The organism is Bowmanella yangjiangensis (assembly GCF_018531185.1).
In the GTDB taxonomy this organism is placed as follows: domain Bacteria; phylum Pseudomonadota; class Gammaproteobacteria; order Enterobacterales; family Alteromonadaceae; genus Bowmanella; species Bowmanella yangjiangensis.
Genome location: NZ_JAHDJU010000001.1, coordinates 1,207,371 through 1,265,041, shown reverse-complemented (window position 1 = coordinate 1,265,041; position 57,671 = coordinate 1,207,371). Strand labels below are relative to the sequence as shown.

General features: G+C 49.2%; 51 protein-coding genes (2 of these 51 cut by a window edge). 30 read left to right on the top strand and 21 right to left on the bottom strand.

Going from position 1 to position 57,671, the window contains the following annotated elements; all coding sequences use genetic code 11:
• Both KJY73_RS05670 and KJY73_RS05665 read left to right on the top strand, forming a co-directional pair.
• Positions 1 to 3,364 carry the 3' portion of an EAL domain-containing protein gene (locus KJY73_RS05670; protein ID WP_232848400.1) on the top strand. Its footprint begins 1,133 nt before the window's first position, so 3,364 of the gene's 4,497 nt are visible here — the last part of the coding sequence; its start codon lies beyond the left edge, outside the window; its stop codon occupies positions 3,362 to 3,364.
• A 355-nt stretch (positions 3,365 to 3,719) separates the two neighbouring features.
• Positions 3,720 to 3,869 carry a hypothetical protein gene (locus KJY73_RS05665; RefSeq protein WP_206592841.1) on the top strand — a complete coding sequence of 50 codons (150 nt, stop codon included), beginning with the start codon at positions 3,720 to 3,722 and terminating at the stop codon, positions 3,867 to 3,869.
• A gap of 149 nt (positions 3,870 to 4,018) precedes the next feature.
• On the opposite strand, the gene KJY73_RS05660 is transcribed toward KJY73_RS05665, so the two are convergent.
• The 6 genes from KJY73_RS05660 to KJY73_RS05635 form a co-directional block, all read right to left on the bottom strand.
• Positions 4,019 to 4,216 (bottom strand): hypothetical protein, encoded by a 198-nt coding sequence (locus tag KJY73_RS05660; RefSeq protein WP_206592840.1) that lies wholly within the window; start codon positions 4,214 to 4,216, stop codon positions 4,019 to 4,021.
• 153 nt (positions 4,217 to 4,369) lie between these two features.
• The gene (locus KJY73_RS05655) at positions 4,370 to 7,237 is read right to left on the bottom strand and encodes a TonB-dependent receptor domain-containing protein (protein ID WP_214341167.1); all 2,868 of its coding nucleotides are present in this window, start codon (positions 7,235 to 7,237) and stop codon (positions 4,370 to 4,372) included.
• A 382-nt stretch (positions 7,238 to 7,619) separates the two neighbouring features.
• Positions 7,620 to 9,743 carry a fatty acid oxidation complex subunit alpha FadJ gene (fadJ, locus tag KJY73_RS05650; RefSeq protein ID WP_214341164.1) on the bottom strand — a complete coding sequence of 708 codons (2,124 nt, stop codon included), beginning with the start codon at positions 9,741 to 9,743 and terminating at the stop codon, positions 7,620 to 7,622.
• A gap of 10 nt (positions 9,744 to 9,753) precedes the next feature.
• Positions 9,754 to 11,079 (bottom strand): acetyl-CoA C-acyltransferase FadI, encoded by a 1,326-nt coding sequence (fadI, locus tag KJY73_RS05645; RefSeq protein ID WP_214341161.1) that lies wholly within the window; start codon positions 11,077 to 11,079, stop codon positions 9,754 to 9,756.
• A gap of 121 nt (positions 11,080 to 11,200) precedes the next feature.
• Positions 11,201 to 12,811, bottom strand: coding sequence for a GMC family oxidoreductase (locus KJY73_RS05640; protein ID WP_214341158.1), 1,611 nt, complete (start codon positions 12,809 to 12,811; stop codon positions 11,201 to 11,203).
• A 181-nt stretch (positions 12,812 to 12,992) separates the two neighbouring features.
• Complete coding sequence (locus tag KJY73_RS05635; protein WP_214341155.1) at positions 12,993 to 14,537, bottom strand: hydroxymethylglutaryl-CoA reductase; 1,545 nt, start codon at positions 14,535 to 14,537, stop codon at positions 12,993 to 12,995.
• A gap of 195 nt (positions 14,538 to 14,732) precedes the next feature.
• Between KJY73_RS05635 and KJY73_RS05630 the strand changes: the two genes are divergently transcribed.
• A complete protein-coding gene (locus KJY73_RS05630; RefSeq protein ID WP_206592834.1) occupies positions 14,733 to 15,419 on the top strand; it encodes a hypothetical protein in 687 nt (228 codons plus the stop codon).
• Here the strand turns inward: KJY73_RS05630 and KJY73_RS05625 are convergent.
• From KJY73_RS05625 to KJY73_RS05610, 4 genes are all read right to left on the bottom strand, one after another.
• The gene (locus KJY73_RS05625) at positions 15,410 to 15,721 is read right to left on the bottom strand and encodes a DUF4156 domain-containing protein (RefSeq protein ID WP_206592833.1); all 312 of its coding nucleotides are present in this window, start codon (positions 15,719 to 15,721) and stop codon (positions 15,410 to 15,412) included. The two genes, KJY73_RS05630 and KJY73_RS05625, sit on opposite strands and share 10 nt — an antisense overlap.
• Positions 15,722 to 15,728: 7 nt before the next feature.
• On the bottom strand, positions 15,729 to 17,201 hold the full coding sequence (locus KJY73_RS05620) for a wax ester/triacylglycerol synthase domain-containing protein (RefSeq protein WP_214341152.1): 1,473 nt from the start codon (positions 17,199 to 17,201) through the stop codon (positions 15,729 to 15,731).
• A 32-nt stretch (positions 17,202 to 17,233) separates the two neighbouring features.
• Positions 17,234 to 17,848, bottom strand: a complete 615-nt coding sequence (locus KJY73_RS05615) for a TetR/AcrR family transcriptional regulator (protein ID WP_214341137.1) — start codon at positions 17,846 to 17,848, stop codon at positions 17,234 to 17,236.
• Positions 17,849 to 17,953: 105 nt separating this feature from the next.
• Entirely contained in the window at positions 17,954 to 18,820 is an 867-nt protein-coding gene (locus KJY73_RS05610; RefSeq protein WP_214341134.1) for a TraB/GumN family protein, read from the bottom strand.
• Positions 18,821 to 19,000: 180 nt separating this feature from the next.
• Between KJY73_RS05610 and KJY73_RS05605 the strand changes: the two genes are divergently transcribed.
• A complete protein-coding gene (locus KJY73_RS05605) occupies positions 19,001 to 19,702 on the top strand; it encodes a hypothetical protein (protein ID WP_214341131.1) in 702 nt (233 codons plus the stop codon).
• Positions 19,703 to 19,704: 2 nt separating this feature from the next.
• On the opposite strand, the gene KJY73_RS05600 is transcribed toward KJY73_RS05605, so the two are convergent.
• Positions 19,705 to 20,913 carry a DUF445 domain-containing protein gene (locus KJY73_RS05600; protein ID WP_214341129.1) on the bottom strand — a complete coding sequence of 403 codons (1,209 nt, stop codon included), beginning with the start codon at positions 20,911 to 20,913 and terminating at the stop codon, positions 19,705 to 19,707.
• Between the two features lie 587 nt (positions 20,914 to 21,500).
• On the opposite strand from KJY73_RS05600, the gene KJY73_RS05595 reads away from it, so the two are divergent.
• The 11 genes from KJY73_RS05595 (at position 21,501) to KJY73_RS05545 (ending at position 31,790) form a co-directional block, all read left to right on the top strand.
• Positions 21,501 to 23,885 carry a TonB-dependent receptor gene (locus KJY73_RS05595; protein WP_214341115.1) on the top strand — a complete coding sequence of 795 codons (2,385 nt, stop codon included), beginning with the start codon at positions 21,501 to 21,503 and terminating at the stop codon, positions 23,883 to 23,885.
• A 13-nt stretch (positions 23,886 to 23,898) separates the two neighbouring features.
• Positions 23,899 to 24,603 (top strand): response regulator transcription factor, encoded by a 705-nt coding sequence (locus KJY73_RS05590; protein WP_214341112.1) that lies wholly within the window; start codon positions 23,899 to 23,901, stop codon positions 24,601 to 24,603.
• A 1-nt stretch (position 24,604) separates the two neighbouring features.
• Complete coding sequence (locus KJY73_RS05585; RefSeq protein ID WP_214341110.1) at positions 24,605 to 25,834, top strand: sensor histidine kinase; 1,230 nt, start codon at positions 24,605 to 24,607, stop codon at positions 25,832 to 25,834.
• Positions 25,835 to 26,109: 275 nt separating this feature from the next.
• Positions 26,110 to 27,003, top strand: coding sequence for a hypothetical protein (locus KJY73_RS05580; RefSeq protein WP_332874162.1), 894 nt, complete (start codon positions 26,110 to 26,112; stop codon positions 27,001 to 27,003).
• A 289-nt stretch (positions 27,004 to 27,292) separates the two neighbouring features.
• Positions 27,293 to 28,159: a hypothetical protein gene (locus KJY73_RS05575; protein WP_214341106.1), complete on the top strand. Its 867-nt coding sequence runs from the start codon at positions 27,293 to 27,295 to the stop codon at positions 28,157 to 28,159.
• Positions 28,160 to 28,287: 128 nt separating this feature from the next.
• The gene (locus tag KJY73_RS05570) at positions 28,288 to 28,896 is read left to right on the top strand and encodes a hypothetical protein (RefSeq protein ID WP_214341103.1); all 609 of its coding nucleotides are present in this window, start codon (positions 28,288 to 28,290) and stop codon (positions 28,894 to 28,896) included.
• 4 nt (positions 28,897 to 28,900) lie between these two features.
• Complete coding sequence (locus tag KJY73_RS21730) at positions 28,901 to 29,665, top strand: hypothetical protein (RefSeq protein ID WP_232848398.1); 765 nt, start codon at positions 28,901 to 28,903, stop codon at positions 29,663 to 29,665.
• 100 nt (positions 29,666 to 29,765) lie between these two features.
• Entirely contained in the window at positions 29,766 to 30,179 is a 414-nt protein-coding gene (locus KJY73_RS05560; protein WP_214341100.1) for an LIC_13387 family protein, read from the top strand.
• A gap of 108 nt (positions 30,180 to 30,287) precedes the next feature.
• Positions 30,288 to 30,677: a ribonuclease E inhibitor RraB gene (locus tag KJY73_RS05555; RefSeq protein ID WP_214341097.1), complete on the top strand. Its 390-nt coding sequence runs from the start codon at positions 30,288 to 30,290 to the stop codon at positions 30,675 to 30,677.
• 96 nt (positions 30,678 to 30,773) lie between these two features.
• Positions 30,774 to 31,232: a GNAT family N-acetyltransferase gene (locus tag KJY73_RS05550; protein ID WP_214341094.1), complete on the top strand. Its 459-nt coding sequence runs from the start codon at positions 30,774 to 30,776 to the stop codon at positions 31,230 to 31,232.
• A gap of 81 nt (positions 31,233 to 31,313) precedes the next feature.
• Positions 31,314 to 31,790: a hypothetical protein gene (locus KJY73_RS05545; RefSeq protein WP_214341093.1), complete on the top strand. Its 477-nt coding sequence runs from the start codon at positions 31,314 to 31,316 to the stop codon at positions 31,788 to 31,790.
• A 156-nt stretch (positions 31,791 to 31,946) separates the two neighbouring features.
• On the opposite strand, the gene KJY73_RS05540 is transcribed toward KJY73_RS05545, so the two are convergent.
• Complete coding sequence (locus KJY73_RS05540; protein ID WP_214341091.1) at positions 31,947 to 33,329, bottom strand: tetratricopeptide repeat protein; 1,383 nt, start codon at positions 33,327 to 33,329, stop codon at positions 31,947 to 31,949.
• Positions 33,330 to 33,594: 265 nt separating this feature from the next.
• Entirely contained in the window at positions 33,595 to 33,858 is a 264-nt protein-coding gene (locus KJY73_RS05535; protein WP_214341090.1) for a hypothetical protein, read from the bottom strand.
• A 151-nt stretch (positions 33,859 to 34,009) separates the two neighbouring features.
• Between KJY73_RS05535 and KJY73_RS05530 the strand changes: the two genes are divergently transcribed.
• From KJY73_RS05530 to KJY73_RS05520, 3 genes are all read left to right on the top strand, one after another.
• A complete protein-coding gene (locus KJY73_RS05530; protein ID WP_214341088.1) occupies positions 34,010 to 34,780 on the top strand; it encodes a hypothetical protein in 771 nt (256 codons plus the stop codon).
• A 221-nt stretch (positions 34,781 to 35,001) separates the two neighbouring features.
• Positions 35,002 to 35,517, top strand: a complete 516-nt coding sequence (locus KJY73_RS05525) for a hypothetical protein (RefSeq protein ID WP_214341086.1) — start codon at positions 35,002 to 35,004, stop codon at positions 35,515 to 35,517.
• Positions 35,518 to 35,798: 281 nt separating this feature from the next.
• Positions 35,799 to 37,538 (top strand): COG3904 family protein, encoded by a 1,740-nt coding sequence (locus KJY73_RS05520; protein WP_214341085.1) that lies wholly within the window; start codon positions 35,799 to 35,801, stop codon positions 37,536 to 37,538.
• Positions 37,539 to 37,577: 39 nt separating this feature from the next.
• Here the strand turns inward: KJY73_RS05520 and KJY73_RS05515 are convergent, their stop codons facing one another.
• The gene (locus tag KJY73_RS05515) at positions 37,578 to 38,375 is read right to left on the bottom strand and encodes a hypothetical protein (protein ID WP_214341082.1); all 798 of its coding nucleotides are present in this window, start codon (positions 38,373 to 38,375) and stop codon (positions 37,578 to 37,580) included.
• Positions 38,372 to 40,105, bottom strand: coding sequence for a hypothetical protein (locus KJY73_RS05510; RefSeq protein ID WP_214341079.1), 1,734 nt, complete (start codon positions 40,103 to 40,105; stop codon positions 38,372 to 38,374). Before KJY73_RS05510 ends, KJY73_RS05515 begins: the two co-directional genes overlap by 4 nt.
• 236 nt (positions 40,106 to 40,341) lie before the next feature.
• On the opposite strand from KJY73_RS05510, the gene KJY73_RS05505 reads away from it, so the two are divergent.
• The gene (locus KJY73_RS05505; RefSeq protein WP_214341076.1) at positions 40,342 to 41,829 is read left to right on the top strand and encodes a DUF3336 domain-containing protein; all 1,488 of its coding nucleotides are present in this window, start codon (positions 40,342 to 40,344) and stop codon (positions 41,827 to 41,829) included.
• A 50-nt stretch (positions 41,830 to 41,879) separates the two neighbouring features.
• Here KJY73_RS05505 and KJY73_RS05500 read toward each other — a convergent pair whose 3' ends face one another.
• The 4 genes from KJY73_RS05500 to KJY73_RS05485 form a co-directional block, all read right to left on the bottom strand.
• Entirely contained in the window at positions 41,880 to 42,167 is a 288-nt protein-coding gene (locus KJY73_RS05500) for a type II toxin-antitoxin system RelE/ParE family toxin (RefSeq protein ID WP_214341074.1), read from the bottom strand.
• Positions 42,164 to 42,445, bottom strand: coding sequence for a type II toxin-antitoxin system Phd/YefM family antitoxin (locus tag KJY73_RS05495; RefSeq protein WP_214341071.1), 282 nt, complete (start codon positions 42,443 to 42,445; stop codon positions 42,164 to 42,166). Before KJY73_RS05495 ends, KJY73_RS05500 begins: the two co-directional genes overlap by 4 nt.
• A gap of 703 nt (positions 42,446 to 43,148) precedes the next feature.
• Positions 43,149 to 43,622 (bottom strand): hypothetical protein, encoded by a 474-nt coding sequence (locus KJY73_RS05490; RefSeq protein ID WP_214341068.1) that lies wholly within the window; start codon positions 43,620 to 43,622, stop codon positions 43,149 to 43,151.
• A 74-nt stretch (positions 43,623 to 43,696) separates the two neighbouring features.
• Positions 43,697 to 44,155 carry a hypothetical protein gene (locus KJY73_RS05485; protein WP_214341065.1) on the bottom strand — a complete coding sequence of 153 codons (459 nt, stop codon included), beginning with the start codon at positions 44,153 to 44,155 and terminating at the stop codon, positions 43,697 to 43,699.
• Positions 44,156 to 44,438: 283 nt separating this feature from the next.
• Between KJY73_RS05485 and KJY73_RS05480 the strand changes: the two genes are divergently transcribed.
• Complete coding sequence (locus tag KJY73_RS05480; protein ID WP_214341063.1) at positions 44,439 to 45,692, top strand: RNA polymerase sigma factor; 1,254 nt, start codon at positions 44,439 to 44,441, stop codon at positions 45,690 to 45,692.
• A gap of 216 nt (positions 45,693 to 45,908) precedes the next feature.
• Positions 45,909 to 46,262 carry a YciI family protein gene (locus tag KJY73_RS05475; protein ID WP_206592814.1) on the top strand — a complete coding sequence of 118 codons (354 nt, stop codon included), beginning with the start codon at positions 45,909 to 45,911 and terminating at the stop codon, positions 46,260 to 46,262.
• A gap of 58 nt (positions 46,263 to 46,320) precedes the next feature.
• On the opposite strand, the gene KJY73_RS05470 is transcribed toward KJY73_RS05475, so the two are convergent.
• Both KJY73_RS05470 and KJY73_RS05465 read right to left on the bottom strand, forming a co-directional pair.
• Positions 46,321 to 46,923: a hypothetical protein gene (locus tag KJY73_RS05470; protein ID WP_214341060.1), complete on the bottom strand. Its 603-nt coding sequence runs from the start codon at positions 46,921 to 46,923 to the stop codon at positions 46,321 to 46,323.
• 136 nt (positions 46,924 to 47,059) lie between these two features.
• Positions 47,060 to 47,425, bottom strand: a complete 366-nt coding sequence (locus KJY73_RS05465) for a phasin family protein (protein WP_188698038.1) — start codon at positions 47,423 to 47,425, stop codon at positions 47,060 to 47,062.
• 436 nt (positions 47,426 to 47,861) lie between these two features.
• Between KJY73_RS05465 and KJY73_RS05460 the strand changes: the two genes are divergently transcribed.
• From KJY73_RS05460 to KJY73_RS05420, 9 genes are all read left to right on the top strand, one after another.
• On the top strand, positions 47,862 to 48,818 hold the full coding sequence (locus KJY73_RS05460) for an AAA family ATPase (RefSeq protein ID WP_214341057.1): 957 nt from the start codon (positions 47,862 to 47,864) through the stop codon (positions 48,816 to 48,818).
• Between the two features lie 20 nt (positions 48,819 to 48,838).
• On the top strand, positions 48,839 to 49,792 hold the full coding sequence (locus KJY73_RS05455; protein WP_229702276.1) for a DUF58 domain-containing protein: 954 nt from the start codon (positions 48,839 to 48,841) through the stop codon (positions 49,790 to 49,792).
• Positions 49,789 to 50,289 (top strand): DUF4381 domain-containing protein, encoded by a 501-nt coding sequence (locus KJY73_RS05450; RefSeq protein ID WP_214341055.1) that lies wholly within the window; start codon positions 49,789 to 49,791, stop codon positions 50,287 to 50,289. Before KJY73_RS05455 ends, KJY73_RS05450 begins: the two co-directional genes overlap by 4 nt.
• Positions 50,282 to 51,283: a vWA domain-containing protein gene (locus KJY73_RS05445; protein ID WP_214341052.1), complete on the top strand. Its 1,002-nt coding sequence runs from the start codon at positions 50,282 to 50,284 to the stop codon at positions 51,281 to 51,283. Before KJY73_RS05450 ends, KJY73_RS05445 begins: the two co-directional genes overlap by 8 nt.
• Entirely contained in the window at positions 51,280 to 53,088 is a 1,809-nt protein-coding gene (locus KJY73_RS05440; protein ID WP_214341050.1) for a vWA domain-containing protein, read from the top strand. Before KJY73_RS05445 ends, KJY73_RS05440 begins: the two co-directional genes overlap by 4 nt.
• Positions 53,088 to 54,803 (top strand): BatD family protein, encoded by a 1,716-nt coding sequence (locus KJY73_RS05435; protein WP_214341047.1) that lies wholly within the window; start codon positions 53,088 to 53,090, stop codon positions 54,801 to 54,803. The genes KJY73_RS05440 and KJY73_RS05435 overlap by 1 nt, the downstream gene beginning before the upstream one ends.
• A 31-nt stretch (positions 54,804 to 54,834) precedes the next feature.
• A complete protein-coding gene (locus KJY73_RS05430) occupies positions 54,835 to 56,676 on the top strand; it encodes a DUF885 domain-containing protein (protein WP_214341044.1) in 1,842 nt (613 codons plus the stop codon).
• A gap of 90 nt (positions 56,677 to 56,766) precedes the next feature.
• Positions 56,767 to 57,324 carry a sigma-70 family RNA polymerase sigma factor gene (locus tag KJY73_RS05425; protein WP_214341029.1) on the top strand — a complete coding sequence of 186 codons (558 nt, stop codon included), beginning with the start codon at positions 56,767 to 56,769 and terminating at the stop codon, positions 57,322 to 57,324.
• On the top strand, positions 57,317 to 57,671 hold the 5' portion of the coding sequence (locus KJY73_RS05420) for a DUF3379 domain-containing protein (protein WP_214341026.1). Its footprint extends 347 nt past the window's final position; the window shows 355 of its 702 coding nt (coding positions 1-355); the start codon lies at positions 57,317 to 57,319; the stop codon falls past the right edge of the window. The genes KJY73_RS05425 and KJY73_RS05420 overlap by 8 nt, the downstream gene beginning before the upstream one ends.

Here is a 57,671-nt window from a genome sequence, read left to right as displayed (position 1 = left end):
AATCTGGATAGCAACACAATCCGGCGGCTTGAACCTGTTTGAACCAACCAATGCCGGCTTCAAACATTACCTGACCGACTTCCCCCACTCCATCTGGGATTTGGCCGTTGATAAGCAAGACAGACTATGGCTGGCGACCATTGACGGTATATTTGTTTTCAAACTGGACGGAGCAGGCAAGCTCAATCAGGTCAAGCATCTACTGCCGGGGCAACTGGTAGACAGTGTACAGCTATCAGGAGGCCGCGCCTGGATTTGGACAACCGGCGTACTGTCGAGCATCGACGTCAATGACTTCAGCTTCGAGCAAATTCCGGTACCCAATAAGCAAGGCCAACTGATTAAGCCCAGCATGGTGGACAGTAAGAACAATGTGTGGCTGGCCAGTAATGACGGTATTAGCCTGTACAACCTTGATTCTGGCCAGTTTAATCATCTGTTATTTGCCTTTAACGGCAACACCTCGCCGCTTGGCGATACCAATGCAATTGTTGAGGGACCTGAGCATATTTGGGTATCCAGCTTCAAAAGTGGCCTGTTCAAACTCAATAAACAGAGTTATCAGATTGAGCACCATTACACCCAGGAGAACGGCTTATCTGACAATGGCATTCTGACCATGCTGTTGGACGAAAATGCCGTATGGATAGCGACGGCCGCCGGTATTGATCAAATTGACCGTCAAACTGGCAAGCTGGTACGACACATTCCAAAGGATTTATTGGAATTTAATGAACTGAACGAGTCAGCCGGACTGGTCACCACGCAACATCACATCTTGTTTGGCGGCACCAAGGGTTTTCATATCTTTAACCCCCAGCGCCTCAACGATAAAGTTAATCGCACCATACGCGCCCCGAGTATCACCAAGCTCAGTATATTCAACCAGGAAGTTCGGGTCGGTGACATTGACAGTCCGTTACTGCAACCTGTTTACCAGCTCCCTGCTATTGAGCTGGAAAATAAGGCATCGCCCTTTTCCCTCACCTTTGCATTATTGAATCCGGTTAACCCCAAGTCAGTCAGCTACCGCTATCAAATGCAAGGATTGTCAGACCAGTGGCTGGAAGCGAACCACAATATTCGTCAGGCAACCTTCACCAATTTGGGCTTTGGTAGCTACACCTTCAGAGTGCAGGCACGTGAGCTAGATGGCCCCTGGTCCCCTGCTGCCGAACTGGCAATACGGGTTAAAGCCCCTGCCTGGTTACACCAATCTGCGTTGATAGCCTATGGCATTGTTGCCTTTTTATTGCTCAGCTACTGGTTCCGCCAATACAAGCTGCGCCGCGTTACACAACGTCGCGTCAGTGATAGTGAAGAGCGTCTTAAACTGACGCTTTGGAGCAGTGGTGATGAATTGTGGGACTGGGATATCCAACGTAATGAAGTGCATAGAGCTAACATTTGGGGAGTACTGGACTTCCCACAGGATAACCACCGGGTAATGACTCAGTTGGAGTCCAACATTCACCCTTCTGATTTAGAACGCGTACGTGACAGCCTGAGCCAGCATTTGCAAGGAAAGTCTGAATATTACGAAACCACATACAGGGTTAAAGACTTTAAAGGCGACTGGCAATGGGTATTGGACCGGGGCAAAGTTGTGGCCTGGGATTCCAGCCAGAATCCTTTGCGGATGACAGGTACACTGAAAAACATCAGCCACCTCAAGCAGGCGGAAGAGCAATTACGTTTGTTCAAACGTTCAATTGAAACCATTTCCGACGGCGTATTTATCACAGACACCAGCTTCAGAATCATCTCGGTTAACCATGCATACTGCACCCACACCGGTGAGACCCGCGAACAAGCATTGGCCAGTTACTTGTCATTCCATCAATATCCACCGGCATTTACCGAAGAAGTGCGCAAAACACTGCGGCACAAAGGTAACTGGAGTGGAGAAATTGAATCACTCAGACAAAATGGCGAGCGTTACGAAGTAGATCTGAATATTGATGCTATCCACAGCGATGATAACAGTATCAGTCACTATGTAGGGGTATTCTCAGACATTACCTCGCGCAAGCGCACTGAGAAAGAACTGCTGCAATTGGCTAACTCAGATACGCTGACAGGGTTACCCAACCGTTCATTCTTCCAGGCCAGCCATCAAAACCTGGTGCGCAAAGGCGCTCACCATGCCCTGCTATGCATGGACATGGATAACTTTAAGAAAATTAACGATTCCATGGGCCACCAGACAGGTGATTTGCTGATCAAGCAGATCGCGGCGCGTTTGCAAAAAATCGCCGGAACCAACGCCACCTGCTACCGTCTCGGCGGTGATGAATTCAGTGTATTGGTCGAGAACAGTACCGATATTCACCGTATTACCCATCTGGCCCAGCGTATCCTGGATGAAATGGCGCGCCCCTTTATCATCAATCGCCAGGAATTTGTGCTCGGCGGCAGTCTGGGCATCGCCTTCTACCCTGAAGATGGTGTCAGTCCACAGGAGCTGCTTAAAAATGCTGATACGGCCATGTACTTTGCCAAGAATGCCGGTGGCAACAAGTATCAGTTCTTTAGTGGTGAGATGAACCAGAATGCGGTTCGTCAGTTGCAGATTGAAAACCTTATCCGCCACGGTATCAAAGAGGATTTATTCAGCGTTTATTACCAACCTAAAGTGGATATCGCTTCAGGTCAGCTGGTCAGTATGGAAGCCCTGGTGCGCTTTGAACATCCGGAAAAAGGCATAGTCAGCCCCGATCAGTTTATTCCCCTGGCAGAAGAGACAGGCCAGATTATTGAGATTGGCGACATTGTTTTGCGCAAGGCCTGTGAAGATACACAGCGCTGGGTAAAACAAGGCTTGTTCAGCGGACGGGTGGCGATCAACATTTCTGCCCGCCAGTTTGAGCTGCCTGATCTGGATCAGCGTATCGAACAAGTATTGCGTCAAACCGGACTGTCGCCACTGCATCTGGAATGCGAAATTACCGAAGGCACCCTAATGCAAAGGCCGGAGCAGTCACTGGAGTTGATGCAACGTCTGCGTGAAATGGGCATCCACCTGGCACTGGACGACTTTGGTACGGGATATTCGTCACTGGCTTACCTGAAACGCTTCCCGCTGAACACGCTGAAGATCGACAAGGCTTTTATTGATGATATTGCCACCAGCGCGGTAGACCGCCATATGACCAGCGCCATCATCACCATCGCCCACAATTTAGGCCTCAAAGTGGTCGCAGAAGGCGTGGAAGAAGAGCAGCAATTAAGTATTCTGCGCCGCTATGAATGTGAAATGCTGCAAGGTTACTTGTACAGCAAACCACTGAGCAGTGAGCGCTTTACCAAGCTGCTGCAAGAAAATCGTCGCCTGACCAAGCTAATCAAGCAAAATAATTTCTGATCATGGCGTGAGCTTCCTAAGCACAGCGCCACTCCCCTCTCCATCTACAATCTCCATATACCTAACCTCAACAGGACGGCATACCAGTCCATAAAAGCGGCAATAAAACGCCGTACTGTGCCGCTAGATTGCCCCGTAGTAGATATTCTTAAATCAGTCAAATAGTTGGCGCAGCTTGCTGTGCAGCGGGTTTTCACTTCCGAACAAATTTTTGACACCATCTAAAACGCACCAAAAAACACATAAATGTTCTTATATATCAATATCTTGCAAAGTTGGCACAGGAATAGCTAAGTAATCTGTGAGCAGTCAACAGACTGTGACAAAAAAGACTAAACCTTTAGGAGAGAACGACATGTTGAAAGCTTATGCAATTGCCATCGCACTGACTACCGCTACTCCTGTTGCTGACAAGGCTGCAGACGGCGCTAAAGCTCCTGTTAAAAGCAAAGCAGAAACCACGCAAACTCTGCAAGCTTGGAAGCCTCGTTCAGTACGTATCTAAGCATAAGGTGTTGTTCAACAGTCTACCGGCTGTAGGATGACGTAGCCGAAAGCAGTCATATCGGCGTACCTGGTATAAAAAAGAGAGCAATGCTCTCTTTTTGTTTTCAGTGTCCAGGATATGTTGGCCTAACTATTCAGGCTTTGTGGTTAGGCTCTCAGATAAACCGAGCCAAATCCTCGTACCTTACGCAGTGCCATTTGTTTTCTCACGCTAAACAGCGGGAACACTAAAGGCCCAAACAGTAAACCGGCCAGTCCCCAGTGTTTTGCGCACAATCCCGTTCTGAATGCTTCAACGTAATAAAATACCGCACTGATAACAGAGACTAAGATTGCCAACAACATAACAACTCCAGGGCAAGGGAAGGATAAATTGTGCGCGCATTATACATATTGGTGATAAAAACAACAGTTTTTATTCGTTAAAATTATGTTAACGGATTTTTGACGCCTATAAAAAAGCCGGCAATCAAGCCGGCTTTTTCGCTAAGGTTCTTATCAGAACTTATAAGACGCGGTGGTATAGAACAGACGACCAATGTTGTTATAAAGGCCGGTTGTTTCAGTAGTACCCCGTGTAAAGGTAGGAAGGTCACGATCAAACAGATTGTCGATGCCCACAGCTACCTTGATACCATTGTCGAACTGGTAAGCAGCCTGAGCATTACTCAGGAAGTAACTGCCGTATCCCATGTTGTCACTTGGATCAGGGTTGATAGCCAGATCCTGCTCGCTATACAGCGCCACAGCATCAACATACAAGGTGCGCCAGCTGGCTGTCCACTCACCGTGGCTATACTTCAGGCTGAAGTTAGCCTGCCACTGAGCATCACCAGCGGTACCGGCTTCTTCTTCGTACTCACCAGGTTGGTCCTGGAATGAGTAAGTGCGACGAGACTCCAGATAAGTACCCACCAACTTGGAGCTCATGCGTCCGCCAGCCAAATCAAAGTCGTAACCAACTTCAAAGTCAACGCCTTTGGCTGTCTGTGCTGCTACGTTTTGAGAGATTGTAGTGATCAGCTTCAACTGTTTAGTCACAGCATCACGTTCAACCAGACTGCAGAATTGCATATTCAGACCACTGGCTGAATCCACACATTTGTTCAGGATGTCCTGAGCTGCAACACTATCAATGGCATCGTCGATATCGATTGACCAATAGTCCATGGTCAGGCTCAGGCCTTCAACGAACTCAGGCTGATAAACCAGACCTACAGTGTAGCTCTGTGACTCTTCGGCCTTCAGATTTGGGTTACCGCCATTCAGTCCTTCTACGCTGGCACCTGGATCATTCAGTACGAAGTCCTCAGCAATACCCAGTGCCTTACAGTTTTCAACACGTGCAGCAGACTGTTTGTTGTCCAGCGCACATGGATCCTTAATGCTTCTGAAGAAGGTTTGGTTTTGTGGACCATACAGCTCACCAATATTTGGTGCACGCAGTGCTTCAGAGTAAGTAGCACGCATTCTCAGCTCAGAATTGATTGTCCAATCCAAGCCTGCTTTCCAGCTGGTTGCAGAGCCAATGGTGCTGTAGTCTGCATAACGTACTGCGGCATCAAACAACAGCTCGTCAACAAAAGGCAGATCCGTCAGCAGCGGCGCTGAAATCTCAGCGAATACTTCCTTCACGTTAAAGTCGCCTTTCTCATACTGGAAGGCGTTAAAGAAGGTAGCACCAGTAGATGCAAAGGCATCAGGTACAGACTCACTTTCTTCTTTGCGGTATTCAACACCCGCCGAGAAACCAACAAAGCCAGCTGGCAACTCGAACAGCGCGCTGTTATTTACGCTGGCGTTAAATACGGTCTGGCGAATAGTGCTGTGGCTGTATGACGTGGTATTGATCCAGTCACGGCTCTCTTCACTGATACTGTTTTCACCGAACAGATTAACCGGCACGCAGCCTGCAGCGCGAGCGGCTTCATCACGGCAAACGATATCGCCATTAGCCAGGCGAATAGCGTCAGTGGCTTTGGCGAAGTTATCACGCACCAGGTTATTGCGGTTCCACTGCTTCAGACGAGTTTCACCAAACAAAGCGTATGTTTCATAACCCCAGTCACTGCCGAATACACCTTCTGCACCCAGCACAAAACGTTTGGTGATACGGGTATTGTCTTCAACACGACGGCCAGCATCTTCCAGGAAACGGTTTAATTCCAGGGTATCCAGATCGTTGGCGTCCATCAGTGCGCCGAGACTTTCGTGGATATAGGCATTGTCGCGCTTAATCATGACCGGTGCATTGGTTCCGTCATAGAATGCCGGCTGACCAATGGCCTGACCACGAGTACGCACGTACTTACCTTCGGCGAACAGATTCAACGCTTCAGACACTTCAAAGCTGCCTTTGGTGTTCAGGTTTAAGCGGTCAAAAGTCGGTTGCAGTTCCACATAGTTAGTCAGATTCAGGAACTCACAATCTGTACACTTATAACCTGATGTATCAGGGTTGCTGACATCTTGCGGGCGCACTGACCCATCAGGATCAAACGCATACCACGTACCGTTTACATAGGTATTACCGCCAGGCAGATTGTCTAACCAACCGGTGTTATAACGAATAACGTTATCGGCAATGCCATCATGGATAAACACACCATTCTCATCACGATAATCTTTACTGTCAGGGTTACGCACTGACATGTAAGGCGTACGAGTCTGGTCGCGATCGTTGGCATTCATGCCATCCTGACTGGCGTACTCGGCAGCAAAAGCCACGTTACCACGACCATCGGCGAAGTCCTGGCCAAAAGACAGAGAGATCTTGTCATTTTTGTAAGGGCCTTCTTCTGCCAAACCTTTAGTGGCAGAGAAATCAACGCCGGTAATGTTCTTCTTCAGACGGAAGTTAACTACCCCAGTTACCGCGTCTGCACCGTATACCGCAGAAGCGCCACCGGTGATGATCTCTACCGAGTCCAACCACGCAGTTGGAATGGTATTGGTATCAACCGCCGAGCTTCCTGCACTACTGGCAACGTGACGACGACCGTCAACCAATACCAGAGTGCGCGCAGTTCCCATACCACGCAGGTCTAAGATGCTCAGGCCAGCGGTACCGATAGAACGGCCGGAGTTAGCCAAAGAGAAAGTTGCAGCAAGTGAAGGTAGCTCGTTTAGTACTTCACCAATATTCATGGCACCGGTTTCTACCAGTTCCTGGCCTGAAATTACGGTGACCGGAGAGGGCGCAATCGCACCTTCACGTAAAATCCTTGAGCCTGTTACCTGAATTTTTTCTACGGTAACCGCTGGTTCATTTATATCCTGGGCGAAACTTTGCGCCGAAAATCCAAATACGGCTGTTGTAGCTAATGCATAACGCACAGCACGGGAGATTTTAGAATTTGAATGCATTTAAATTGTTTCCCACTTTACCACTTGGGGTGAATATATTTTCACTACAATTGCAGTTTTATGTAGTCTGTCGTGCCCCTTTTGGGGGGCGCGGATAATACGCAGGGCGGGTCAATAAGGTCAACCTATGCACAGACAGATCGCTCAAAGATTAGACCGACGAATACAATTAAATACAAACTGAGAAATTGATTTAACAGGCGCTTAACTATCTATCAAAATAATTAACCAGGGACACAAAAAAACAACCGAGGGAATAAGAAGGGAAAATAGGTTAATTATTCAATATTTCAGAATAATTACAGATTTTAAAAAATCACATAATTAAATATAGAAAATAAATAATTGTATAAAAAAAGCCCGCTAAAAGCGGGCTTTTTTATTAAGCATAAAAGCTTCTATCTTGCTCCACCATTTCTTTTAATAACGGAGCGGGGCTAAATTTATCCCCATACAATCCCTGATAATGTTCAAGACGTGCCACCACGTGATTAATCCCAAGACTATCCATATAACGGAAGGGGCCGCCCAGGAATGGCGGGAAACCGATACCAAAAATGGCACCTATATCACCGTCTCTGGGGCTGCGGATCACGTTCTCAGCCAAACACATGGCCGCTTCATTAAGCATCAGCAGTACGCAACGCTCTGAAATCTGGTCATGGCTGAACTTTTGTGACGGGCTGATGCCGAGCAAGCTATAGACACTCTCATCCACCTCTTTACCCGGCTTCTTGCCACTGTATTTATACAGACCACGCTTGTTCTTTTTACCCTTGCGATCGTCGGCCAGCAGCTTATCAAACGCCTCGGGAGCACGGAAGCGCTCACCCAGCTCCTGAACCAGAATAGGCGATATCTTAGCACCGATATCGATACCCACTTCATCTAATAACTTCATCGGCCCAACAGGGAAACCAAAGTTTAGTAGCGCCTGATCGATTTGTTCAATGGGTTCACCGGCCAGTAACACGCATGCCGCTTCATTCATATAAGGTGCAAGAATACGGTTCACGTAGAAACCAGCACCATCTTTGACCACTATCGGGGTTTTCCCCTGCTTACGAGCAAAGTCTACCGTAGTGGAAATCGTTGCATCCGAGGTACCAGCGTGAGGTATTACTTCGGCCAGCGGCATCTTATCCACAGGAGAAAAATAATGCAGACCTATCACCTGCTCTGGCCTTGCTGCCTTGGCGGCAATCTGTCCAATAGGAATAGATGAGGTATTGGTGGCGAAAATCGTCTGTGCACCGGCATTGGTTTCAATATCAGCTACCATCTGCTGCTTTAAGGATAAATCCTCAAATACCGCCTCAACCACGATATCCGCGTCGCCAAAGCCAGAGTAATCCGTGGTGCCGGTCAACAGCGCCAGTTGCTTTTGCATCTCAGATTTACGCATAAAGCGACGCTTAACCTTTTTGATCATCAGGTCATAGCTGTACTTCATGGCATTGGCAATGCCTTCACTGCGGATGTCTTTGATCCGCACAGGCAGCCCGGCTTTACTTGAAGTAACGTAGGCAATACCACCGCCCATCAGGCCACCGCCCAGAACGGCAGTTTTCTTAACCTTGGCTGGCGGAACCCCTTCCACACCGGTTTCTTTTTTCATCTCGGTGGTGGCAAAGAAGATATTACGCAACTGCTTAGACTCAGGGGTCATCACCAAATCGCCAAAATGGCGGGCTTCCAAATCATAGCCTCGGCTACCACTGACACCAGCTTCGATACAGTCGATAATCCGCTCTGGCGCCGGGTAGTTGCCACGGGTCTTGCTGCGGGTTTGTTTACGAGCCTGATTAAACAGGAAGTTGCGCCCAAAGGGTGTACGCTCAAGTGCCTGGCCAACCAGATTCAGCTTAGGCGGCTGACGCTTCGGTTTGGCTTTTTTAGCAAACTGAATAGCCACGTCCAGCAAAATAGACAAGGGCACCGCATCATCAACCAGACCGTCCTTCTTCGCTTGCTTGGCACGCAGTTGCTTGCCGGTCAGCATCATGGTCATGGCCTTTTGAATACCCACCAGCTTAGGCAAACGCTGCGTTCCGCCACTTCCCGGCAGCAAGCCGAGCTGGACTTCCGGCAGGCCCATAACAGTTTTGTCGTCCAGACTACAAATACGATAATGGCAGCATAGTGCCAGTTCCAGACCGCCTCCTAAGGCCGGGCCGTGAATCGCCGCGACCACAGGAATCTTCATGTTTTCGATGCGCGCAAACATCTGCTGTCCAGATTTGGACAAGGCTACCGCATCTTCGGCACTCTGGCAGGCCGCCAGCATACTGATATCAGCACCGGCGACAAAGGAGCTGGCTTTACCGCTGGCCAGCACCAGACCTTTGATACTGCTGTCTTTTTCAATCTCATCAAGCTGAACCGCGATCTGCTCGGCAAACTCAGCCTTTAAGGTGTTCATGCTCTCACCCGGTACATCCATAGTCAGAATGGCAATACCGTCGTCCCGGCGGCTTAGGGAAAATGCACTGGTTACGTCTGTCATAATCTTCTCCTTATTCCGTTTCCAGGATCATGGCTGCACCCAGACCACCTGCCGCACAAGCTGTCACCAAACCAGTGCCGCCACCACGACGATTCAGCTCATTGAGCATTTGGGTAATCATGCGGGTACCGGTTGCGGCAAAGGGGTGACCATAGGCAATAGAGCTGCCCATCACGTTAAATTTATCCATATCCATCTCGCCAATAGCTTTATCCCTGCCCAGTTTTTCTTTAGCAAAGGTATCACTGGCAAACATTTTCAGGTTAGCCAAGGTTTGGGCGGCAAAGGCTTCATGCATTTCAATCAGGGTCAAGTCGTTAAGACTCATACCGGCCCGATCCAAAGCAATTGGCGTCGCATAAGAGGGGCCCATCAGCATATCTTCCCACACATCAATCGCGGCAAAAGCGTAGCTACGGATATAACCCAATGGCTTATAACCCATGGCCTTAGCGCGACTTTCGGTCATCATCAATACAGCCGATGCGCCATCCGTAAGCGGCGTGGCATTGGCGGCCGTTACCGTACCGTATTTGCGATCAAATACCGGACGTAGTTTGGCGTAGCCTTCCAGGCTGGAGTCGAAACGAATGTTGTTGTCTCTCTCCAGAGCGCCTTTGAATGGTTCCGCATAGGCGGTCATCACTTCACCGCTCAATTTACCTTCTTCCCAGCTTTTCGCCGCATTCGTATGCGAGCGATGGGCCAGCGCATCCTGATCTTCACGGCGAATTTGGTGCGTTTTAGCCATTTGCTCGGCGGTATCGCCCATGGAAAGTCCGGTCGAGTATTCGGCAACGGCAGGCGGAACAGGCAACAGATCCTTAAAGCCCAAACGTTTAATCACGTTCCACTTTTGCCCAAACGTCTTGGTCTTCTGTAAGTCCACCAGCGCACGCGCCAGGTTCTTAGACACACCAATAGGCGATACTGAGGTGGAATCTGCACCGCCGGCCACGCCAACCTGAAGATTGCCCGCCATCATAGACTCGGCAATATTCACTGTGGCCTGAAAACTGGTCGCACAGGCGCGAGATACGCTGTATGCATCAGTATGCACATTCATGCCGGTGCCCAGTACGATTTCCCGGGCGATATTCGGGGCTTCCGGCATCTGCACAACCTGGCCATATACCAGTTGCTCCACTTCTCGGGGATCCAGGTTATTGCGAACCAGCATCTCGTTTACCACCATTTTGCCGAGATCCACGGCAGGCACGCCATGGAAGTACGTGGCCATTTTGGCAAATGGGGTACGAAGACCGGCCACAATGGCGATACGGTCTCCGCTACGCGTCGTCACGTTACGGGTGACGGAAGAGGTGTTACCTGGCATTCTGTTTCCTTTTAGTGGTCAGACCTGTTTGGCCGGATTGTACTATTTGCCGAGCAAATTTCAAATTCTAGCCTACAGATAGCGATGTGACATACTTGATGCTAAAGCTAATATATTGAATTTATAGATAGTTTTGCTTTATCAGCGCGGCGGCTTTTTCCGCAATCATAATAGTCGGGGCATTGGTATTGCCGCCGATCAAGGTAGGCATCACCGAAGCGTCCACCACCCTCAGCCCTTGCACGCCCTTTACTTTCAGCTCAGGGCAAACCACCGTCAGCGGTGATTGCGGGTCGCCCATCCGGCAAGTCCCCACCGGATGGTAGATGGTTTCCGCCTTATCTTTAATAAACTCCAGCAGCGCTTCATCAGACTCTACTGCCGCGCCCGGCAACCATTCTTGTGGCTGGTATTTCTCAAAGGCCGCCTGGCGCAGAATCTGTCTGGCCAGCTTAACGCCATCTAACATGGCCTGGCGATCATCCTCGTGGCTTAAATAGCGCGGATCCAATAGTGGAGGAGCTTCAGGGTCAGCCGTTTGTAAACGCACTGTACCGCGACTTTTCGGGTACAAGTAACAGATATGCAACCCATAGCCATAACCCCAGGCCAGATGCCGACCATGGTCCTGTAAAATGGCGGGAATAAAATGCATCTGCAAATCCGGTAAGCCGTTAGCCAAACTGCTGCTGGCAAAGCCGCCGGCTTCGGCAATATTGCTGGACATTAAGCCGCGGTGGCCACTGAAATACTGCCACAGCCCCTGCACATATTGAGGCAGGGCACCTGGCGCTATGCCGTAGCCGGTAATTTTGTTAGTGCGGTACTGCACAATGGCATCCAGATGGTCCTGCAGATTTTCTCCCACGCCGGGGCAATCCACTTCAACCTTAATACCGAGGCTGTCCAGATGTGCAGCAGGTCCAATCCCCGACAACATTAATAACTGCGGAGAATTAATCGCCCCTGCGCTTAACAGCACTTCTTTTTCTGCATAAATCTGGCGACGCTGGCCGTGCTGTTCAAACTCCACCCCCACAGCCCTACCCTGCTCTAACAGCACACGCCTAACCAAACCGGAGGTCAGGATAGTCAGATTTGAGCGGGTCTTAGCCTGGCTTAAATAAGCCTTGGCACTTGAACAGCGTTGGCCTTGTTGCTGAGTAACCTGATAGGCTCCCACCCCTTCACGCATATCACGGTTAAAATCCGTCAGTTCACTTAAGCCTGCCGCAACACCGGCCTGAACAAAGTCCTGACTCAAGGCACTGACATAACGTAAGTCACTGACGGTCAACGGGCCACCCACACCATGCCAGGCGTCCTCACCACGCTGCTGATCTTCGGCTTTTTTAAAATAAGGTAAGACAGACTGCCAGTTCCACCCCTCAGCCCCCAGTGCCTGCCAGTGATCGTAATCCTCTTTAGCGCCACGGATGTAACACATGGCATTCACCGAACTGGAGCCGCCCAGCGTTTTGCCTCTAGGCCAGTAAAGACTGCGATTGTTCAGCTCGGTCTGAGGCTGGGTAGTGTAGTTCCAGTTAATACCGCGAAAGCGACATAACAATGCCAAGCCAAAGGGAATATGGATAAGCGGGTTACTGTCGGGTTTGCCGGCCTCGAGCAAACACACTTTCCAGGCCGGGTTTTCTGACAGCCTGGCCGCCAGTGCGGCCCCCGCCGAACCGGCACCGACGACAATAAAGTCAAAGTGGTTTGCTTGTGTCATGGCTACGTCCGCTCATCTTTGCGTTACTACACATCGTACCAGTGAGTCTATCAAAGAAATTCTGCCAACCGCACCCGAAGATTGCATATTTAGTCGACAGCTTGCCGATTATTCACTCACAACAAGACAACCTGATGACCGCTGGGTTAAACGCCCATTGCCACGACACAGGCCTTACACCTTAACGATTACGGCCGTATTGTTCGTGAGAAGACACCCAATCCGACGATGAAATAGCTGACGCCAGGGAGATTTCACCGGCCAACGCCACGGCACCAACAATTTCAGCCAACTTATACACCCTGTCACGCCCGTAGCAACCCAGTAATTCAAGGCATTCACGCTGGGTACCAATTCCCGTGCCGCCCCCATGAGTTGCCACAATTAATGAAGGTATGGTCAAAGACAGATACAAATCCCCCTCATCAGTGAGCTCGCTGTACAAGATGCCCGCAGAGGATTCGGATACGTTGGCCACATCCTGGCCGGTAGCAATAAACATCGCGGTAATCCCATTGGGAGAATGCAGGCCGGTGTTATTCACCCCAGATAAAAATGACCCCACGCCCGCTACCCGACCGTGGTAGTCGATTTGCTTAGGATCCACCCGCATCACTTCCAGTAAATGTTCCCGTTTGATCGTGACTTCACTGGTCACCCGTTTACCACGGGTGCGCATAATATTGATATGGGAGGCTTTTTTATCCGTTGCAAAGTTAGACTCCAGATAAAAATTCTTAATCCCAGTATAGTGGTCCAATATCCAGCCACAGGCCGCGAAGGTGGCCCGTCCCACCATGTTTTGTCCGGCTGCATCACCGGTTTTGAAATTAAACCGCAGGAACGCAAACTTGTTGGACAGGAAATGATCGATATAGGTTAGCTTAGCAACCGATGAGGTCGCCTCCGCTTCATGGCGGATACTGTCCATGTGCTCTTTCACCCACTGCACAAAATCTCGCGCGCCTCTGGCATCTTCAAATACAAACACCGGCGCACGCTGCATGGCGTCGTCAACCACGGTGCTTTTCACCCCACCACTCATATTCAGCAGTTTCATACCACGATTGTAAGACGCCACCAACGTACCTTCGGTGGTGGCAAGCGGTATCATAAATTCGCCGCGCGCATGCTCACCATTAATATGAAAAGGCCCGGCAATACCAATTGGCACCTGGGCCACACCAATAAAGTTTTCAATATTGCCGCGCAAACTCTGCGGATCAATGCTGTACTGGGCAATATGCTCGATATTCGTCCCACTGAATTCTTCATAAAAGCGCTGGCGCTGTTTGATAATATCTTTGCCGTAATCGTCGGCATCTGAGCGGGGAATTTTGTTGGCGTTTTGCTCTTCCTGGGTGGCTACATCATCCACCTCAAAAGTCAGCTCACCAAAGGGCAAAGCACGGAAGCTTATATAAACCCGGTGTTTCTGCTGGGCCAAAGGGCTAAAATCGTCAACAAAGACTGCCAAGCTGGCCCGCAATGGGAAATTATGCGTCCCCATACTATTGAACTCACGTAAGGGTAGGCACTGTCCGTCCGCCAATTGCAGACGCAGCTTATCGGTGGCGATAGACTGACCATCGATACGAATATCCAGCACTTCTTGCACCAATGCGTCTTTAAGACGGTTCTTCAAAGAAAAACGCACGCCATTGCCATGCAGTGTCAGGCTGCCGCGGTTATACAGTTGCTTGAGAAGAATACTAGGAATAAACATCTACGCTTGCTCCAGTTATTATTATTCGCCATCCTGATAAGCCCGCGACCGGTCGGGCTGGGTATTTTTGCTACTTACTATTGTTGATAAGCTGCACAAAATCCACTCAAATAGTATTCTTTCCAATTGAATAACAGTGGCTTGAATGACCACTTGATGCTCAGGAGAGCCTACGTCTTGCCAGCCAGTGACGTTTTGACACGAATCAAATACTGGTGGATCACATTGCTGATCCGCCTTGGCCGTTTAAGGCATTTCAGCATTTCCGCCACAGAGCTAAATGGCATGCTAAGCGCCAATCTGCCGTGGAAACTCCCTTTGGCCTTACCCACAGGCAAAGGACATTTAACCGTATTAAATGCCACTGTGCGTATGCCCACAGACCAATTCCGGCTGGAGCTGCTGTGCGATTTGCAGGTCGATGTTAACGGCATCAAGCTCTATCAGGCCCATGTGTTGGCGGTTTTGCATGGACGCCCTTGTTATATGCGTGGCCAAGGCAGCATTCGCGCCGCTGAGGTTAACCTGTCGAAATTGCAGCTGATTCAGGACGATCATTTTATCTTTCGCAGCAGCGCACAAATACTGAGCCGCCTGGTGCCCGACGTTCTTGGCGGCTGGTTAAATGCCTCACTGGATGTGTTAGGTGGGCCTGTTTATAAGGAGGCTCGGAGCTACCTGGATTTGTACCTGAGCGGCAACAAGCAAAAGGTGCTGGAATTTCATCAACCACAAATCGAGCGTCAGTTACTCGAGCAAATTAATCAGGGACAACTGGACTACAAACTGGATGACAATCTGCCAGACGAACGGCTGTTCGCCCGCCTGGGCCAGAATGTAAAAGTTGAAGATGGCAAGTTACTGTTTTTATTTCATGACTGACAACGGTATACCACGAAGCGGCGGCTACCGAACTTGATGGCGCTGTCGATTACCAGGCTGTCGCCGCCCAGCTTCACGGCTTCATTTCTGGCCAGGGCTAGCAATTCCTCAGCGACTTTTTTCTCATCTCGCTCAACAAAGGCAATTTTGTCGGCAACCTGGGCATTGGCCGAACCCACACGCTGACACCCTTGTGCCTCGGCAGCATCAATCAACCTCACGGCATCGGCGCCGGGTACCGAGCTGACATTGGCGCAGCCAAGTAATGTTAACCCCATAATCAGTGGCAAAGTGGCTTTCATAGTCTTCCTAATGATGTGAATGCAGAACATCCTGGGCATGGCCAAGGTCGTCGTCAACGATGGACTTGATGTCATCATCCACATGTTCGCCTATGTCTTCAATACTCAGGCTCGGATCATCGGCGCACTTATCCAGCAACTCAAAAGCCTCAACAAAGTAATGCGCCATATTGTCCAATGAACTGATATGCGTATTGCAGCACACCAAACCTATGTTTGCGCTTTGCCCGTAGGTCAGCAGAGTGATGTTCACTCCGCCGCCTGGGGTAATAGTTGAAATGGGGTAAGCCGCCAGTAACTTGGCATCCCGTAAATAACGGGTTTGTTTGGGACCAGGCACGTTAGATATCAATATATTGGCAATAGGTTTGAACCAGTCAGACAAATGCAGCACTTCGAAAACCAGCGCCACGGCCTGAATCAAAATGGTGTAATAGCTAAAGGCTCCCGGCTCCGAGCGTTTTGCTGCATGTTTAACAATGCGGTGATTTTCGATGATTTGCCTCAGTCTCAGATAAGGATCAACCTCACCATGGGCCAGCTTTACCGGCACAATAGCAATCTTGTTCCCTGCGGTATTCTCACCAGGTTTACGCAGATTTATCGGCATATTGGTATACAAGGCTTTATTAAAGCTGTGTCCATAATCTTTAAGAAAACGATGTACGCCAATATCAAAACAGCACAGCAGGATCTCATTGGCTGAGGCCCGCATTCGTTTAGACAGCGCTTGAACCCGCTGAAAGTCCAGATCGGCAGTGGCCACCACCCGCCCGCGTTTGACCTGGCCGGTAAGCACAGTGCGGGTACCGGAAAACGGAATAGGCATGTAATGGCTGTTGATGCGCACTAACTTGATTAACAGGCGGAACAAGATCCAAACCAGGTCGGTGACCGTTCGTAATAGGTGCCAGGCCGCCCCAAGTAAACCACTCAACCAGTGTTTACGCCGCCTTTCCCTGAAAGGCTGAGTAACAGCCCAAACCGGAGTGAAGTGCTCAATATCAGGCTGCTCGTGGTAACCGGCCTGAAACCAACGCATCAATACCGCACCATCACCGTACATATGATGAATCTTCACGTAGATGGCAAAACACCGCCCCGCGCGGCTGGCAATCAAATGGTATTGCCATAAGGGCTTATTGCGGTCTAGTCGTGGCTCATGCAAACCGGCGACAAAACGGTTAAGCGCCGCCTTGTCTTCAACATTATCCAGCTCATGTAATTGAACATGGTAGTGCATATCCAGCTCACGAACCGCCACCAGCCTGAGCGGAAATCCCAGCATATCTTCAACAATGGTATTAAAGGGGCTGGATGGCTTATCAAAGCTACGCAAATGTGCTAACAACGTGGGCAAATAATCGGCTTTAGCGTCTTCAGGTAATTCCAGCAACTGTAAACACGCCACGTGCTTGGGGTTGTTGTCTGACTCGGTGATCCAGAATGCTCTGTCTAGAAAACTGATTTTACGTGTCACCTGTGCAGCTTCCTGTTTATTTCTATCAGCGTTTAACCTGGCAAAAACGACGGCCAATCATGGCGTTCTGTTTGGTTATAGGGATGCAGCAAAAACACAATACTGCGTAAACAATGTTGAGCAAATTCATCATTGTCCAGATTTTCGCCCTTTAAAAGAGCATAGTTGGCAGCCTGACTGAACACCAAACCCAGTTGATGGAGCATCGGCGATACAGCTTCACGGCTCAGACTAAGCTGGCCCTGTTCGATGGCATATTCCAACGACTCGCGCCAGCGGGCTTGCTGGCCGTTCAGTATGTGTCTGAACGGCTTTGTCAGTAAGGGGTACTTTTCCAGTAAATCAACGGGATTACGAAACAGAAAACGGAATGTCGCCGCGACTTCCAGTTGCAGGTGCAGCGCGTAGAGAAATTCGTCCAGATTAAGCGGTTGTGATGGGCGTGCTAACAGCGGCTTCATCTGCTCGCTGAACAGTTCAAACAGTGCCGACACCAGCACTTCCTTGCCTTTGAAATGGTAATAGAGGTTACCGGGGCTGATATCCAACTCCATGGCGATATCGACGCTGGTAACCGCCGCTTCACCATGGATATTAAACAACTCAAGACTGGTAAACAGGATCCGCTGTGCTGTCTTGCTCGCCATTGCCATCGCCTGGACAAATACTGTGCTATCAGACTAACGGTATTTTGCCGATGGTTAAAGTATCAGCGGCTCGGATCCGGAAAAAATCACAAATTTGTCATCAGCTTAGGGCTTTTCGCCGGACAACTTCTCTACCTTCACGCCTTGACGGCTAAGCTGCGCCAAGAGGCCATCGTCACCGGCCAGATGCAGAGCGCCTACCAGAACCAATTCAACCGGTTTATCTTCAAGCATGCTTAGCAACTGTGGTACCCACTGATCATTGCGGGCTTTTAGCAGGCTCTGATACAACTGCGGATGCGTTTCCCGCATGGGGTTAATACCGTCGGCTTCCAAGGCGCCAAGATCGCCATTTCGCCAGGCACTGCGCAGTTCCTCCAGCATCTGTGGCAGGCTTTGCATATCATCCAGGGTGTAGACAATCAATTCGTCTTCCTGCCCTACGCCCATTTCGGCCAGATAACGCATCTGCTGCATGGCACTTTCCAAAAAGCCAAGGGGCTTGTGGTCACTCTCGGCACGTGCCAGGAAATGCATATCTACACCTTGTTGATCCAACCCCTGTTGCTGCATTTCCATTTTGGTCAGCATCAGTGCCAGCATCGCCGCTTTATAATGAAGCAGCGGTTCAAGCTGCATGCCTTTGCCGGTCAGATACTGGCTTAAGCGATTTAGGGTCGCAGCAGATAACTTATCTGCCAGGCTCTGTCCTGCTGGTAGGGTCAGCAGCGCCATCATTTCCTGAATAAATGCCGGTTCCTGCATTTGCCGAATATCCGCTTCTAACACAAGCTTGTCTGAGGCTTCATAGGCTCGGGCAAATTCCACCGGTAAGGGGTAGTCCTGGGCGCTTAGAATGTGCAGGGTGCCGCCCAAATAAAGTTGCTTGTCAGCATAAGTAAGTCGCCAAACGGCGCTGTCGGCCAGACTCAGGCCGGAGAAGAAAAACAGCAAGAGCAGATAGCGCTTCACTTTAAGTCCCTTTGCAAAGTAAAAGCCGGACTCTACCGCAATTCCCGGTAACAAGCGAAACACATTGTGAAGGTTTTACCTGCATGTATTTACAAATTGCCGCCTTGCAATTAACAACTGATACAGTTCGCCTCCCCCGGCTTACTTAGCATATCTGTACCTTCACCTCTGAGAACCATTATGTATAACAAAGCCATTTACCTGTTAACCGGAGCCCTGCTGTTAAGCGGCTGCGAGTTGGATGTCGGCAGTTCCAACAACAAAGACAATCCGTCCTATACCTTTGATTTTGAACAGTCTGACCATGGCTGGCAGGCCGGGTTTTCTGATTATCCCAGCGACAATGCGGCCATCTATGAACTGGCATCCGGCCGTAAAGCGTTACCTACTGACCCACAGAAACAAGGCTTTATGCTATCCGGGCATAATCGCAGCGATGACTTGTTTATGTATATGAAAGGCAAGTTCACGGGCCTTGAAGCCAGCACCCGCTACCAGGCCAATGTTCAACTGAAACTGCTGACCAATGCTGGCGAGGGTTGTATGGGCATAGGCGGTGCGCCAGGGGAAGCGGTATGGGTGAAATTTGGCTTTGGTGAAACTGAGCCCAAACAGCTGGACTATTATCTGAATCTGGATAAAGGGGCCCAGGGCAACAGCGGTAAAAATGCCAATATTATCGGCAATGTCGCCGCCAGTGGAGCGAACTGCGAAGGCAGTAAGTATGTAGAAAAATCACTGGTCAGCACAGACCAAACCCAACTGGAATTTACCACCAACAGTGACGGTACCATCTGGCTGTTTATCGGCACAGATTCAGGCTTTGAAGGCAAAACCACACTGTACTACGACAAGATTGATATTCAGCTAAAGAGAAAATAGCCTTATAGCAGCATCATATATAGCTGGCCGGTACCGGCCAGCATGCCCAGAATGGCGCCAACCACAATCAGCTTCCATTCATCCTGTTTATAGGCGGGGCGAAGTACCCCTTCAAATTCCTCAGGACTGAGCGCTTCCATTTTTACCCGCAAATCATCGCCTATGTTTAACGCGCTATTGGCATATTCATGGGCGTAATGCAGAAACTTATCTGAGTCCTCGAAAATACGTTTGACCGCCAGTTCCTTCATGCGGAAGTAGTCTTCGCTGCCCACCGCTAAGGCAAAATAAGGCTGTGCCACCGCCACATAGCGCTCGATGGCATCATTCACATGCAGCTCAATAAGTTCCAGTAGTTGCCCCGAACCAGAACCTTTAAGCACTGCATGGGTAATATTTTGCGAGTTAAGCAGCTTCTTCTCGATGATCTCGGCATATACCCTGGACACTTCTTTCTGACGTTTTAAGAACATGCCCTGCAGGGTGAAAAAGCCCACTTTGCGTGGCCGCTTAGGCTCGAAAATGATTTTGATGGCAATCCAGTTGGTGGCATAGCCCACCAGCAAACCACCTAAGGGCAAGATCCACCATAACTGATAGTAGGACCAGATAAACATAGTGGGCAGGCCAAACAGAAAACCGAAATACAGCCCGGAACGTTCAATAAAAGGAAACTCCTTGGCCCCGGCTTTTAGAAAAATCTCATTGATCAGCTCAGGATCTTTAGCCAGCTGCTCCACCACCATTTCACGGATATCAAAGATTTCCGTTACATTCTGCTGAAAATCCCGCACCATCTTGCTGACCACATTGGGAATATCCAGCTCAACCCGGGCATAAACCAGATTCTTACCTTGTACCGGCAAGGCTGCCCATAAGGTCGGCGCAGACTCCTGCATCACATCATTAACGATGCGCCTGAGTACCTGCTTCAGCCGCCTTTCTATGGCTTGAGTCATCTGCTGCGCATCCAGCCGATTAACTATCTCCTCGACACTTAACAGCTTACCCAGCACCAGCTCTACTTCAATCTCGGCCATTTTACGCCGCTTAGCCGGGATCAGTCCCTGCCAGCCAAAGATGGGCCGGATACCGACAAACTCCACCGGGTAAAACATCATTTTGACCGCCAGGTAGTTAGTAAACCACCCCACCAGTGCACTGGTAAGCGGGATCAGCAACAGCAGCAGGGTATCGACAGTCCATTCCATAAGCGAAAACGTAGCGCCTGTTGTTATAAGTAGCAGCTGCAAATCAGGCTAACCATTGAAATTAGAATGGTCAATCTAAAAGCAAGTTAGCCATGCCATTAGTCTGATGTGCCATGACATAGCCAGCCGGAGGCTGCTGCGCGAATTCAGCCTGAATACCAATAGCATCGGTAAGAATTGACCCCATATCCTAGTGCTAGTCATCTCAAAAACATGCGCCCAACTTTCAACCTCCACCAGCTTACAAAGTACCAGAGCGCAGCCCCTCCCTGGCATCCATAGTTTCAGCGAACCCAATGATCTTTTGTGGTCTCTTTTCCTATAAAGCAGTAGACGTTGATTCAACTTCCGCTGGAGCAGGATCATGCTTTTACTAAGGAATGTGAACCGGCATATCGTCTGTAAACGAATCAACTGTCTTCGTGGAAAGCCAAGCATTGAAACCCATTAACCCTTTACCCCTTATGGAAAAATCTAGCCCTGCTGATACAGGTTTCACATTTCAGCGACATTTTAGTTACATTGGTTTTGCTAGCTTCCCGTTTGTTCCATCAAATAAATACGGTCAACTTTTGGAAGGTGGCAAAATGAACAGGCAATTAAGACAAATATGGTGGTTGACTCTGTGGGCGCTGCTAATTGGCTTTCCACTATTCAGCCAGGCCGCAGAAGCACCCGGCACGCTGACTGTTGTCGTCAAAGAGCAGCATACTGACAGACCGCTTGCGGGTGTGAAAATTACAGTCAAGGAACGGGAAACCTCCTCCACGCGAACTATTGAAACCGATGAACAAGGTCGCATAGTCGTTGAACAACTTGACCCCGGTCTTTACTCGCTGAACCTGGCCAAAAACGGCTTTGCGTCATTGTATGAGCCAAGTGTACGGGTGGTAACGCGGAAAAATATCAGGATCGCATTCGAACTGAGAGAAGAAGCCATTGAGGTGGTAGAAGTTAGAGCACAGCAAAAGGATACTTTTGCCTCAGGCTCCAGCACATATCTGGACCGTGAGGCGCTGCGCAGTGCTGTGGGCGGTGGCGCCGATCCACTGTTGTCTCTGGACGGCTTGCCTGGCTTGGCATCTGCCAGCGAATTCGCCAGCTTTAGCGTGCGCGGCCGTGGCCCTAGAGATAATTTGTTATTCGTTGATGACTTTCCGTTCGATAAAGCAGTGCACTTTGATGCCACGCTGGGTGAAGAGGAAGATGTCGGCGGCGGCGGCCGATTCTCGATTTTTGCACCTAATGTGATCAGTGGCGCAGAATTCTCCCCCGGAGGCTGGGGTGCGGCTTATGGCGGCCGGGCAGCATCGCTGCTTAAATTAGACGTTGCCGATGGTAATCCGAGCCCTTCGGCAAGTTTGCGCCTCGACCTTGCCGGTTACGAAGTGGGTTACGACGGCCCTGCTGGGATCACGGATGATGCAACGATGCTGGTATCGGCCCGACGGCTGGACTTTGGCGCCTTGTTTGAAACCATTGAAGAGCTGGATATTGGCGAGCCCGTGTTGAGAGATATTATCGTCAAGTCGGTTATACCGGTTAACCAGAACCACACAGTGGAAGTTCTGCTGATAGATACACAGGAAGACTATATTCGCGACGTCACGCACGTGTTCGCCTCGCCCAATTTTGAAGATGCCGCGCTACTGGATTTTAAACAGGATAGTGATTTATACGGCATGACTCTGCGCTCGTTAATCGGTGAAAAAGCGGTGTTAACCAACAAGCTTTACTACCGTAAAAGCGACAAGCTAAGCGCAGAGGGCGAAGCCTTTCCTGATCTGGCACCAGAAGGCTCACCCGCATCCAGTTTTCCGGTACGTGAAAACATTATTACCATAGCTGAAAACGAAACAGAGATCGGCTGGCGAAGCGATTTTGAGACAGTCAATCATTGGGGATTATTAAGTGCTGGTGTGCGGGTAACTCAAATTGAACTGGACTACAACACGGTTTTAGATGGGAATTGGATCCGCTTTGTATACGACGACGATGATTTCAGAGCCGACCCACAGCAGCGCTATATCGTGCTTACCCCAGACAGCTTAAACTCGGCCGTAAAGCAAAAAGAAACCAGCTATGCTGGCTATCTGGAGCAGGTTTTTCAATTCGGTGAATGGGATTTTGGTGCGGGCTTGCGCCTGGAACGAGACGGCTTTGCCGACGAAAGCGTCGCAGCGCCCAGATTCAGCGTCAACTGGCAGCCTACTAAAAATATCAGATATTTTGCTAGCGCAGGGCTTTATCATCAGTCCCCCCGGTATTTAGAACTTGCCGCCAATGAGTCTAACAAGCTTAAGACTGAAAAAATCACCCACACCAGTGTCGGTTTTAAATATTTCCCAGGCAGCAATTGGTCGGTGTTAACCGAGGCTTATTATCAAAGCCTCGATGACCTGGTGGTAGGCCTTGACCGGGCCAGCGGCACCTTTGCCAATATAGGTGAAGGCAGCTCGTATGGCATAGATATTGTCCTGAACGGTACGATCTTCGAAGGCCTTTACGCCAGTACAACCTATTCTTACAACGATGCCGTTGTTGACCGCCAAGACGGGCGTGGTGACGTAGCGGCAGAATTCAATCGCAAGCATGTGGCTACGCTTGGCTTAACCTGGGAAATAAGTGACCGCTGGAAGGTCGCCGCGCGCTATAAATATCTTTCCGGTCGGCCGGACGACAACTTTATTATTCATGCAGATGTATTAGGGCCGGGGCAACCGCTACGCTACTCAAAAGAGATCACTGAGCGCAATGTCGGCCGTAAAGACAGTTCTGGCATATTAAACGTTCGCGTTGACTATCGGCGCGCCTTTGGCCCGATAGATATCACCGCCTTTCTTGATGTCATCAACGTAACGGCGGCATCGTCGAGCGACGACACCGAGTTTGACTACCGTCGCGGTGTGCTGGTGCAAGATGATAGCGAAGCTGAGCCGCTAATTGGTTTGCGACTGGATTATGCCTGGTAAGGGGAAACGACCTATGGTTCACGCGCTTGGTTCAGCGCCGGTTAGGCTGCTGATTGTCGAAGACAATCGCGACATCTGCGAGAACATTGCTGCTTATCTTGAAAAGCATAGCTATGTGATGGATTTTGCCTATGACGGTATCAGCGCGATGTACCTGGCGGTAACCAATCCGTTCGATATTATCGTGCTGGATTTGATGCTGCCGGGGATGGATGGCCTGAGTTTCTGCCACAAGCTACGCACTGATGCCAAAGTCGAAACGCCGGTGCTGATGCTGACGGCGCGGGACACACTGGACGATAAACTGAAAGGCTTTGCGGCCGGCGCCGATGACTATCTGGTCAAGCCATTCGCACTGCAGGAGCTGCATGCACGGCTGCAAGCACTTTACAAACGCAGTCATGGCAAAACCGACAACCTGTTAACGGTAGCTGATCTGACCCTGAATCGCTCCACGCTGCAGGTACATAGATCAGGAAGGCGCCTGGAGCTTAATCCGGCGTGTCTGAAACTGCTGCAACGCCTGATGGAGCAAGCGCCGTCTGTGGTAGCGCGGGATGAGCTTGAAACCTTGTTATGGGCGGACGAGCGCCCCGATGGTGACGCGCTTCGCTCGCATATGTACAAGCTACGCCAGGCCATCGACCGGCCGTTTGACAGCCCGCTGATCCATACTGTGCATCGCATCGGTTACCGTATTGCAGAGGATGCCCTGTAAAATGTACCGGCACAGTTTACGCAAGCGTGTCGCCATTGCCTTTGCGCTCTGCGTTGCAGTTCTCAGCGTCGTCTGGGGCTTTGCTTTTTTTGCTGCGATCAGGCTAAGCGAAGACCGCGTGCTGACGCAACAGCTGCAGCTTGCCGCCAACAGCTATCCCATTATGCCTGCAAACATGCGCAGCTATGATACGACAGCCGGCTTGCCGGCGCAGCTTCAGGCATGGGCTCTGACCAACCCCGCCGTGGGATTGTACGAATTCGAAGCCGAAGAGTTGCATGTCGCGGTGGTAGATTCAGGCAATGAACGGCAACGAGCCTTTGTCGTCTTTGATGTTAGCGGGATTGAGGCCGCATCGTCAGAGGATTGGTGGCTGCTGCTGGTTATCACCGGGGTTGTCGGTACGCTTGGTGTGCTGGGTTTTGGCCTTGGCGTGCTGGTGATGCGCCGGGCTGTCGCCCCGGTGGCGCAACTGGCCAAAGCGGTCGCCGACATCGACGTAGAGCATCTGTCGATGGATGATTATAAACGTATTGCATCCAGCCGCTTTGGCGATGATGAAGTCGGTGTACTTGCGGCAACAATTGAAAAGATGCTTGAGCGTATTAGCGCCTTTGTTGCCAGAGAACGGTACTTTACCGGTTCAGCCAGTCATGAGCTGCGCACGCCAATCACTGTCATTACCGGCGCGCTAGAGCTTCTGGAGCAAAGCGAGCTGTCTACGAGCGATATGAAAGCGCTGGATCGGGTGCGACGCGCGACGCTTGATATGAGGACAACGATTGAGATGTTCTTGTGTCTCGCCCGTGAAACCGACGACGGCTTGTATCAAGAGCAGTTTTTCGTCAGGCCGCTGGTGAGCAACGCGGTAGAGCTGCAGCGCCATCTTCTTAGCCGTAAACTGGTCGATGTGGAAATCGACTATCTCGCCAACCCCGCCGTCAACGGCCATCCTCAGGCTTTTGCTATCGCGGTCAATAATCTGGTGCGCAATGCATTTGAGCACACGTTAGCTGGCCAGGGCCCAGTCAGGATCCGTATTGATGAGCACGAGCTGTTGGTTACCAATCAACTAAGCAATGGCACTGATGCGCAATACTCTCCGACCGAAGCGTCGTCCCGCGGCTATGGACTGGGGTTGGGGATTGTACAACGCTTATGTGAGCGCAATGGCTGGTCGTTCACGCTACGCGCTGATGAGCAGCGAGTAGTCGCCCGTCTTTCGTGGTAACAACGAGAGACCACATTGTGGTCTGCTTATTTGAGCACGGTTTCAAAATAAGACTATCGTGGAATTCATTAAATTGGGAAGAATGGGCCACTTACACCGCCCCCAGGCTCCAATTGACTATGCCAACAACCTGAAAATCAATACCTAGGAGGTCATCAGAGCAAATTCAGCCAGAAGTCATAACAACGTCAGGCCTTTGCATGCGGTCTTGATTAGATTAATCCCCTGCTTGTTCAAAACGTTAATAGCCAATTGATTTTAAGGGGGAAGTTATAGTGCAAACTCATACATCATTAATCCTGACGTTACCTATTCTGCTGATGGGGTTTCACACTTATGCTCAGGCCGAACATCCGCTGCTTGAAGGGCCTTATCTTGGCCAAACACCACCGGGTTTGATTGCACAGCCCTTCGCACCGGGTATGGTAAATACACAAGAATGGGGAGACGCTGGCAGCTTTTCCCCCGATATGCAGACCTTTTATGTGGCCAGATGGAAACATACTGCTGATGCAAAAGAGCCTGAGTCGCTTGAGTTTAACCAGGTGGGTAATCGTTGGTATAAAACCCTGATGCCAAGCGGCACGCGTAAGCCCGCTTTCTCACCGGATGGTAAGACCCGCTATTTCAGAGGCAACTATCAGGAACTTACGGCTGATGGCTGGTCAGAGCTCAAAAGTCTTGGCCCTGCCTTCGAGGCCATTCGTATTATGGGGCTTACAGCGTCCGCCAAAGGAACCTTGGTACTTGATGAAAATGCCAGAAGCAAAGGCGGAGACGGCATTCTTCGCTACTCGCGTGTTATCGAAGGCAAACGCGAAGATCCTAAGCCACTACCTAAAACTATCAACACTGGCAAGTGGAATGCCCATCCGTTTATAGCACCAGACGAGTCTTACATTATGTGGGATGGAGAAAGAGAGAGCGGCTATGGCGCCTCTGATATCTATATCAGTTTCCAACAGAAAGATGGCACCTGGGGTGAAGCCATTAATCTGGGCGATAAGGTCAACACCGACGCCGAAGAAGGTGGCCCACAAGTCACCCCTGACGGCAAGTACCTGCTGTTCAACAGAATGGTGCCAAATGGCAATGGCAAGTCCGGCTCCCAGTCCGACCTATATTGGATCGACGCACAAATTATTGAGGACCTAAGACCCAAAGAATAACGGCTATGCTTATTGGCGAAGTGCGCCGCTTCTGGGCTGCGCACTTTCTTACTGATGCCGCTATCGGCCGTCGCAAACAGTTGGAGCAGTAAATAAGGTCGCGGCACCTTCGCAACAGACTGTATATCTACACAAAAGCCACCACACATCCGTATAACAGCAATAGTACGGAACAGTTCCGCCTTTCCCGGCACCAGCCTGGTGCATCCAAAAAAACTCATACTAGGCAAAGACTTATAAGCATGCTAAAAAATAACCATGCAAAAGTACGGAAGAGTTAAGTTAAATCATGAAGTTTGTAAACTGGTTATGGAAGACAATTAAATCATTAACTCCTTACTTAATTTTCTTGAGCTTTGGAATCTTGTGTTGGAACTGGTTTAAATTTACAGCTCAAACACAAGCTGATCTCGCTGAACCGATCGTAAATGGTGTAATTGGAGGCGTGGTAACTTCTATCCTGATCCTAATTTTTACCATTTTATGGAAGTCTAATATTACTCCTTGGATCGAAAATTTATTGTATAAAGACACTAGGTTAGAAGGGGTGTGGAATGGAGTTTTAGTTCCATACATTGGTATTGAAGAGATCGATAAAAGAAGAATTGATGTTGCTTTTGGCATTGTAGAAAGGCGTCGTAGGAAAAGGAAAAAGGCACAGGAAGAAGGTCAAGTGGAAGCCTCTAATGGAAATTCACTAGCTATATCCGCCACATCTAAAGATAACGAAGTTGAGCGTGATATTGATGCTGAACTTATATTTAAAGAGCCCGTAAAGTCCACTCAGGATGAAGATGAAAGCGAGTTAATTGATCGAAAAATATTCTTAAAAATAGGTTCAGGTATGGCTCCCATTGAGGTTAGAGTGGAAATTAAAAGAGTCGGACATTCTATTTTTGGCCAAATTGTTGAAATAGGTGGCGCTAGTGACATTCACACATACAGTGTAAAAGGCTCTTTCAAAAATCTTATTTTGACTGGTGAATATGAAAACCAAGATTGCTCACATATTGATCGTGGTAGTTTGAGCCTCATGCTTAGAGGTAATGGGCGTAGTTTAGAGGGCTTTTTCTCTTCATATGATGATGGCGAACACCACATGGCACCATTTAAATGTGTGTTAAAACGCCAAGATCGAAACGCAAATGGAGAGTAGGTATAACAATCGCATTAAGGGTGGACGCAAAAAGCTTGGCTGCGCTCATTCTTCGCTTAGTATAGCCAAGCAATATTTCGCCACTTATGTGGGCGTTAGATTTTTAGTCATAAATAAAGGACGATAAAATGTCAGATGTAGTGAAAATAAATATTGATCTGAATTCTGGGGCGGTAAATATTGAGGCTGCTAGCGAATCTCTCGATATGGTATTCGATCGTCTAGAGAGTTTCTTACCTTCTTTGATTGAAGCTAAGACGCAGTTTTCCAACAGCAATTCGGAAGAGGATGACGCTGATAGCATAAATGGCCAAAGCGAAAGTGGTGGAGATGAGAAAAAGGACACATCCGAACAGAAGTCTAAGTCTCCTGCCAAGCCAAAGCGAACCTCATCCGGAAAAGCGGAAACCTATAAAACCGTGGATTTAGGGTTAGATGCAGGACAAAGACAAGCATTTAAGGACTTTTACGCTGAAAAAAGCCCTTCTGGCCAGTCTGATCATGTGCTGGTTGTTATTTACTGGCTTGTTAAAAACACAGGGAAAGAATACCTGACAAAAGATGAGATATTTACCGGTCTTAGAACGGTAAATGAAAAAGCCCCCAAACGATTAACATCGGTTTTATCGAATCTTCTGCTGGCGTCACATATCATCAAGGATGGCACGAATTCAGGGCTGCATCACATTGGTGAAGATTATGTAGAGAGAGATTTGCCCAAGAAAAAAGGAAAGTAAATAGATGCAGCACAAGCTAGAAGATTACATTCTTAAAATTGATAACTTTGATGGCCTAAGTAAGGCGGAATTAATTGACTACTTTGTGTATTTCATAACGGTCATTAACGAGGAGGAAGTCACCGATATTCGTAAAATCAAAGATTGCTTTGAATGCTTGAGAATAGAGCCGTACTCAAATATTCCTTCATATCTTTCGCAGAAAAGCAGGCGAGGAAAAGGAAAGAAATATATTAAGAAAAGTGGCGGATATATACTGGAGAGGTCTAGAGAGCTGGAGATTCAAAAGACACTCAGCACAGGCCCTGAAAAGAAGGAAACATCATTTCTTCTCAGGAACCTGCTTGAAGATATTTCAAACACACATCAAAAAGCCTTCCTTCAGGAAGCAATTGATTGTTATGAAATTGGTGCAAAGAGGGCAAGCATTGTGCTTGCCTGGATTTTAACTGTTAACCATTTATATGAGTACATATATAAGAATAAGAAAAATGAGTTTGATGCGGTTCTTTCTTCGAATACTGATAAAAGAACTAAACTGAAAAAACTTACCTCAATAGATGATTTTACGGAGATTCCTGAAGGAAAATTTATCGAATTTTGCCGGTCAGCAAAGATAATCACTAATGACGTGAGAAAAATACTTGAAGAAAAACTCGGAACGCGTAACTCTAGCGCGCACCCTTCTGGCATATCGATATCTGAGATTAAGGCAACTGATTTTATACAAGACCTAGTTGTAAATGTAGTTCTTAAATACAAAATCTAACAAAGCCAAGCACAGTCGCCAGCGCAAAAAAGCACGCTGTCTGTACCTCGCTGTCGCTCAGCTCGTGTTTGCGGCGTGATATGTTTAAATGGAGTTATGCGTGATATCACAAATTCTATTTGTTTTTGGTGCATCTATATTTGGTACCTTAGGTTTAATCCACCTCCTTTTTACTTTTTTTTCTAATAAATTTGATGCTTATAATTCTGATGTTACTTATGCAATGAAAAGCACTTCTCCGGTATTAACAACGGAAACCACCATTTGGCTGGCCTGGATTGGTTTTAACGCCAGTCATAGTTTAGGCGCAATATTCTTTGCGACAATCTATATACCGTTAGCGATCTCGCATATGCAACTCATTGTAAGTAGCAGCTGGTTTTCAGTATTGCCTTCTATAGTCGGTGTTTCATATTTGCTTCTGGCTCAAAAATACTGGTTTAAAATTCCATTTCTTGGCATTTTAGTCGCAACTATATGTTTTATTTCTGCTTTTGTTCTAATCAACATATAGCATGCCTTCAAACCGGGTTAAAAATTATGTCGAATTTTCTTAAAAGACCCGAAGAAAACCGCCATAATTTTTCACCCTCTGAGTGCGCACCAGCCCTGCGGAGGGCTTTTGAAATTACCCATTCTACTTATATTTGTAGCTATTGCTGTTTTGGTCTATTCGAAAATGCGAGCAAGTCGGATTCACTACAAAGAGAAGAAGGTCTCTCTTGACCCAACTAAAGAGTATGAATTTGCATGGCTAGCCTCATTTGATACAAAAGCCTCTTCTGAGGCTTGTGCAGATGAAGTTAAAAAGCACGTTGACCTAGTTACACAAATTAGCAATTCTCCACTTGAACAGAAGTGGATGCTTCAGTGTTCTATTGTATGTAAAGCAAATACGGATTTGGTATCTCAATACGAATCGACTATCAGGTACTGCTTTTCAGCAAAAGGCGGGGAATTTGTGCATGCAACAGTTACTACCCCCATATCACCAGACATTACTATTGGTTAGTGTATTAGTTAAACATTTGAATTAACTATGTCGAAGGCCAGCAGACAGTTTTGTTTTTTTACTGTTGTTTAAAGCGTTATTTGTAAGCTAAGAAAAATGATAAGAAAACTTGAACATAGTGATAAAAACGTTGCGCGCGACATTTATAGCGTGTTTCAGCATTCGTATAAGGTAGAAGCCCAGTTATTAGGGGTAGCAAACTTCCCTCCCCTGGCTCGCACTGCGGATGCCATAGAAACAGCCGAATCATTCTTCTATGGATACATGGAGGGCGATTGTCTGGCCGCCGTAATTGAAATTTCCCTAACGGGTCAGACACTGGACATTGATAGCCTGACGGTGGACCCCGCTTATTTCAGAAAAGGGATCGCCAGAAAACTACTGAGTTATATATTAACTCACTTCAGTTTTAGTCAGGCACTGGTAGAAACGGCGGTAGAAAATACACCAGCCATCGATTTATACCAAAAGCAGGGTTTTGTGGAATACAAGCGATGGACGCCATCGCACGGTATTCCCAAAATTGCATTGTCCCTTCCACCTACTGACAGCTAGGTGGCCAAAGTGGCGGTGGTTTTTTACACTGATGCACTAACCTAGCGCTGCAGAACAACTGAATTAAAAGGAATTGATAGTATGAAAATGATCTGGGCCTTACTGATATTAGTGACCTCACTCTCTGCCACCGCCGATCCCCGTCAAGATTTTGAAAAGCTCAAGTCGCTAGTTGGAGAGTGGAAAAGAGCAGAAAGTGACAACAGTGATTTCTATATTTCTTATCAAACGACCGCTAAAGGCAGTGTGCTGATAGAAAACTGGATTTATAAGGGCGCTTCGCATTCCCTTACTCTGTATCACTTAGATGGCGAAAACTTGCTTGCGACGCACTATTGCCCGCAAGGCAATCAGCCTAGATTAAAGCTTGATAAATCGGCTAGCCAAAATAGCATTTCCTTTGTATTTCAAGATGCAACAAACCTAAAAAGCCTGGCAGATAGTCACCAGCACTCGCTGTCTTTTGAGTTTGTAGATAAAGATAGAATTTTAAGAAATGAGAGCTACAGTAAAGATGGCCAGCTAACCCCGACGACTATGAATCTAGTCAGGCAGTGATGCCAATAAAATAGAAAGATGCTTGGCAGAATTGTAGCCACGAACAGCAGTAAACTAATCACACCGCTCTTATAGCCTGGCTTAGTTTGTGCCTATTCAATTTCCGCCAAGCTTAGTGAGCCTGTTGCTTGAACCTTAGATTTTCACCCCCCAAGATCAATCAAACCTTTTCGCCCATTTGGCATATTCTTTTGATTTCAAAAAGTCTGCAAAGATTAACTGGCCTTCCATATCCGAGGGGGTCAGCGGGACTTGCTCCTTATTGTCATCGAGCAGTTTCACAAAGGTCTTAAAGTCCTTGCTGGTTAACGAGAGCACCATATCAATCTGCAATGCTTGCATGCCATATTGATCAAGTAATAACTGGCGAAATTGTCTGACTTGTTTTTTGTTTCCCAGTAGCGAATGCACTGCTGCCACCAACACTGCGTTATCTTTATCTTTGTACTCGTTATAGGCCTGCTTGGCATACACCAGTGCTTGTTCATAGTCTTTGGCACCAAGGAGTATTTCAACCAAAGCGGCATAGTTTCTCTCATTAGGCTCGTTTTCTAGCCGTATCTGGGCGTATCGTACTGCGGATTTATAATCACCTGACTCTGAGTAAGATTTCACCAGATGGCGAATAATAGCGTCTGTCAGGCCAAAATTGCTTTCGACAACCGACAACGCCTTACTCATCTTCTGGTATAGGTCTTGGTCCCAATACCAGGGCAACAGCCGTAATGCCGTATAAATACTGTCGCCATAAACTTGTTCAACTACCTTGGCGGTACTTTTTAAGTGACGCTGTTTAATCGCAAAGTTGGCCGCCCCCACTCTGGGTTTATCAATCTCAAGCTGGTCAAGGAGTTTATATTTAAGCGCCAGCATAAGTGGCGATACCCTAACCTTGGGAGACAACATGTCAAAGCCAGCCATAACCTCTTTCCACTCCTCGCGACCACGATGCTCCCATATGCTTTGGAAAATAGTCCAATCCTGGTCAGACAGTTCCGCAGAGGGTATAAACCTTTGCAGCAAGCCTTTACTGGGATTTTTGGCGAAATATAAGTCGTATGCCATCCAGGTGGCATAACTTAGGGCCTCATTGGCATACACAACGTCGATAACACGAGGGGAACTTTTATCCTGTGATAATTCAAGCAAATAGAAATTACCAATAGGTTTGCGGTCACCAACCAACCTATCTTCTACAACAAATACCAGCCCTTTAAAGTTGCCAAAGGTTCCTGTACCCAAAGCACTAACACGAATATCGTTTTGGGAGGATTTTCTTACTTCTACGGCGATACCGGGATACTGGCTAAACCATTGAGCAAAATGATTGGCGACTTTTTCCCGGGTTTCTGGGTCGTCGGTGACTATGCTGGCAACTTTTGCACTTAGGGCTGACAGGTCTACCTTATCTTTAGGCACGCCCCAGGCAGTGTAATTGAGAAAACCCACCAACTTTTCAGCGGATTCATCCTTCGCATAGACAGTGAGGGGTAACAGCAAAACAAGACAGACAACCGCGCGGCTAATCCATAGAGGCATAGTTAAACTCCGTTAATACAATCAATTAGCATTGATTTGACGGTAATTTAAAGACCTTACCCTAAAGTAAAAGGTGGGGCAAATGGCATCACCAGGGTATTGCGAACACTTGATCGGGTCACAGTGGAAGCGCGGGCTGTTCATCCTTAGTTTATGATTTACAACAGTTTATGAGACGGTCATACAACACAGCGGCATCTTGTAGGTTATCCTACCTGGGTGAGAAGTAATATTTAGCATCAACTCACCTGGCAGCCCTAAAGCGTCATTCCTGCCTGTGGAGGATAAAATTTTTGCCGTAATCGGTAATGTAGATGTCAGCGTCCGTCCACTGTGCTTTACCCTCAGCATCAATCAATAAACCACAGCTTGCCTCATTTTCTGCGGCGATATAGCCCTTCTCCACCAGCCAACGAAACGCGGCAATAAAATGCTCATCATAGATATCTGCGTCTAATTGGTGAATGTTAACGGTAGGCAGCGCCTGAGCGGCGAGCGCTTTTAATATGCGGGCGCGCAATAACATCATGATTTTGTTAACTTAGTTTAATAAGGCTAAGTATTATCACAAAAGTGTTTACATGGCGTAGCATGGCCAGATAGTTTTAACTGGTTACTTGCTGACGTTATCTACATTGGGCAATGAATAAAGGTGTAGATACCATTTTGATGATGAATTTATGAGTGCCTATCAATCTGACACAATCAAATTTCGCGGCAATTGGTATCAGCTGATTGACGGCGGCCTGTTTAGCCCCCGGGACTATGGCATCGCCCCCTGCACTACAGATAGCTATACCCCGCTGGGCTATAGCGCCTCTTTTGGACTAATCAACAAGCATCTGCATTTATTCAGTTTGTATAGCAATCATCATCCCGATCAGGGTCTTTTGTCACAACAGCCACAAGCTGGGCAATGGCCACTAGAACATACCGAAGTTTCCCCTACCCTGGATGATCCTCTGGACAGCCTATTTAGTCCAAACCGGCGCCAGCGTATTCAGCCTCCGGCGCTAAATGGCGTACAAGCCAGCCCGGCCTCGGATAACTTCTGGTTCTACCCTAAGGTTAACCTGCCACTCAACTATAGCGGTACGCTGATTATTGACAGAATGCCGATACTTACCGGCGATGAAAGCGAACATTCTATCCGCGAAGCCATCAGGGAGATTATTGAGAGCGACAGCAATGTCACAGGTTGGACGCTGCAGTTTGTAAATGGAAAACTTGTTGCCGAAACCGCCCATGAGCCTAACGAGCAATTGGCAGAACTGATTGAATGCTATGGGCTAAAGCGCCCACTAGATGTTGATGCGCCCGCCCCCATTAATATTGAAAACATATCTGACTTGAACACGGATTATTCACCAGCACAGCCAACGAATAAACGTACTTTTGATGACGATTCATACTTTGATGATTTTGAGATTGAACCGCCCACAAACAAATGATCTTTTGTCAGCGTTGCGTTTAGTGAGCTTAAATAGCAAAGCTAGCAAATCTATTGGTAACTCATTGAATTTATTGGACCATTGGGTTTAAGACTCGATACCACAGTGCTAGACTGCCATAGACAAGATGGTTATTTGTTGTGTCTATCGCGAGGTTTACTGTGTTGATTCGACCCATTTTTGCCCTTTTCGTAAGCAGCCTACTATTACCGGCCTGGGTAATGGCCGATGCAACTATCGAACAGCAATTGCGGAATTTTAGCTACCCGGATAATTGCACTCAGGCACCTGAGGTACCGGCTTACGACGATAGAAATGTCGATTGGGAGGCATACGACAACAAAGATGCTGCGTGGCGGGCTTGCTTGATCAATGCGAAAGGAAAGGATGCTCGCGCCCTAAAAGCACTCTTTATGAAAATTGGCGGCGATTTAACCCAAAGCCCAATAAACCGCAAACTCTATGCAAAATACCCCCGCGATTGCCAATGCAATCAATGGATGGATCAACTCGTTAAACAGTTATCAGTGCGTGAGCAGCAGCGCTTTGCCCGTTTTGAGCAATATATCGCCGAGCATGAAGAGCGTAATCGCAGAATTGATCAGCATAACCAACAGGTGGCCGAAAAAAATCAGCGTAATCTAGAGCGCCAATTGAGGCTGGAGCGAAAACGCGAACGTGAGGCCACTTACGAAGCGATTTGGCGTGGTATGCAAAACTCAGGCTATCTGAACTAAATAAACACTACCTTGGCCAGTATTTAACAGAAACCAAGCCCAACCTTTATGACGGTTATGCCTTGGGCCCCACCAGGTTTTAAATACTCAATGACGGACTCTGTTGTTCGAGCAGCCAGCATTGGGGTAAAAGTGTGATGTCCGGCTAATTCCAAATGTGGGGCGAAATAGGTTGAATTTGAGTCATTTATACGGCTCATCAATAAAACTAGAAACATGGCACTAGGTAAGATAAAACGATAGCCTAATCAATTGGTTACTTAAATAACGGAAATGTGCCCATGGAGCCGGATTACACAGAGTATTCACTCGACGAACTTCACGATGCGCTGCGCAGTGTTGACCGGGAAAACTATCCTGAACGAGCTCAACGCATTATCGAGGCTATTTCAAATAAAGAGAAAAGCCTGGGTGCCCCACCTGCACCTCAGATCCATGCTGATATGGCAGAACCACCAGCTGACGAAAAATTGCACCCAAACTGGTTTATTCGGTATTGGAAAGGCCAGGTTTCTCTGCCGGTTAGTTACTGGGTGGTGGGTATTGCAACGGCATTGTTTGTATTTGGCCTAAGCGCCTTCGTGCAAAGGTTAATAGGTGACGCCGATGGGCAATGGCAACTGGGTGTTTATCTGTTGCTGCTTTTTACTACCCTAATTATTCTTGTTGTCTGGCAAAGTGTTGGCGTTTACCGCTCAGCAAGCAAACATCCGCAACGAGGTGGCTCAGAGGTATGGGCAGCCATTGCCAAACTCATGGTTATTGTGGGCCTCATCAGGTTCGGCGTTGAAATGTATCAACTGGGTATTCCTGCCATAAAGGAAGGTGTATCGCTGATTGTTAGCCAACAAAAATACCCGCCAACCAAGCTGAGATTAAGGAATGCCGGTACCGAACTGGAGCTTTATGGTGGCATTGAAGTTGGCTCGGAAATACTTCTACAAGAGGCACTAACAGCAAATCCAGACGTTAAACTCTTACATTTACATAGCCAGGGCGGCAGATTGCTTGGTGCTTACCGGTTAGCCGAGCTGGTTAAGGAATATCAGCTTGATACATACGTTAAAGAGTCCTGTAGCTCAGCCTGCACTACTGTGTACCTGGCAGGCACAAGAAGGTTGCTGGCAGAGGATGGAAAACTGAACTTTCACGCTGCATCTATGGGAGGCGCCTCATTGCACGAGCATGAGGATGTTACTGCTGAAATGGCGGCAGCTTACCGAGAATCAGGTGTCCCCGATTGGTTTATCAAGAAGATTATGTCTACGCCGAGTGAGGAGTTTTGGACGCCATCACCAGATGAGTTACTTCGCGGCAAGGTTGTAGACGAAATCGTTGACAGTATTTTCTATGGTTTCAGTGGATACGGTGATGATTCAGAGGTAACGGCAGAAGCTGTTGAGTCAGGCCTGTTAACTCATGATTACCTGGTGGCCATGAAGGAATTTGATAACGAGGTTTATCAAGACGTTGTCAGGATCAATGTTGAAGGAATGCGAAGCGGGCTGCCGGTAAAAGACATATCGCAAGAGTTTATGGCCCTGCGAGATAGCCGACTGTATCACTATGCCTCTCATGCTGACGATGAAGCCATAATCGGCTACTGGAAAAACATGATAGCGCAGATGGAAGAGCTTCAAATTGACTATCCTCTGACTTGCTCATCCTATACCTATGTCGATGAAGTACCTCAGGAATACCATATTGGAAACGCAGGAAAGTTGTCTGCGGCCGTTCAGCAACAAGAATTCGCCGCACTTGCTGCACTGATCAGAAGTCAGGCTCCTGACAGGGCCGTCTACTCGAGTGACGAAAATACCAGGCTCGTGACATCTATCGTCGAACAACTGAAAGCTGAGAACGAAGCTTATTTTGACGTAATCAGAGCACCAGAGAACTATATTTCGCAGCCAGACCTGCTATGTAAGGTGTCTATTGAACTTCAAAAAGGTTTTATCAGCTTTGATGCGAAAACATCTGGCACCTTGTTGAGAACAACCTATTCATCATTGGAGCCCTGAGGGAAATGGGCAATGTCACCATTGCCCATTCTCTAACCTTTACTGAGCACTCTTTTTATACCGTTCAATCGCCGCACTTAGCAATCTCGCTTTGGCAGATTGAGGGGGCAACTCCGCCAACGTTGACTCATAAAGAATCAGGTTATCTTGATTGAGATAAGGCGTGATACCTTCAGCGATGGTTCTGGACACATAGAAACTGCCGGTTCTCAGGTTCTTTACGAACAGATCGTCAATAGACTCGTTAAGCTCGGGATAACGTGCCAATTCATCCAGAGCGAGCTCCATCACTTTAGTGTCGTAACTGTCATCCAGTTTGCGAAGCAATGTTTCAGCATTTTGCCTGTTAGGCGCCTGTTGCTGCATCATTTCAACAGCTTGATATTGCACCCGGCCTAATGGACTGGCTAGATACTCCCCGGTGATAGCGGCAAGTTCATCATCCTCAAACTGCTCGGCAGCATACAAGTCTTGTATGGATTTCAGTGCCTCAACTAAACGCTTCTCTTGCTCAAACATACCAGCTCTGGGGTCGTCCTCGGTAGAAACACAATCACCGCTAGTCTGACAATTCTTTGCCGCATCAAGACTAACCAGAAGTTGCTCACGCTTGGCGTAAAATTCGCTCCCAGGCTTGGCTGAGGACTTAACCTTATCGGCCCGACCTTCTGCCTGAACACCGGCGTTTGCATCCTGTAGGGCTGATTTTCCGTTATCAGCGCTTTTAGCTACCTCGCCTTCAGACCCCGTTGGCACCGATTTATCTGATGACCATGGCTTCCAGAGCAATAGTCCCACAACAACAATAAGCGCTCCCGCTTGTACTAAGCCTTTCATAGACGCCTCTTTCTGACCACATATAACAACAAGAGCAATGCATAGCTCAGCGAACCGCCGCCTGAATCTTGCTGTGCAGGAGGCTCAGTGACAGGTGGCTCGGGTGTTGGAGGTGTTTCGGGTTCTGGCGCTTCAAATGACGTCCAACTAGCCAGGTCTGAACTGGGCAGAAGACTTCCGCTGTAAATAAAACCCCTTAGCGCAGTGGTACTGACTTCATAATAGATTTCATTATGTTCCCCCATACTTTGGGTGCTGTGTACCTCAAGTGCATCGCCTTTTTCGAACTTACCTATCTGTGCTCCCTGCTCTCCAGCCGCATCCTTAACCGGGATCCCTTGCGCATTAACAACGTAAAGGGTATCACCCGTCATGGCTATCAGCTTGTCGCTATCCGGCAGACTTTCATGGCTTGCGGCTGTTGCCCAGCTGCTAAAGTCTCGCACTCCACCGGCATAGATATAGCCTTCGGCATCGGTAGCATAGCGAATTCGGTAGTAACGAGATTGATCCGCCGGCGTGCCTGCTACCACATCCAGAATTTGATAAACCTTACCCACAACCGCATCATGCTGCGTGTCTGTACCCGCCGCGGTATGACGGATGTTGGTCGCCTTCTCGGCAACCACGCTTTGCCCAACAGCAAAACTGTTTTCCAGATTCGCAAGACATTGGTGTTTTTCATACACCGTTTTTGGGTAAGCATCACTTTGGGTTTGATCCAGTTTTATCGCTTGGGCTATAGATACCCGGTCGAACATGGCATTCAGGCAAGGCGCGTCTTGTTGCTGCAACACACAATGGAAGCCACCATTTTCAAGCAAGCAGATTTCGCCACTGGTTAGCTCCAGGTAATTGTATTGCCAGGGCGTTTCGGGGTTATCAATAGAATGGGCTGGCGGCACATATTCAGGGACACAAAACTCAACGCCTTCCAGCATACAGGCAACGTCCACTGGGGCAGTCGCATCAAGATTGGCGATGTAGTTTAGCCAGCTTTTAGCCTGGAACTTGCCCAAAAAACCTTCATCTTGCCACACTGGATTGTCATGCCAACGACAAATCCGGCTGGGACCACCATTATAGGCGGCATAGGCAGCGCGCGTGCGCTCAGACCAGTTATCTGGCGCCGATAAACAGCTGGCTTGCGCGGCGTTTTGCCATTCGCTGTAGAAAATTTCCATGGCGTACAGCATGTTTTCAAAGATCTGCCAGCCCTTACCTTCGTTTATCCGTGCAAAGTGCCAGCGGTCGTCCACTTGCATCATGCCATGCCCATGGCCCGAGTCGCCCCGCATCATTTTCATTCTGCCATCGACCACGGCGTCACGGTAATGACTCCAAAAAGTTTCCTGATTGGCGACGGCTTTGATGGCTTCCACCCAGGCCTCTTCTTCGGCAGCAGAGGCATCGGGTTTTCTCACCGACAGATAATAGGCCGCGCCATCCCTGATAGTGGCGTTAAGCGCATTCATGTATCGCGCTCGTTCATCGCCGGTAGGCTGAGCGGTATTAAAGGCAATCTCGGCTAAATAGGTTCGTACAAACTCGGGATCGCCAAAAGGTTCAATATCACAGTAGGCAGGCGCGGTACCAAAGTTCCAACTGGTGTTGTCTGTTATTTTGTGAGCACACAAATAATAAGCTTCGGTATCATTAGGCGCAGCAATGGCTTCGTTGCCCGCCATAGCGAGGGAAACGAGTATTAACGATTGAGTAATCCTTGACATATTTATTCCTTCCAATATTCACACTCAGGAATAACCTATTCCACACCAGATACAAAGTCAACCATATGAATTAACAACGGGTTTACAGTTTATCTCGCGGCAAAATGCCGTTTGGGGACGAAACATTGTCCTTCTCCCTTGCTCTCCTTATTCCCCTCATACAAAAATTAGGTTGCCGTTTCCAATTTTTTTGCATTTGATCAGAGTATATATGTTGATGTTGGTCGGGGTGGTATATGGCAAACAAAACAGCGCTGAGCAAAGTACAACTGGCTATCGACAATGCAGCCAGTTATGACGAGTTCCTGCAAGCCAGCCTGGAGCACGACCGGCTATCCGGTGCAGATGACTGGAAGCAACAGGATAAATCCAACGATTATGACTTTCGCCTGATCCGCAAACGGGTGGAACGCATGCAGGCGGCTAAAGCCAATAACGACGCCGCCGGTTTGATGTTTATCCTGCACGAAGGGATCCACGGCAATCTGGCTAACATTGCAAATCCAGAACTGGGTAACTATGCCAAGGTAGGCACAAAAGTACTTATCCAGACCTTTCTGGATGAAGTGTGCTCGGCACTGGAATTTATCTTTAATGCCGATGAGCGCGACATCGACTTTCATGAAAAACTGTCATTTTTTGAAGAAACCACCCACGCCTACGGGCAAAGCTGTCTGATGCTAAGTGGCGGTGCCGGCCTGGGCTTTTTCCACTGTGGTGTGGTGCGATCCTTATTGGAACATGATCTCTTGCCGCCGGTGATTTCCGGTGCCAGCGCAGGCTCTATTGTAGCGGCGCTGCTGGCTACCCGACGCGATGCAGAGTTGATGGACCTACTCAGCCCAGAGGCCATTTATGCCCGTTTTCACAAATGGAGTATCTGGCAAGGGCCAGGCAAAGGCAGTTGGCTGGACAGCACCAATTTGGAAAATGCCCTCATTGAGCTGTTTGATTTAGTGACCTTCGAAGATGCCTACAAGCTCACTGGCAGGCAAGTGACTATTACGGTGTCCCCAGCCGATCTACACCAGTACTCACGTTTACTTAATGCCAAGACCAGCCCCAACGCCATTATTACTCAGGCGGTACGGGCCTCCTGCGCCATTCCCCTGGTGTTTGACCCCGTGCAACTTAAAGCGCGGAATCAAGCCGGTGAAATTGTGCCTTATATCCCCAGCCGCCGCTTTGCCGACGGCTCACTGATGGCTGATCTGCCCTTTAACCGACTGGCCCGTTTGTATGGGGTTAACCACAGCATTGTCAGCCAGACCAACCCTTTGGCGGTGCCGTTTTTATCCAGGCGTAAACAACATAGCCGCGGTGTACTGGCCCTGACCAAACGCCATTTGGTCGGCCTTGCCAAAAGCAACAGCATCTATGCCTTTGATATTATGGAAAACCTGGTCCCAGGTAAGGCCGCCAAACTGGGCATTCATAAGCTGCGTTCCATCATTGATCAGCAATATGTGGGAGATATCAACATATTGCCGCAGCAAGGGCTTGGCAGCTTAAAGTACTTGTTGGCCAATCCCACCGAGCAGAGCATTACCGAACTGATAAAAAGTGGTGAGCGGGCCACCTGGCCGCAACTGGATTTGATTCGCCGCAGCACCCAGATCAGTAAGCAGTTCCGCTACTATCTGCAACAGCTTAAACAGCGTGAAGCGCAGATCCTAACCAATCTGCCAGGCCCTGCCAGCGAGCCCAAGCAAGCCTTGGGCTAATGCTGCATTAAGGTATGGGATTCATTCTAAAATGCTTTTAGAAGGCGGTGTTACAGGTCATCTTCCGACAACATTTGACGACAGTTACGAACTGTTAGCACACGAATCTCATGGCTTAAACTGTAAATAATACGATAGTGACCAAAGATGATTTCGCGATAGTTCGTATGCGGCATTTCAGGAACAAAGCGCCCCATATCAGGCATACCTCTGAGCAATGCCGTTTTATCGAAAACGTCGTTTACCCACTTTTTTGCAGCAGATGGATTATCCAAAGAAATAAACTCAGCGGCGTCGCCTAGCTTCTGAAGCGCTAATGGAGACCAAACTACTTTCACTTGCTAATACGCCCCAGAATTTGGGCACGCGCATCTTCATTAGAAACACCAAGTCCTGAAGCCAGCTGAGCTTCCGCTGTGCGCATTTCTTCCAGTAATTCGATTTTCTCTTGCATTGCTTCGTACTCTGCAACATCAAGAACAACGGCAACCCCCTTACCACGTTGCGTAATAACCAATGGACGACGAGTCTCATTGATTTGTTTGATGTAAGAAGCGACACCTGCGCGAAACTCAGACAATGGCTGAATATCTTGATCAAGACGAATGCGACTCATAAGGAACCTTTAAAAGTACAAGATAACGTACAAATAGTAGGACAACTAATCATTATGAGCAAGAAGTTGATGTTGCAATGCTTTACTAGTGGGCTGGCGTAGCGCAAGCAGTCCCGCGGAGACCACGTTGTTTGGCCAAACTGAGTTTCAGTATCTACTGCGAAGACCTCCACGAAAAAGCAGAAATTGCTAAACTTCCCTGTTGGATATGACACGCAGTCCCTCGCGCGCCAGTCACTTTTCTTTGCTCGTGCAAATCAAAGTAACCAAAAGAAACACGCCCGCTGGATTCCCAACAACATCAGTCCAGGCCACAACTAAAAGGCGGTCATGAAAACGACGTTCCCGACGCGTCTTCCACTCAATTTGCTCCTAGCAAATTGCCCACCTTTTAGCAGCGCCCTGAACCGACCGGGAATTTTTTAGCGGGGTCAAAGCGGCTTAGGCCGCTTAAGGGATGATGTTTCAGCATTTGCGAAGACGCAAAAAAGCCAGCTAATGAATTAGATCCCTCAACCGCGAAATTACTCGCTCTATCCCTGTGCTCCTGCCGCAAGCCGTCATTTTGGCGTTCTAATGGTCTCCTCACCCATTTGTCATCATGGCCATAAGTAAACCCATTAACGGGCCGGGAGCGGCAGTCCCATAGCACACTTCAAATAGTGTAGCTGTTGGAAGTCCAAGCCGATGTTGGCTTGCTTTGTTAGCTGCACAACACAGCATAGGTAATTGCTGAGAAAACAACCAACACAATGGTTTCGAACAACCACCCCCAATATCCTCCACTCCCGACTGAGAATTTTGCAAAAAAACCAAGCTTAGCTGCGCCGGAGTATAGATCTAGCTGTACAACAGGTGAGCCGTTAAACATCATTTGAAGTGATTCTTCTGCCTTATGAGCAACATTTTTATTGAACGCATTTGCACTATGCCCTAAATACAAAAAGGCACTGCCTATAATCGTTATTGATAACAAGCTAGTAATAATGAGCCAATTTGGTATTTGGCCGATTAGTAAAGAACTCTTTTCATTTAGTTTTAACGCCATTGACAAACAGAGTGCGGTTATCAAAGAGAGCAAACCTCGGAGTTGTAGTGCTCTGCGTTTTTCAAACTCATTTCGATGAGTCGTAACAATAAAACGAAGGTATTCCAGCTCGTTAGTATAATCCTTCATTCGATCTTTCCTTTGACCCAGCTAACGCTCAAAGCGGCTGCCCGGTAAGCGTCTGCTGCCTTTGCTTGTTAGGGCTACCATAAACCACACCCAGAAGCTTCTTGACCTTTTAGCCAGCCAGCTATTCTTGCAGTGTGTTTTTCCCAGCCAGAACTGATTTCATAAACCTGCACTAAAGTGGTGTTATCTTCGGCTGCTTTTAATTCTACTAACTGCTGATAAAAACGGTTCCAACCTGCTTCGCCTACCAGGGCAAGTTGTCTAGTACCGTTTTCCAGAATGTTATATTCAACATACGACGACTGGCTTACTTTGACCGCCGCTCCCACTGCTGGAATTGGCACTATTGAAGTCGTTTCTCGTTGATAGCATTTCACTAGTTCAGTGAACAATAAATTGTGAGTTTGTTCTGGGCTATAAGGAGAAGTAAGATCTCTTACTGCAAATTTTCCGCTATAAAACTCGTTGATATCCTTTGGTGGGGAAGCACACCCAGACAAAAGAATCAAAGTAAACATTACTAAATGTTTCACAGATACTCCTTAGTTGCCCTGACACTTTCTTTACGACAAGTGTCTGGTTAAGGCTAATAGTTTTCGGGTGTCCATATAACAGCTATACAGCAGAAAAAAGGACTGATGTTGCCTAACACGCCATTAGTTAAAGCCACTAACCCGTGTCAATTTATTGATTTCTCAACTTTATTTCAGTATCGAACGGTTTGACAGAAAAATCAGCGGCAGGGTTTATCAGGCATTTTCAGCGCGGTGAAGTGCTGCTACCCTGCTTTACTCTATATCAGGCAGGGAATGATAAATGTGGAAGGCAGAATCTGATTCAGGAGCCCTTATCGCTGCGCAGATCCAGCGGATTTATCAGCATGAATCGCGCCGGGTGCTGGCCACCCTGATCCGCTTGCTGGGAGATTTTGAGCTGGCAGAAGAAGCCTTGCAGGAAGCCTTCAGCGCCGCCTTAAAGCAGTGGCCAAATGAGGGTATTCCCGATAATCCCCGTGCCTGGTTGGTGTCAGCCGGTCGCTTTAAAGCCATAGACCAGATTCGCCGTGATAAGCGTTTTAGCCATCTTGTTGAGGAGCTTGGCCATAACAGCGAGCCCGGCTATGAAGAAGACCATAGCGAGCAGCCGGATATTGAAGATGACCGCTTACGTCTTATCTTCACTTGCTGCCACCCTGCCCTGTCTATTGAAGCGCAGCTAGCCCTGACCTTAAGGGAAATCTGCGATCTGAGCACAGATGAAATTGCCCGTGCGTTTCTAACCTCACCTGTCACCCTGGCGCAGCGCATTGTGCGGGCCAAAAATAAGATTCGCGATGCCAAAATTCCCTATGTGGTGCCTGGCGAGCAGGATCTTCCAGAGCGACTGGAGTCCGTACTGCATGTGATTTACCTGGTGTTCAATGAGGGATATTCAGCAACAGCGGGAGACGACCTGATTCGTCAGGATCTTTGCAGCGAAGCCATCCGCCTCGGCCATCTGCTCAGGCAACTTTTGCGGGATGCCGAAGTCAGCGGCTTGCTGGCGCTAATGCTGTTGCAAGACGCCAGACGCATGACCCGGCACAACGCCGAAGGGGATTTAATCCAACTGGAGTTTCAGGACAGGCGTCAGTGGGACCACGCACAAATCCGCCAGGGCTTAATACTGGTTCAGGAGGCCATGCTGGCCGGAGAAATCGGCAGTTTTGCCCTGCAGGCTGCCATAGCCGCTCAACATGCTTTGGCCGTGCGCTTTGCCGATACGGACTGGCAGCGTATTGTGCAGTTGTATGATTTGCTAAGACAGGCCTCTCCCACCGCGGTGGTGGAGCTAAACCGCGCCGCCGCCATTGCCATGCGGGATGGGCCAAGCGCAGGTTTACAGGAAATGCAGGGGCTGGAAAACAAGCTTGCCCAGTATCATTTGTTTCATGCCGCGCGGGCTGATATGTACCGACGCTTAGGGCAACAGAGCGAAGCCCGACAAGCATATGCGCAGGCACTGAGCTTAACCAAACAGGGCCCGGAAATGCGTTTTCTGCAAAAATGCCTGGCCGAACTGGAAAGATAACTCGGCTTTTGTCTAATTGGGTTAAGGACGCTTGTCGAAATGGGCTAAGGCGAAACGACAAGCTGGTGAATGAATAAAAAATACAGGAGCCTTACCTATGTCAGACAACACCAAGCGAGATGCTAAAAAACCAACGCCTAAGGAAAACAACACATCACAGCCTCGCCCGTTTCGGCGTTTTCTGATGCTGTAAACATGACCAACAAGGAGCAACAGATGAAATATGTATGCCTGGTTTACTACGATGAGCAGATTATCAAAGACATGACAGAGCAGCAGTGGCTGGATCTGAATAAAGAATGTAAGAGCTTTGGTGACGGCGTGCGCAGCTCAGGGCATTGTATCGGTGGCAACGCCCTGCAAATGACGGATACCGCCAGCACGGTCAGAATTCGTGAAGGCAAGCTGCAGCTAACCGACGGCCCCTTTGCCGAAACCAAAGAGCAGTTGGCCGGTTTTTACCTGATGGAAGCCGCCGATCTGGACGAAGCCATTAAACTGGCCAGCGGTATTCCGCCGGCCCGTCTTGGCAGCATAGAAATTCGCCCTATCCGGGAACTGCCAGTTTAAGCTGACAGTGGCTGGAATCTCTATTCAGTAGCGCTGAGGATAGGAAACTTACCCGCCCTCAGCTTTCTGTGCCTTTAGCGGCCCTTGGTGCACTTTTAGTGGCGCGGCTTGGGCGCGCAGCCGCTGCAGCTTTACTTGCCGTTGGCTTGTTGGCCGCCACGGATTTTTCCGTACTTTTTTCCGCTATGGTTGAATCAGCAGAGAATGTCACCGCCACTTGGGTTTGTTGTGCTGCTTTACTGGTGTCAGCGGATGGCTGTTTTGCCTGACTGGCATCTTGCGCAATATTGCGAGTTTTCGCTTCTGCCACCTTTTCAGCCTGAGACTCAACTTGCGCCAATTCGCTTTCCAGCACGCTCTGCAATTGAGTCATCACCTGATCCAGCCGCTCGATGCTGTCAGCCAAACGCTGCTGTCCGGGGGCCAAATGCGCTTTAACCTGCTGTGCCGGTTTTCTTAACCAGCGCGCTACCAGGTTGTTTTCACCTAATTTAGCCTGCTCTGCTTCACCGCGTTCTACCAGTTGTGCAAATTGTGCTTTGCTACTGGCCTGCAATTTATCCAACTGCGCATCGGCCATCTGGCGGCCTTGCTCAAATGCGCCAAGCCCGGCCAACCACAGATTACGATAGCTGTCTTTACCATTGGTTTGCTGTTTCATTTGCCTGTCCTTTTAACGTCTAGTTCCCAAAACAGCATTCCGTCATTTAAGTTCGGAATAGCTTTGGGCTAAACGATGTTGAAACCTGCCCATTAATCCCACATAAAAAAACCGCGCTGCTGCGCGGTTTTTATAGTCAGGATTTAGCTTGCTTCTCAGCTAATTTGGCTACCGCTGCTGCCAGAGCGTCAATCTTGGCAGAAAGCTCATCCACTTTTTGCTCCATATCCGGCTTGTCCAAGCCTAACTTCTTACGCACTTCAGCCACCCTGGCTTCAACATTGGTTTTTTCTTTGAGCTTGTCTTTAGTGTCGGCTTCAATCTTGCTGCCTTTTTCCACCAGCTCATCAAACACCTTGGCCGCATCGGCATTTAATTTCTCGTAGCGACCTTGTACTTCATCCAGGCTCTTGCCGTATGCGCCCAACCCGGCCAACCAGATCTTGCGGGCAAAATCTTCGGCGTCATTTACCTTAGTTTTCAGACTGTCTAGTTTGCTCATGATCAGACTCCTTCGCTTGTCTTCAGAATAATGGGAGTTGCCTCCTCACCTATGCTCTAGACTAGAGAAAGTTTTTAGAAACCGCATACTAATCACTCATGCCACCCAAATTAATCGCAAAAATCCCGCTAACCATCTGAAAATAAAAAATTTATTTCGCACAACATGAGGATAATAAAGCCTGCAAAATGCCTCTGCATGCCTCCATTTATGCCGCTTTAAGCGCTTTTAAACACGGCAACAAAAGGAATCTAATTCTGTAACATTGTATTTCTGGTTTGGAACCCTATATAGACTTGAGCCTCAAAGACCAGCATCCTGTTGCGTTTTCGCCTTCAGGCAACAGATGCGGCCGCAATGCGGCATGCACAAGTGAATAGAATCTGACAATTTGAATCCGAAGCCCGACAGGGGCAGGAAAAACTACGGAAGTACCATGGCAGCCGAACAATTCAAACAACTGCAAGCCTACCTCGACTCCCAGGTTATCGGGCAGTCCACCTTAACGCGAAATATTCTGATTGCCCTGCTGGCGGATGGTCACTTATTGGTAGAAGGCCCTCCCGGGCTTGCCAAAACCCGCGCAGTCAATGCCCTGGCTAAGGGTATTGAAGGGGATTTTCACCGCGTGCAGTTTACCCCGGACCTACTCCCCGCCGATTTAACCGGTACGGACATTTACCGTCCGGAAGACGGCAGTTTTGTCTTCCAGCGTGGTCCGCTGTTCCATAATTTGGTACTGGCCGATGAAATCAACCGGGCCCCGGCCAAAGTGCAATCGGCACTGCTGGAAGCCATGGCGGAGCGGCAGATTACCGTGGGCAATAAAACCTACCAGTTGCCCGAGCTGTTTTTGGTTATGGCGACCCAAAACCCCATTGAGCAGGAAGGCACTTATCCCCTCCCAGAAGCCCAGTTAGACCGCTTCCTGATGCACTTGGAAATCGATTATCCCGGTGCCGACACTGAGCTGGAAATTTTGCGTCTGACCCGTAACGAGGCCCTGCATCAAGCCAAGGTTAATGCGCCGAACTTAACCCAGCAGGACATCTTTGCCGCCCGTGAAGCGGTGCTGAAAATCCATCTGGCCGAATCGCTGGAAAAATACCTGGTGCAACTGATTATGGCCACCCGCACCCCAGACGCTCTGGACAGCGCCCTGGCTGGTTGGATTGAATTTGGTGCCAGCCCCCGTGCCACTATTGCTCTGGATCGCTGCGCCCGTGCCCATGCCTGGTTGCAAGGCCGGGACTTTGTTGGCCCGGACGATATTCAGGCGGTGTTCCACAATGTATTACGTCACCGTTTATTGCTGTCCTATGATGCCGAAGCCGAAGGCATCACCACCAATCAGGTGCTGGACAAAATTCTGGAACTGGTTCCGGTACCCTGATGGTGATGAGGGAGCAGCACGTGGTCGACACCTCGTCCCCGCAAGACGCACTGCATTGGTTACAGCAACATCACAGCGACGGCATTAATTTGTCGATTCGTGAGTTGTTGTATTACCAAAGTAAAACCAGCTTGCTGGACTTAACCCCCAGAAAGACCATTCAGGCCAAGCTAGCCGGGACTTACCTGGCCAAAACCAAAGGCCGGGGGATGGAATTTGATGAAGCCAGGCATTATCAGCCCGGTGATGATATTCGTGCCATTGACTGGCGCGTTACGGCCCGCACGGGGAAAACCCATACCAAGCTGTATCGGGAAGAAAAAGAGCGGCCGATTTTTATCCTCACCGATCTGTCTGCCAGTATGCATTTTGGTACCCGTTTTTTGTTTAAGTCGGTCCAGGCCGCTCACCTGACGGCGCTGATCGCCTGGTCGGCGCGCAAACGGGGCGACCGTATCGGTGGCTTGCTGTACAACCAGGACCAGCATCTGGAATACAAGCCACTGACCCGGCAAAAAGCCGTAATGTCGCTGATGAGTGGCCTAATGCAGTTGCATCAGCCACATCAAAATAAGCCGCAGCAACTGAGTTTCAGTGACGCCTGCGCGAGATTACGCCGCCTGGCCCGCCCTGGCAGTTTGATCTTTCTGATCAGCGATTTTAGCCAGTTAAACGATACGGCCAAGCAGCATTTGCATCGTTTGGGCCGTCACTGCGAACTGGTGGCCTACCCCATCAGCGATCCATTTGAACATGCCTTGCCGTCGGTCAAAGTGCCGCAGCTAGTCAGCGTCACAGACGGCAGCGAGCAACGTACATTGCTGCTTGGGGAAAAGCAGGCTGCCGAGCAGTATTTTCAAACTCATCAGCAACAAACCGATGCCATGATTCGTTTGCTTAAACAATGCCGTTGTCAGGTCTTACCGGTATCCTGCGCTTTGCCGCTAGAGCTGCAATTGGGGACCAAAGCATGAACGCCAATCCCCTCGCAGAACTGAAAGACATTCATCTACCCGACCCGGTCAGTGCCTGGCCACCTGCTTATGGGTGGTGGCTACTGGCAGCGGTGATTTTATCGCTGCTGATTTTCACAGTCAGAACCCTTGTGGCCGCCCGGCGCAAAAAGCTGGCAATTCGACAAGCCCAGGCCGAACTGGCCAGCTTGGATCTGACTCAGCCTCACTGGCCGGATAGCCTTAACAGCCTGCTTAAACGTTTAACCTTGACCTATTTACCCCGCGAAGCCAGTGCCAGTTTGCACCAGCAAGCCTGGTTAAACCTACTGGCCGGTTTGCTGCCACAAAAACGCCGGGAGGCATTTGTCCGCGACTACCAGCCGCTGTTGGATAATCTCTATCGGGCCGATGCCAAACTGGAGAATGCCGAGCACTACCGGGGTCTCGCCAAGCAGTGGATAAACCAAGCACTGCCACCGTCGAAAAAACGCTTACGGGAGGCAGGCCATGTTTGAGTTTGCCTGGCTGTGGGCCCTGTTGGCGCTGCCGCTGCCGTTTTTATTTCGTTTATTGCCAGAGCGGCACAAGGGCCAAAGCGCCGCCCTACGGGTACCGCATCTTGACGCCAGCTTTGTCGGCACCTCACGCAAAACCGGCAGTAGCCGTAGTCGTTTGGTGATGGCTACGCTTGCCTGGTTATGTCTGGTGCTGGCGGCCGCCCGTCCGCAGTGGCTGGGCGAGCCGGTCAATGTACCTGCCGAGGGACGGGATCTGATGATTGCGGTGGACTTGTCCGGCTCCATGAAAGTGGAAGATATGCAGGTCAATGGCCGTACTGTTGACCGTCTGGTGATGATCAAACATGTATTGGGTGAATTTATTCAGCGCCGGGTGGGTGACCGTTTGGGCCTGATTCTGTTTGCCGATACCGCCTATTTGCAAGCGCCTTTGACCTATGACCGGGAAACCGTGCATCAACTGTTGGATGAAGCCGTGATTGGTCTGGTGGGTGAACAAACCGCCATTGGCGATGCGGTAGGCCTGGCGGTAAAACGTTTTGAGGCGCGCAAAGAGTCCAACCGGGTATTGATTCTGCTAACCGACGGTCAGAATACCGCCGGCAACATTACCCCAAGGCAGGCGAATGACCTGGCTATTCAGCACAATATTACTGTGTATACCATTGGCGTGGGTGCTGACAGCATGCTGGTACAAAGCTTCTTTGGCACCCGTCAGGTTAATCCTTCGCAGGAATTGGACGAGAACATGCTGACCGAACTGGCGCAAAGCACCGGCGGACAGTATTTCCGCGCCCGCGATACCCAAGGTTTGGAAGCCATTTATGCCAGACTGGATGAGCTGGAACCCGTTGCCCGGGAAAGCCGTCAAATGCGCCCGCAAACCGCGCTGTTCCATTACCCTCTGGCCCTGGGGCTGGCGCTCACCGTATTACTCAGCCTCAGCCCAGTTGGTCGCTGGTTGATGAATCTGCCTAGGAGGAGCGCATGATAGACGTCAGTCAGTTTCATTTTCTGCGCCCAGGCTGGTTACTGGCACTGCTGCCGCTTCTGGCACTACTGTTGTCGCTGCGCTATCTGGGGCGTCACCAATCCGGTTGGCAAGGTGTTCTGGCCGGGCATTTATACCGGCATCTGGTCACCGATGCGGCGACCAGCAAAAAGCGCCCACCGCTCAGTCTGTTAGCGCTGGGCTGGCTTTTGGCCACCATTGCCCTGGCAGGCCCCACTTGGGAGAGATTGCCGCAACCGGTATTTCAGTTGCACACGGGTAAAGTAGTGGTAATGGATATGTCTTTGTCTATGCGAGCCACCGACGTCAGCCCTGATCGCTTGACCCGCGCCCGTTACAAGGCCATGGATTTAGTCAATGCCATTGGCGAGGGCGAAACCGGTTTGGTGGCCTATGCCGGAGAGGCCTTTACCATCAGTCCGTTAAGCTCGGATGCGCAAACGCTTAATACGTTAATTCCCAGCCTGGCACCTGAGATTATGCCGGTGCCAGGTAGCGAGCCAACCGAAGGGCTGCGTCAGGCCATTGAACTGCTGAGTAATGCCGGATACCAGCAAGGCGAAATATTTTGGATAACCGATGGTGTCGAGCCCAGCCAGGTAGCGCCTATTACCCATTTGATTGGGGATACACCATTTAGATTGTCGATTCTGGCGGTAGGCAGCGACGAAGGCGCACCGATTAAACTCACCAATGGTGAACTGCTTAAGCAAAGTGATGGCAGTATCGTCATTCCGCGCCTGGATGAGAGCAATCTGAAGCTGCTGGCCGACAAAGGTCACGGCCGCTATGCCCGTTTGCAAGCCAACGACAGAGATATCGAATACCTGACCAGTCAGGAACTGCTATCGCGGGAAACCAGTGAAGACCAGCAACAGCAAGCCGGTGACCAATGGCAGGAAGCCGGGCCTTACCTGTTATTGCTGTTATTGCCCATTGCCGCGTATGGCTTTCGCCGTGGGATCTTAAGCATTTTTGCCCTAAGCCTGCTGATTAGCCCGCTGTTGAGCAAGCCCGTATATGCGAGCGTGTGGGACGATTTATGGCAACGTGGCGATCAGCAAGGCGCAGCGGCTTTTGCCAACAAAGACTACGAGCAAGCCGCCAAGCAATTCAGTGACCCCATGTGGCAAGGTAGCAGCTTGTATAAAAGCGGTGACTTCCAGGGCGCCCTTGATGCCTTTTCCAAAGTTGATAGCCCACAAGCCTGGTACAACCAAGGCAATGCTTTGGCTCACCTGGGCGAGTTCGACCAAGCCATTGCCGCTTATGACAAAGTATTGGCAAACGAGCCGGATAACGAAGATGCCAAAGCTAATAAAGCCTTGCTGGAGCAGATGAAAAAGCAGCAGGAGCAGCAACAACAGCAGTCTTCTAACAGTCAGCCACAGCAGGATCAGCAAGGCGACAAACAGGAACAGCAACAAGACCAGCAGCAACAGCAGGGCCAGCAAGATGGTCAGCAGCAGGAGTCTGAGCAGGACCAGCAACAGGACGGCCAGCAGCAACAGTCCGAGCAGGACCAGCAAGATCAACAGGCGCAAGAGCAAGAACAGCAGCAACCTTCCGAACAACAGCAAGATGGTGAGGAACAGCAGCAGGCTCAGGCGCAAGCCGAGGAGGCCCAGTCCGATGAGGAAGCCCGCGAAGAGCAGCAGCGCCTGCAAAATCTATTGCGTAAGGTGCCGGATGATCCCGCTTACCTGTTAAAAAGGAAGATGTTGCTGGAAAACCAGCAGCGCCGTCGTCATAGCCTGCCTAACCGAATTCAAAGGAATTGGTGATGCAATCAGTGTTCGTTAAAACCACGTTTTCCGTTTTCTTAGTTGTATTGGCCAGCCTGATGCTGAGCCAAACGGCCCGTGCCGATGTCACCGAAGTGCATGCCTCGGTAGACAAAAATCCGGCTATGGTAGATGAAGGTATCGTCCTTGAAGTGACCGCCAACGATTCGGTGGACAACAATAAGTTTGATCCCTCCCCTTTGCTTAAAGACTTTGTGGTGGGCAGAACCTCGGTCAGCACCCAAACCCAGATCGTTAACTTTGATATGACCCGCACCACCAAGTGGACCACCCATTTGATTCCACGAGAGGCAGGACGTTTCCAGATCCCGGCATTTGAAATTGATGGCGTGCGCAGCCAGCCGATTAATCTGATGGTATTGCCCGCCAGCTCAGCGACACGGGGCCAGGCACGGGATATTTTTATTGATACTAAGGCCGACCTCAGCCAGGTATATCTGCAGCAACAAATTCACTACACAGTAAAGCTCTATCTGGCCAGAGATCTTCAAAGAGGCAGTTTGTCCGCCCCCAAACTGCAAGGGGCAGACATACGCCAGATTGGCAAGGACAAGGAATACAGTGAAATCGAAAACGGCCAGCGCTACCGTGTGATTGAACGTCGTTTTGCCATTATTCCGCAAACCAGCGGCAAGTTTACTATTGAAGGCCCGCTGTTTGACGGTGAAGTGGTTGAACGCAACAGTCAGTCATTTGGCTTTTTCAATCAAACCAAAACCATCACCAGAGTCGGCCCCTCCATCGAGGTGGAAGTACTGCCCATCCCAGCAGCTTACCCTTATCACTGGCTGCCCAGTGAATATGTAGAATTACATGAAGAATGGCAAGGTAGTAGTCAGGAATACCGGGTTGGCGAGCCTATCACCCGCACTGTCACCTTAACGGCGTTAGGCGTGGTGGAAGAACAGTTACCTGCAGTAGAAAGCCAATACCCTGATTCGGTGAAAACCTACCCCGACCAGGCCAACAGCGCGACAGTAGAAAAAGACGACACCCTGGTTGCTCAGCGTACCGAGACAGTGGCCATTATTCCGTCCAAAGCAGGTGAGCTGCTGTTACCAGAAATTCGTATCCCCTGGTTTAACATTGTCACGCGCCAGACCGAGTTCGCCACTTTGCCGGCCAAGACCATCCAAATTGAGCCTGCCGCACCAGGCAGTACCAATGCCATTCCTCAGCAGCCGGCAGTGGATCAGGCGCCCGCACCTGATCAGCAAGCCGAGCCGATGGATATCCATCCGCCGGTCAGCTTCCAAACCCATGATGGTTGGTGGTCTATCAGCAGTACGGTGCTACTGGTCTTATGGTTATTGACCTTACTGCTATGGTGGTGGCAGAGTCGAAAACAACCTAAACGCCCTGTTGCAAAGGTTAAAAATGAAGCCGAAGATCAGGCCTGGCAAAACCTAATGTTAGCCCTGAAAAACCGAGACAGTCAGCAAACCGTGCAGGCACTGACCCGCTGGTTAAACCTGCATTTTGGCATAAAGGGTAGCCTGGCTCAGTGTCGCCAACGTATTACCGACGCAGGTTTAAACACCGCCATAGAACAATTACTTGCCAGTCGCTATGCACCAACAGGTGCCGATTGGGATGCCAATGGATTGAAGGCATCGTTGATAACACTACGCAAGGAGCAAAAAAGGCGTAAGCAGCGGCCTGGTGAAGGCTTGGTCAGCTTGAATATCGCCTGATTATAACTAAAACGACAATCTGGAGACGCTCATGCAACCTCAACGATTATTCCAGGCCAGCCTGATTGCGCTGGCTATTAGTGCCTGTAGCCCGGCCGAGCCACCAAAGCAAAACACCACGGCAACGGCCAGCACCGAGGTTAGCCAACAGAGCGAATCCGAGCGCCTATCGGCTTTCTTCGCCCAGAGCTATAAAGAGGATCTGCAACGCTCTCCCATGACACAAAGCTATCGTGGACTGAAATGGGATTACGATAAATGGGACGATGTTTCCGAACAGGCTGCGGAGCGAGAAGCTGCTTTGTATACCCAACGTCTCAGTCAGGCAGCCCAGTTCGACATGGGCAAGCTGGATGCACAGGAACAGCTCAGTCTGACGCTGTATCGCCTGGATTTGGAGCGCAAACTGGCCAATGACAAATTCCGTCATCATAGCTATATCATGGATCAGTTCAGTGCCTGGCATACCCAGGTACCCAGCTTCCTGATCAATATCCACCGAATTACCGACAGCAGTGATGCCAACGCCTATGTTGCCCGCTTAAATGGCGTTAAAAACTTGTTTGATCAGGTGATTGAGCAATTAAAGATCAGAGAAAAACTCGGCGTTTTCCCGCCAAAATGGTCTTATGATCAGATGGTTGCTGCGTCACAAAACGTGATCAGTGGCGCGCCGTTTGACGATACGGGTAAAGATTCCACCCTTTGGCATGACTTTACTACCAAGCTGGCGGCGCTAAACCTGCCAGAGGCTGAACAGCAAAGTTTGCGTGAGGCCGCTCAGCAAGCGCTGCTGTCTAGTGTTAAGCCAGCCTACGAGCAGATGATTGCCGAACTAAAACATCAGCGCGAGCTATCACCTGAAGGTGATGGTGTATGGCGTTTACCAGACGGCGAAAGCTGGTATAGCAACCGTCTGAGCTGGTTCACCACCACTGACCTCAATGCTGAAGAAGTACACCAACTTGGTTTGGATAACGTCGCACGCATCCACCAGCAAATGCGTCAGATCATGACTAAAGTCGGATTTGAGGGTGACTTGCCGGCATTCTTTGAATTTATGCGTACCGACGCACAATTCTATTACCCCAATACCGATGAAGGCCGTGCTCAGTACCTGAGTGAAGCCAAGGAACTGATCGACATTATGCGCGAGCAATTGCCCGCGTACTTCGGTCTGATTCCGCAAGCCGACATGGTAGTTAAACGGGTAGAAGCATTCAGGGAAAAATCCGCTGGCAAAGCCTTCTATCAAAGCCCGGCACTAGATGGCAGTCGTCCTGGAACCTATTACGCCAACCTGTATGACATGAACAATATGCCCATCTACCAGATGGAAGCACTGGCTTATCATGAAGGTATTCCGGGTCACCATATGCAACGTGCCATTACCCAGGAACTCAAGGGTATTCCCGACTTTCAGAAATATGCCTCGTTCACGGCTTACACCGAAGGTTGGGGACTGTATACCGAAGAATTGGCCAAAGACATGGGCTTCTATGCCGACCCCTACTCAGATTTTGGCCGTTTAGCCATGGAGCTGTGGCGCGCTTGTCGACTGGTGGTCGATACCGGCATGCACAGCAAAAAATGGAGCCGTGAACAAGCCATACAATATCTGCTGGACAATACCCCCAACCCACAAGGGGACGTGGTCAAGGCCATTGAGCGTTATATCGCTATGCCCGGACAAGCCACCGCCTATATGGTGGGTAAGCTGAAGATTATGCAACTGCGTCAATATGCCATGGACGAACTGGGTGAAGATTTTGACTTCCGTGGTTTCCATGACGAAGTGCTCAAGTACGGGCCCTTGCCGCTGAATCTGCTGGAAAGCAAAATCAAGGCCTGGGTAGCTGCGCAGAAAGCCTGATAAACCAAGAAAAGTCCGGCCACACCGGACTTTTCTATTTCTGCCTCTCCTATACACTTAGCCTTAGCCCGGCCTGGAAAACAGATAATTATGTTTTTTCGAAAGCAAAGTCCGCCTGCCTCGGTCAATGCAGACATGATAACGAAACAGCAACGTTATGAAGCGCTGGTGCAGGCGTTGCATGGCGATATATACAGATATGCATACTGGTTGGTGGGGGATAAAGCCGTCGCCGAGGACATAGTGCAGGAAACTTTCCTGCGCGCCTGGAAGTCATTGGATTCCTTATTGGATGAAAAGGCCGCCAAGTCCTGGTTGATCACTATCCTTCGCCGTGAAAACGCCCGTCGTTTTGAGCGTAAGCAGTTTGATTTGGTTGATATGGATGACTATAGCCTGGCGGATGACGGCCCGGATCATGATACGCAACTGCAACAACGGGAAATTCATCAACTTATCGGGTCACTGGCAGAGGAATACCGTGAGCCTCTGATGTTGCAGGTCATCTTCGGCTACAGCGGAGATGAAATAGCCGAACAACTGGATCTCAACAAGAATACCGTAATGACCCGCTTATTCCGGGCCAGAAACCAGATAAAGGATGCCCTTGAACAGGCATCAGAACGCCGAGGACGTAAAAATGGATGATTTAGAATTTCGCCGCACCATTTATGCTGATCCTCACAGTCGTGACGAGCGGCTTAAACAAGCCATTGCGCAGGATCCAGCTAAAGCACAGGCTTGGCAGGAAGCCCGTCAGTTTGATGACAAGCTGAAACAAGCCGCTAAAGTACCGGTGCCGGATGGCTTAGCCCAGCGACTGCTGTTGCGCCAGTCCATGCAGGCTCATCGCAAACAACGACAGCAGCGCAACTGGTTTTTAGGGCTGGCCGCGTCCACCGTGTTGGTGGTAGGGCTGACTTTTACGCTATGGCAGCCTGGTCAGGTTGACTTGGCAGAAAATGCCCTGGCCCATGTTTACCACGAGCACAAAG

Excerpts from the sequence above, each read along its gene's own strand:
- KJY73_RS05665 (WP_206592841.1), top strand. The coding sequence starts at position 3,720 with ATGTTGAAAGCTTATGCAATTGCCATCGCACTGACTACCGCTACTCCT.
- KJY73_RS05660 (WP_206592840.1), bottom strand. The coding sequence starts at position 4,216 with ATGTTGTTGGCAATCTTAGTCTCTGTTATCAGTGCGGTATTTTATTAC.
- KJY73_RS05655 (WP_214341167.1), bottom strand. The coding sequence starts at position 7,237 with ATGCATTCAAATTCTAAAATCTCCCGTGCTGTGCGTTATGCATTAGCT.
- fadJ (WP_214341164.1), bottom strand. The coding sequence starts at position 9,743 with ATGACAGACGTAACCAGTGCATTTTCCCTAAGCCGCCGGGACGACGGT.
- fadI (WP_214341161.1), bottom strand. The coding sequence starts at position 11,079 with ATGCCAGGTAACACCTCTTCCGTCACCCGTAACGTGACGACGCGTAGC.
- KJY73_RS05640 (WP_214341158.1), bottom strand. The coding sequence starts at position 12,811 with ATGACACAAGCAAACCACTTTGACTTTATTGTCGTCGGTGCCGGTTCG.
- KJY73_RS05635 (WP_214341155.1), bottom strand. The coding sequence starts at position 14,537 with ATGTTTATTCCTAGTATTCTTCTCAAGCAACTGTATAACCGCGGCAGC.
- KJY73_RS05625 (WP_206592833.1), bottom strand. The coding sequence starts at position 15,721 with ATGAAAGCCACTTTGCCACTGATTATGGGGTTAACATTACTTGGCTGC.
- KJY73_RS05615 (WP_214341137.1), bottom strand. The coding sequence starts at position 17,848 with ATGGCGAGCAAGACAGCACAGCGGATCCTGTTTACCAGTCTTGAGTTG.
- KJY73_RS05605 (WP_214341131.1), top strand. The coding sequence starts at position 19,001 with ATGTATAACAAAGCCATTTACCTGTTAACCGGAGCCCTGCTGTTAAGC.
- KJY73_RS05600 (WP_214341129.1), bottom strand. The coding sequence starts at position 20,913 with ATGGAATGGACTGTCGATACCCTGCTGCTGTTGCTGATCCCGCTTACC.
- KJY73_RS05595 (WP_214341115.1), top strand. The coding sequence starts at position 21,501 with ATGAACAGGCAATTAAGACAAATATGGTGGTTGACTCTGTGGGCGCTG.
- KJY73_RS05590 (WP_214341112.1), top strand. The coding sequence starts at position 23,899 with ATGGTTCACGCGCTTGGTTCAGCGCCGGTTAGGCTGCTGATTGTCGAA.
- KJY73_RS05585 (WP_214341110.1), top strand. The coding sequence starts at position 24,605 with ATGTACCGGCACAGTTTACGCAAGCGTGTCGCCATTGCCTTTGCGCTC.
- KJY73_RS05575 (WP_214341106.1), top strand. The coding sequence starts at position 27,293 with ATGAAGTTTGTAAACTGGTTATGGAAGACAATTAAATCATTAACTCCT.
- KJY73_RS05570 (WP_214341103.1), top strand. The coding sequence starts at position 28,288 with ATGTCAGATGTAGTGAAAATAAATATTGATCTGAATTCTGGGGCGGTA.
- KJY73_RS21730 (WP_232848398.1), top strand. The coding sequence starts at position 28,901 with ATGCAGCACAAGCTAGAAGATTACATTCTTAAAATTGATAACTTTGAT.
- KJY73_RS05550 (WP_214341094.1), top strand. The coding sequence starts at position 30,774 with ATGATAAGAAAACTTGAACATAGTGATAAAAACGTTGCGCGCGACATT.
- KJY73_RS05545 (WP_214341093.1), top strand. The coding sequence starts at position 31,314 with ATGAAAATGATCTGGGCCTTACTGATATTAGTGACCTCACTCTCTGCC.
- KJY73_RS05540 (WP_214341091.1), bottom strand. The coding sequence starts at position 33,329 with ATGCCTCTATGGATTAGCCGCGCGGTTGTCTGTCTTGTTTTGCTGTTA.
- KJY73_RS05535 (WP_214341090.1), bottom strand. The coding sequence starts at position 33,858 with ATGATGTTATTGCGCGCCCGCATATTAAAAGCGCTCGCCGCTCAGGCG.
- KJY73_RS05530 (WP_214341088.1), top strand. The coding sequence starts at position 34,010 with ATGAGTGCCTATCAATCTGACACAATCAAATTTCGCGGCAATTGGTAT.
- KJY73_RS05525 (WP_214341086.1), top strand. The coding sequence starts at position 35,002 with ATGGCCGATGCAACTATCGAACAGCAATTGCGGAATTTTAGCTACCCG.
- KJY73_RS05520 (WP_214341085.1), top strand. The coding sequence starts at position 35,799 with ATGGAGCCGGATTACACAGAGTATTCACTCGACGAACTTCACGATGCG.
- KJY73_RS05515 (WP_214341082.1), bottom strand. The coding sequence starts at position 38,375 with ATGAAAGGCTTAGTACAAGCGGGAGCGCTTATTGTTGTTGTGGGACTA.
- KJY73_RS05510 (WP_214341079.1), bottom strand. The coding sequence starts at position 40,105 with ATGTCAAGGATTACTCAATCGTTAATACTCGTTTCCCTCGCTATGGCG.
- KJY73_RS05505 (WP_214341076.1), top strand. The coding sequence starts at position 40,342 with ATGGCAAACAAAACAGCGCTGAGCAAAGTACAACTGGCTATCGACAAT.
- KJY73_RS05495 (WP_214341071.1), bottom strand. The coding sequence starts at position 42,445 with ATGAGTCGCATTCGTCTTGATCAAGATATTCAGCCATTGTCTGAGTTT.
- KJY73_RS05490 (WP_214341068.1), bottom strand. The coding sequence starts at position 43,622 with ATGAAGGATTATACTAACGAGCTGGAATACCTTCGTTTTATTGTTACG.
- KJY73_RS05480 (WP_214341063.1), top strand. The coding sequence starts at position 44,439 with ATGTGGAAGGCAGAATCTGATTCAGGAGCCCTTATCGCTGCGCAGATC.
- KJY73_RS05475 (WP_206592814.1), top strand. The coding sequence starts at position 45,909 with ATGAAATATGTATGCCTGGTTTACTACGATGAGCAGATTATCAAAGAC.
- KJY73_RS05470 (WP_214341060.1), bottom strand. The coding sequence starts at position 46,923 with ATGAAACAGCAAACCAATGGTAAAGACAGCTATCGTAATCTGTGGTTG.
- KJY73_RS05465 (WP_188698038.1), bottom strand. The coding sequence starts at position 47,425 with ATGAGCAAACTAGACAGTCTGAAAACTAAGGTAAATGACGCCGAAGAT.
- KJY73_RS05460 (WP_214341057.1), top strand. The coding sequence starts at position 47,862 with ATGGCAGCCGAACAATTCAAACAACTGCAAGCCTACCTCGACTCCCAG.
- KJY73_RS05450 (WP_214341055.1), top strand. The coding sequence starts at position 49,789 with ATGAACGCCAATCCCCTCGCAGAACTGAAAGACATTCATCTACCCGAC.
- KJY73_RS05445 (WP_214341052.1), top strand. The coding sequence starts at position 50,282 with ATGTTTGAGTTTGCCTGGCTGTGGGCCCTGTTGGCGCTGCCGCTGCCG.
- KJY73_RS05440 (WP_214341050.1), top strand. The coding sequence starts at position 51,280 with ATGATAGACGTCAGTCAGTTTCATTTTCTGCGCCCAGGCTGGTTACTG.
- KJY73_RS05435 (WP_214341047.1), top strand. The coding sequence starts at position 53,088 with ATGCAATCAGTGTTCGTTAAAACCACGTTTTCCGTTTTCTTAGTTGTA.
- KJY73_RS05430 (WP_214341044.1), top strand. The coding sequence starts at position 54,835 with ATGCAACCTCAACGATTATTCCAGGCCAGCCTGATTGCGCTGGCTATT.
- KJY73_RS05425 (WP_214341029.1), top strand. The coding sequence starts at position 56,767 with ATGTTTTTTCGAAAGCAAAGTCCGCCTGCCTCGGTCAATGCAGACATG.